Here is a 55,310-nt window from a genome sequence, read left to right as displayed (position 1 = left end):
AACACCTCGGCGGACGGCCGCTCGGCGTGGGGCGACGGCGTGCACCAGCGCACCCGCCCCCGCCGCGGCCCCTCGGGCCCGTACGGCTACGGGGTGCCGGCCTACCCGGAGGGCATCATCTCGGCGGACCCCGCGCTCGGCGGCGTCCCGGCCGCGCACGTCAACACCGTGACGGGACAGCCCGCCCCCGCGCCGACCCCGGCGCCTCCGGCCGCGCCGGCCTACCCGCAGTGGCCCGGCCGGTACCTGCGCGTCCAGTCGCCGATGCTGCACGGCGACGACGTCCGCCAGTGGCAGCAGCAGATGGCCGCGCGCCGCTGGTCGATCGACATGGACGGCTGGTACGGGCCGCAGTCCGCCGGCGTTTGCCGGGCATTCCAGCAGGAGAAGGGGTTGGTGGTCGACGGCATCGTTGGGCCGGTCACCTGGGCCGCCGCGTGGACCGCCCCCCGTACCTGATCACTCGCCAGTTTGTCCAGCCTGTCATGACCAGGTGCGATGCTCGATTATAGTTCGACCAGCGGACCTATTTCGTAGCGTACGCACCGGTTTGACTGCTAGCGTGGCTGGCAGATCGACACGGGGGAGAGGACCGGACCCCCCTACTCCCCCGCCGCTCCGAGCACTCCCCCCGAGTGCTCAGGGCAAGAGCCCGCCACCCTCCCCAGGGTGACGGGCTCTCAGCGTTTTGTAGGATCAATCCAGGGACCTCCCGCATATGCCGCGGGAGGTCCCGCTACGCGACCAGGTAGGCCGTGGACGGCTCGTCCTGGTGGACCCGACCCAGGTGACCCATGGCGATCAGCAACTCGTCCTCCAAGAGGCCCTCCACCCCCTGGTCCCCGGTCAACTCCGCCAGCCGCACCTGCACCTGGCGGCAGTTCACGCAGCCCCACCGCCGCGCGTAGTGGTCCACCAGCCCCGTGATCTCCGACCGCACCACGAACGGCACCCGAGCAGCCATCAGCTCTCCTCCTTCGGTCTCGACCTCAGCCATGCCAGCGAGGCCGGCAACTCCTCGCGATCCACGCCCACGGCCCGCAGCAGGATGTCCAGCTCCCCCTCCAGGTGCATGATGCGGGCCTCCATCACGTCCTGGACCGAGCCCAGCGGGCCGATCCTCGTCTCGTACTGCTCCGCGACCCTGGCCCGGGTCGCATCGAAGCGCGCGACCGTGCCGCCCCAGTCTTCGCGCAGCGTGTCCAGCGCGGCGCGCACGTCGAACGAGCTCGGCGCGCGGAACCGCCCGGCCTGCTCGGCCATCAGGACCCGCCCCCCATGGCCGGCCGCACCCGCGCGGTGGCGGTCAGCTCCACCGGCGCGTCATCGCCCTGGTCGACCTGGATCTCCTCCCAGGACCAATCGCGGTGGTCGTCCGCGTAGGCGAAGTCCAGCTCGGCCAGCGCGGCGGTCCGCTCCGCGATGGTCGGCGCCGTGCCGTGGTAGTACCGCCAGGCGTGCTCGGGCCACGGGTTCATGCCGGGGGTCACGACGAACAGCACCCAGTGCGGGCGGTGCTTGCGGGGGCTGGACAGGATCGCCTGGGGGTAGGGCTCGCTCACTTCGCCTCCCCAACCCGTCGGGTCACCTTGATGACGAGAGGCGCATCGGTGTACTGCCCCTGGTACTGCTCGGTGGTGTACCCGAGGACCCGCAACTCGGCCTCATGCCGGTCGGTCTGCACCTGAAGGTCGGCTCGGCTCTGCGGACGAACGCAGACCTCAACGCTCCAGGGGGTCGTCCGCAGCGAGATGAATCCATGGGTGCAGGTGCCGGACCCGTCGCCGGTCGAGACCGACCGCACGAAGCCGGCCTTGGCGAGTTGGCGGCTGATTGCGGCGGCGGATACGGGCTGACAGCTGGCGTCGATCGTCGGTTTTGGTGCGCTCACACTCACTTCGCTTCGTCTCCTTCGTGAGGGGCTCCCCGGTCGCGCCGCGGAGCTGGTCGACCGCGGCGTCGGCGTCCTCGTCGTGGAGGGCCGCGTAGCCGGCGGTGGTGGCCGGGCTGCTGTGCCGCATCAGGCGCTGCGTCACCAGCAGGTCCCGGGTGGTGCGGTAGACCTCCGAGCCGTAGCGGTGCCGGAGGCGGTGGGTTCGGTAGCGGTGCACGCCGAGCCGCTGCGCGAGCGCGGTCAGCCGGCGGGCGAGGGAGCGGGCGGGGATGTGCCACAGACGCCCCGGGGTCCCCGCCCACGGGCGGAGGGCGTCCAACAGCACCGGCGGCAGCTTCAGGACGTCGACCCGCCCGCCCTTGCCGTTCAGCCGCAACTTCTCCCCCCGGATGGATGAGCCCTCCAGGGCTGCGATCTCACCGAGCCTCAGCCCGGCGAACGCCCCCAGGAGCAGCCAGACCTCCTCCACCGTGCCCCGTGCCGCGGCGAGCATCCGGTCCAGGTCCGCCTCCGGCAGGGGGTCCGGCAGCCGGCGGGGAGTCCTGGGACGGGGGATGCCGTCCAGCAGTTCGGGGCACCGCGCGAAGGTGGTCCACGCTTCGATGTGGCCGTAGTACGTGCACCGGGTCCATTGGGAGTGGCCCGGCCGGCCGAGGAACGAGAGCACGTGGTCCCGGGTGATCGCCGTGACGTTCCCGCCGGCGAGGCGGCTGAGCCGCTCAATCGCCGCGGTGCGGTCGCGGACCGTGCGGGGGGACATGCCCACCGCGGTCATGAGCAGGGACCACGATTCCAGCATTTCTGTCATATGCCAGAAATGCAGCAAACCCGACTATGCCGCCAACAGGGACATCTCGGGAACATACGGTGGCGTAAGTCACTTCACAAGGTGAACCATCTCCTGCATGGCCGACTACCAGGAGACCCTTGACCTCAGTTCGTACGCCGCCCTCGGTGACAGCTTCACCGAGGGACTCAACGACCCCGGCCCCGAAGGCCGGTTCGCCGGCTGGGCCGACCGGCTGGCCGGGATGCTGGCGGAAGGCCGCCCGGAGCACGCGTTCCGCTACGCCAACCTCGCCGTCCGCGGCCGCCTGCTGGACCAGATCGTCGCCGAGCAGGTCCCCCGGGTCCGCGAGCTCCAGCCCGACCTGGTCACCCTGTGCGCGGGCGGCAACGACATCCTGCGCCCGGGCAGCGACCCGGACCTGATCGCCGAGCACTTCGAGGCGGCGGTGCTGGAGCTGCGCGAGAACGCCGGGACGATCCTGATCTGCACCGGCTTCGACACCCGCGACGTCCCGATCCTGCGTCACCTGCGCGGGAAGATCGCCACCTACAACGTCCACCTGCGGGCGATCGCCGACCGCCACGGCCTCGCGGTGGCCGACCTGTGGTCGCTGCGCGCGGTGCACGACCGGCGGGCCTGGTCGGACGACCGGCTGCACCTCTCGCCCGAGGGCCACCAGCGGGTGGCGCTGCTGGCCGCCCGCTCGCTGGGCCTGGCCGTGGCCGGCGACCCGGAGGCCGCCTGGCCGCCCGCTCCGGTCACCTCGGCCGCCGAGCAGCGCCGGGAGAACCTGCAGTGGGCCCGCACCTTCCTGCTGCCGTGGGTGGGGCGCCGGCTGCGCGGCGAGTCCTCCGGCGACCACGTCGAGCCCAAGCGCCCCGAGCTGCTCCCGCTCTGAGCCGCCCCAGGGGCGCGCACCCACGAGACGCGCGCCCCTGGAGACACCACTGCGGGCCGCCCCGCCCCCACGCGGATGCGGCCCGCAGACCCCAGGTGAGACCCCTGCCTCGCCTTATTCGACGACCAGCTCCACCGGAATGTTCCCGGCCGTGGCCTTGGAGTACGGGCAGACCTGGTGGGCCTGCTTCACCAGCAGCTCACCGGTCTCACCGGCCAGCGCCTCGGGCAGCTCCACCCGCAGCACCACGGACAGGCCGAAGCTGGTCTCGTCCTTGCCGATGCTGACCTCGGCGGTCACCGACACCTCGGAGGTGTCGACCCGCGCCTGCCGGCCGACCAGGCCCAGCGCGCTGGAGAAACAGGCCGCGTAGCCGGCGGCGAAGAGCTGCTCGGGGTTGGTGCCCTGCCCGCTCCCGCCGAGCGCCGGCGGCATCGCGAGGGTGAGGTCCAGCTGGCCGTCCGAGCTGACGGCACGGCCCTCGCGGCCGTTCGCGGTGGCGACGGCGGTGTAGAGCGCGTCCATTCCAAGCCTCCTGTGCGTTCACGGGACCCCGTCGGCCGGTCCGGCCCCGGGGTCTCTGCCCTGTCCTGCCCCAGAACTATTGCACACAACTGAATTGCGCACAACTGAATGGCCCGCTTGCTACCCTGGAGCCATGACCACGCACGGCGAGAACCCCCGACCCGCGGACGAGGACCTGCTGCTCCTGGACCGCCAGATCTGTTTCTCGCTGAACGCCGCCGCCCGCGCCTTCGGCGGCGTCTACCGCACCGCGCTCAAGGACCTCGGCCTGACCTACCCGCAGTACCTGGTGATGCTGGTGCTCTGGGAGGACGGCTCACTGCCGGTCAAGCAGCTCGGCGAACGGCTGCGCCTGGACTCCGGCACCCTCTCCCCGCTGCTCAAGCGCCTGGAGGCGGCCGGCCTGGTCCGCCGCGACCGCTGCCCCGAGGACGAGCGGTCGGTGATCGTCTCGCCGACCCCGGCCGGCCGCGAGCTGCGCGAGCGCGCCCACCCCGTCCCGCGCCACATCCTGGCCGCCTCCGGCCTCCCCCTGGAGGACCTGCGCACCCTGCGCGACCTGCTCACCCGGGTCACCGCCAACATGGACGCCGCCGCGCACTACGACTCGTAGCGCTCCACTTCCTCGACACTGCGCACGCTGGCCTGGTCCGGGTCCTCGCCCGCGTCGACCCGGGCCCGGCGCTGCCGGAGCAGGTCCCAGCACTGGTCGAGCTGCTCCTCGATGTCCTTGAGCTCACGGTGCTCGGTGGACTGGTCGATCCGGCCGTCGGCGAGCGCGGCGCGCAGGGTCCGCTCGGCCTCGACCATCTCGTTGATCCGCTCCAGGATGCGGCGATCGGCGGCGCCGCTGCGCTGCTGGTCCATCGGGGGCCTCCTCGAAGGTCGTCTGCGCCCGCGGACCCGCACCGGCGGGTCCGCACACCCCACTCTAGGAACGCGCCCGACCCGCCGCTACCCAGGCGCCGCACGGTGTCGCCCCGAACGAGCGAGCCGAATTGACACTGCGTCAGGCCGGAGGCCAGGATCTCTTATTGAAAACGAATTCCACTACCAACCAGAGAGCAGGCTCCCGTGTCCCTGGACGTCTCCCCCGCCCTGCTGGCCCTGGCCGAGCGCGACGAGGTCTCCGACGCCGACTTCCTCGCCACCGTCCGCACCTCGCTCCCCTACGCCTACCGCCTGGTCAACGACCTGAGCGCCGAACTGGCCACCTCCAGCGCCGAGTTCGCCGACAACACGATCGCCCCGAGCGAGGCCGAGCGGGCCCAGCTGCTGCGTGCCCTGGCCAGTGACTCGATCCGCGGCGCGCTGGAGCGGCACTTCTCGGTGAAGCTCGCGTTCCAGAACTGCCACCGCCTGGCGGCCTTCCACCCGCACGCCGAACACGGCGACGCCTACCGCGAGTTCACCTCGCCGCGGGCCCAGCTGCTGAACCAGTCCCCGGAGCTGCGGGACTGCTGACCCGGCGTCAGGCGGCGCCCATCGGGTGCGCGGGGTCGCGGCCGACCAGGCCGAGCAGGCGGGTCTGGGCGTCCGCGTCCGCGGGCACCGGGACGGGGTCGGCGAACAGCCCGGAGGCCGCCAGCGCGCCGGCGTGCGGGGTGACCTCGGCGAGCGCGAAGTCGGCGGCCGCGGGGTCCATCCGGGCGTCGGCGCCGATGCCCTGCGCGAGGTCCCAGCCGTGCAGGACGGCGTCGACGACCATCTCACGGGCGTAGCCGGCGGCCCGGCGGTCGCCGTAGGAGAGGTGCACGGTGCGGGCGAGCGCGCCGGGCTCCTCGAAGGCGGTGCGGGCCGCGTCGGCGGCGGCGGTCCAGGCGGCCACCGGGTCGTCGCCCAGCACGTCGCCGTCGAACCGGTCGCCGAGTTCGGCGACCGTGGCGCCGGACAGCATGGGAGGCACCCACAGCTGTTCGGCGGTCAGGTGGTTGACCAGCTCGCGCACCGTCCAGTCGGTGCACGGGGTGGCCCCCTGCCAGCCGTCGGCCGGCACGGCGCGGACCAGTGCGCCGAAGCGGTCCAGCGCCTGGGCGTAGAGGGAGAGCAGGGCGTCGTCGTCGAGGTGAGCTGCCATGGGTCCCACGCTTGCCCGCCCGGAGCCGGACGGGCAAGCCGACACCCCGTACGGGGCGGCGGAAGTCAGTCGACGGGGGCCTTGTCGCGCAGCAGCTCGACGAAGGCGCGCATCCACGTCGGGTGGTCCGGCCAGGCCCGGGCGGAGACCACGGTGCCGTCGACCACGGCGTCGCCGTCGACGAAGTTGGCGCCGCCGGCCGCCACGTCCGGCTCCAGGGCCGGGTAGGCGGCGGTGCGGCGCCCGGCCAGCACGCCGGTGCGCAGCGGGATCAGCGGGCCGTGGCAGATCTGCGCGAGCGGCTTGTCCTCGGCGAAGAAGTGGGCGACGATCCGCTGCACCTCGGGGTCGTTGCGCAGGTACTCGGGGGCGCGGCCGCCGGGCAGCACCAGCGCGACGTAGTCGGCCGGGTCGACGTCGGCGAAGGCCAGGTCGGCGGGCCAGGTGTAGCCGGGCTTCTCGGTGTAGGTGTCGTAGCCGGGGACGAAGTCGTGGACCACGAACTGCAGCGTCTTTCGGGTCGGCGCGGCGATGTCGACCTGGTAGCCCTCCTCCAGCAGCCGCTGGTACGGGTAGAACACCTCCAGTGACTCGGCCGCGTCGCCGGTGATGATCAGGATCTTCGCTGCCATGCGGGGATTCCGTCCCTTCGTCGCGCGTCGCGGCCCCGGCCGGGCCGGACCCAAGCCACCCTGCCCGGTGACGGACCGTCAGGCAACGGGGCGCGCGCCGTGTCGCACCGGGCGCGCGGGGCGGCCGGGTGCGCGCTCCCCCGGTCGCCGCAGCGGCCCGCCCGGGCGGCGGTACTCCGGGGGCGACCCGCCCGGGCCACGCCTAGCGTGCTGGCAAGGTCCGCCAGCCGGGAGGTCGTCATGCAGCACTCGCACATCGTGGACTCCGCCACCGTCGCCAACCTCCGTGACCTCGGCGGGATCGGACTGCCCGGCGGCGCCCGGGTGCGGCCCGGACTGGCGCTGCGCTCGGGCCAGTTGGACCAGCTGGACCCGGTCGGCGATCCGATGTTCAGCGCGTTGGGGGTGCGCACCGTGATCGACCTGCGCACCGACGCGGAGCGCGCGGCCTTCCCCGACCGGGTGCCGGCCGGCGCGCACCTGCTGGTCGCGGACGTGCTGGCGGACCAGGCGGGCAGCGGCACCACCGCCGCGCTGGCGGCGGCGCTGGCCGACCCGGCGGCGGCCAACCGGGCGCTCGGCGGCGGGAAGGCGGCCCGGGCGCTGCGCGAGGACTACCGGGCGTTCGTGACCAGCGCCTCCGCCCGGCAGGCCTACAAGCAGCTGATCACCGCGCTCGCGCACCAGGGCGGCGGCCCGGTGCTGTTCCACTGCACCGCGGGCAAGGACCGCACCGGCTGGGGCGCCACCCTCGTCCTGCTGCTGCTCGGCGCGGACGAGGCGACGGTGCGCACCGAGTACCTGTCGGTGGACCCGGCGGTGCGCGCCCGTTTCGCGCCGCTGGTGGAACGTTTCACCGCGGCGGGCGGCGACCCGGAGATCGCGGACGCGGTCTTCTCGGTCCGCGCCGAGTACCTGGCCGCCGCCCTGGACACGCTGGCCGACCACTGGGGCGACCCGGAGAGCTACGCCCGCGCTGGCCTCGGCCTCAAGGACGAGACGCTGGACAGCCTGCGCGGGCGGCTGGTGGCGGCCTGACGGGCCGTCACCCGGCGCCTGCTCACCCCGCGGCGCCCGCCGCGCCGACGCAGGCCTCGTTGCCCTCGGGGTCGGCCAGCACCCAGTGGTTGGGCGCGTGCTCGTCGGTGACCAGGCGTCCGCCCGCGGCCACGGCGGCGGCGATCCGGGCCTCGGCCTGGTCGTGCGGCACCCACACGTCGACGTGCACCCGGTTGCGCTGCGGGCGCGGCTCGTCCATCTGCTGGAAGTAGAACGGGGCGCCGCGCCGCGCGGGGTCGAGCAGGTCCTCGTCGCTGCCGGCCCGGTCGCGGTAGCCGAGCAGGGCCCGCCAGAACGCCACCACCGCGGGCCGTTCCAGCGCGTCGACGGTCACCTGCACGGTCTGCACCGCCCAGGGTTCGGCGACCGCGCCGAGCGCCCGGGCGGCGGCGGAGATCCGCCGGGCGGTGTCGACGTGCTGCTCGGTGAGGCCGTAGAACCCGGCGGTCTCGATCAGCCGGACGGTGACGCCCTCGGGCCGCAGGTCCACGTCCGGCGCGCCTACTCCGGGCGTCGCCGTCTCGCCGACCGCGGCCACCGCCTCGCCGATCGCGGTGACCAGCCGGACGCCGTCCGCGAAGCTCGTGGTGCGGAAGTAGGCGCAGGCGCCCTCGCCGAGCACCCGCCAGTCCCCGGTGCCCTCGGCCGCGTGGAACGTCATGGGCCGGATCCGCTGCTGAGCGGTCGTCATCTCCGGCGTCTCTGTCTTCTCTGTCGTCTCCGTCATCCCGGCAGGGTAGCGGCCGGGGCCGACGGTCAGCGGGCGCCGGCCCAGGCCAGCAGGTGCTCGGCGGACCAGCAGGTGAGGATGCGTTCGGCGTCCAGGCCGAGGGCGGCGGCGCGTTCGCAGCCGGCGATCTGCCAGTCGAGCTGTCCGGGGGCGTGGGCGTCGGTGTCGATGGTGAACAGGCAGCCGAGGTCGACGGCCTGGGCGAGCAGGTCGTCCGGCGGGTCCTGCCGGTCGGGGCGGCAGTTGATCTCCACGGCGGTGTCGTGCTCCCGGCAGGCGGTGAACACCGCCTCGGCGTCGAACGCGGACTGCGGCCTGGGCTTGTCGCCGAGCCGTCGGCCGGTGCAGTGGCCCAGCACGTCGACCAGCGGGTTGCGGACGGCGGCGAGCATCCGGCGGGTCATCGCGGCGGCGTCCATCTTGAGCTTGGAGTGCACCGAGGCGACCACCACGTCGAGGCGGGCGAGCAGCTCGTCCTCCTGGTCGAGCGAACCGTCGTCGAGGATGTCGCACTCGATCCCGGTGAGCAGCCGGAACGGCGCGAGCTCCCGGTTGAGGTCCTCGATCAGGTCGAGCTGTTCGCGCAGCCGCTGCGGGCTGAGGCCGTTGGCGACGGTCAGCCGCGGCGAGTGGTCGGTGAGCACCGCCCAGTGGTGGCCGAGGTCGCGGGCGGTGCGGGCCATCTGCTCGATCGGGACGGTGCCGTCGGACCAGTCCGAGTGCAGGTGGCAGTCGCCCTGCACCTTCTCGCGCAGGCGCAGCGCGGCGGTGGACGGGGCGGGTCCCTGGGCGGCGCGGGCCTCGGCCTCCAGCAGGTACTCGGGGGTGCGACCGGCGGCCGCGTCGACGATCACCCGGGCGGTGACCGGCCCGACGCCGGGCAGGCGTTCGGCCTCGGCGAGTTCGACCGGCCCGGCCGGTAGCCGGGCGGCGGCGGTGGCAGCGGTGCGGAACGCCTTCACCCGGTACGGGGAGGCGAGTTCACGCTCCAGCAGGAAGGCGATCCGTTCCAGGGCGGTGACCGGGTCCATGCGGCCAGTCTGCGCGGGCCCGGGCTCGGTGCGCACGTAGGCGCGCAGATCCGGTGCGCGGGGGCGCAAGCCGCCGAACCCCTTGTTGACACTCTGTCTCATTGGTTTACTCCTCCTGGAGCCCCCGCCGCCCCCACCCTCCCGGAGCCCGCCGATGCCCGACGCCCCCACCCTCGCCCAGCAGCGCAACGCCGATCGCGAGCTCAACGCCGCCCGCCTGCTGCGGGCCTCCGCCAGGCACTCGTACGACCCGCTCACCGAGATCGACTGGGACGCCCCGCTCGACCCCGAGCACTTCGCCCTCCCCGAACACCGGGTCTCCCTCTACGGCACCCCCCTGTGGGAGCGCCTCGACACCCGGCAGCGGGCGCAGCTGAGCGTCCATCAGTTCGCCTCCACCACGGCGGCCGGCATCTGGTTCGAACTGCTCCTGATGCAGGGCCTGGTCCGGCACGTCTACGCCGGCGACCTCACCACCCGGCACGCCCAGTACGCGCTCACCGAGGTCGCCGACGAGTGCCGGCACTCCACGATGTTCGCCCGCTACATCACCGCCACCGGGTACCCGTCCGCCCGCCCCACCCGGCGCGCCGACCGGCTCGGCCGGCTGCACATGTTCCTCAACGACACCACCATGACCTTCGCCGGGGCGATCTTCGTCGAGGAGTTCACCGACGCGATGCAGCGGGAGATGATCCGCGACGAGAGCCTGCAGCCGCTGGCCCGCGCCGTCGCCCGCATCCACGTCGTCGAGGAGGCCCGCCACATCGGCTACGCCAAGCCCGAACTCGAACGCCGCTGGTCGCGGATGACCCCCGCCCGCCGCGCCCTCTTCCGCCGGGCCCTCGCCGACCTCGCCCGCCAGTCTGTCGCCGAACTCATCCACCCCCGCGTCTACGCCCTCGCCGGCCTCGACCCCACGGAGGCGCGCCGCGCCGCCGCGACCAACCCCCACTGGCAACAGGCCCGCATCGACTGGGCCCGCAAAGCCCTCGACTTCTTCACCGACCTCGGCATCCTCACCCCCACCACCACCCACCCCTGGCGCCGCGCCTCCCTCCTCCCCTGACACCCCCGCCCCCGCAGGGCATCCGCCCGTCTTCTGCCCGCCCGCAGGGCGTCCGCGTGCCGTTGGTGGCCCATCTCCTCGTGATGGCGGAGGATCAGGGTGTGAGCAACGCGGGTGAGGCCGGCGGGATCCGGTTGGGGACGGCGCGTGGGCGCTGGGTGGTGGCGGCGACGGCGCTGGGGTCCGGCATGGCGATGCTGGACGGGACGGTGGTGAACGTCGCGCTGCCGCGGATCGGCGAGGACCTTGGCGCCAGCCTCGCCGCGCTGCAGTGGACGGTGAACGCCTACATGCTGACGCTCGCCGCCCTGATCCTGCTCGGAGGATCTCTCGGCGACCGCTACGGCCGGCGCCGCGTCTTCCTGATCGGCGTGTGCTGGTTCGCCGTCGCGTCGGCGATCTGCGCGGCCGCGCCCACCGTGGGAGTGCTGATCCTCGCGCGGGCCCTGCAGGGCATCGGCGGGGCGCTGCTGACGCCGGGTTCGCTGGCGATGCTGCAGGCGGTGTTCCACGAGGACGACCGCGCGGGCGCGGTGGGCGCGTGGTCCGGCCTCGGCGGCGTCGCGGCGGCCATCGGCCCGTTCCTCGGCGGGTGGCTGGTGGACGGGCCGGGCTGGCGCTGGATCTTCCTGCTGAACCTGCCGGTCGCGGCCGCGGTGGTGGCGGTGACGACCCGTCACGTCCCGGAGAGCCGAGACCCGGTCGCGCACGGCCGCTTCGACGTCCTGGGCGCGGTGCTGGCGGCGCTCGCCCTGGCCGGGCTCACCTACGCGCTGACCGAGGCCGGCTCGGGCCTCACCCCGGGCGCGATCGTCGCCGGCGTCGCGGGCGTGGCCCTGTCCGTCGCCTTCGTGGTCGTCGAGCACCGCTCGCCCAACCCGATGCTGCCGCTGAGCCTGTTCCACTCGCGGCTGTTCACCTCCGTCAACCTGGTCACGCTCTGCGTGTACGGCGCGTTCAGCGGGGTCTTCCTGCTGCTCACGGTGCAGCTGCAGATCGTCTCGGGCTTCACCCCGCTGATCTCGGGTCTGGCGCTGGTGCCGATCACCGTGCTGATGCTGCTGTTCTCGGGGCGCGCGGGCCAGTTCGGCCGCGCGGTCGGGCCGCGGCTGCCGCTCACCGTGGGGCCCCTGCTGGTCGCGGCGGGCGTCCTGCTGATGCTCCGGATCGGCCCGGACGCCGACTACTGGACGGACGTGCTGCCCGCGGTGACCGTGCAGGGCGCCGGCATGACCCTGCTGGTCGCCCCGCTGACCGCGACCGTGCTGGCCGCGGTGGACGTCAGCCGGGCGGGCATCGCGTCCGGCGTCAACAACGCCGCCGCCCGCGCGGCCGGCCTGTTCGCGGTCGCCGCGATCCCCCCGCTGGCGGGCCTGAGCGGCGACGCCTACCGGATCCCGGCCGAGGTCAACACCGCCTTCCACACCGCCATGCTGATCTGCGCCGGCCTCCTGACCGCCGGCGCCCTCCTCGCGTTCACCCTCATCCGCTCCGACGCCCTCAAGCCCGCCCACCCCGTCGCCGAACCCGACTGCGACTGGTACTGCGCCCCCACCACTCCCCCCATTCACCCCGACGACAGCGCCCCGGGCCGCGCGGGCTCCCCGACCTGACGGCCCGGAGACGGCACTCGGCCCCGGGAGGCGGGGTGCCTTCCGGGGCCGAGCAGGGCTGACGGTGGGTCAGAGGATGTCACCCGGGGCGTACTTGGCGGCCTCGGGGTGGGTGGCGGCGACGGCTTCGACGCGGCGGACGATCTCGGCGACCTGGGCGGCGGCGGCTCCGGTGAAGGAGAGGCGGTCGGCGAGCAGGGCGTCGAGGGCGGGGCGGTCCAGCGGGATGCGGTCGTCGGCGGCGAGGCGGTCCAGCAGCGCGTTCTCGCGGGCGCCCTCGCGCATGGCGAGCGCGGAGGCCACCGCGTGCTCCTTGATGACCTCGTGCGCGGTCTCCCGGCCGACGCCGGCCCGCACCGCGGCCATCAGGACCTTGGTGGTGGCCAGGAACGGCAGGTAGCGGTCGAGCTCGGCCTCGATCACGGCGGGGAAGGCGCCGAACTCGTCGAGCACGGTGAGGAAGGTCTCCAGCAGGCCGTCGAAGGCGAAGAACGCGTCCGGCAGCGCGACGCGGCGCACCACGGAGCAGGAGACGTCGCCCTCGTTCCACTGGTCGCCGGCGAGTTCGGCGGTCATCGAGGCGTAGCCGCGCAGGATCACCGCGAGGCCGTTGACGCGCTCGCAGGAGCGGGTGTTCATCTTGTGCGGCATCGCCGAGGAGCCGACCTGGCCGGCCTTGAAGCCCTCGGTGACCAGCTCGATGCCGGCCATCAGGCGGATGGTCTTGGCCAGGCTGGACGGGCCGGCGGCGAGCTGGACCAGGGTGGAGACCACGTCGTAGTCGAGCGAGCGCGGGTAGACCTGGCCGACCGAGGTGAAGACGTTCTCGAAGCCGAGGTGCGCGGCGACCCGCTGCTCCAGGTCGGCGAGCTTGTCGGCGTCGCCGCCGAGCAGGTCGAGCATGTCCTGGGCGGTGCCGACCGGGCCCTTGATGCCGCGCAACGGGTAGCGGGCGATCAGTTCCTCGAGCCGCGTGTAGGCGACCAGCACCTCGTCCGCGGCGGTGGCGAACCGCTTGCCGAGGGTGGTGGCCTGGGCGGCGACGTTGTGCGAACGGCCGGCCATCACCAGCTCGCCGTACTGCGCGGCGAGCCGGCCGAGGCGGACCAGCACGGCGACGGTGCGGTCCCGGACCAGCTCCAGCGACTGCAGGATCTGCAGCTGCTCGACGTTCTCGGTGAGGTCGCGCGAGGTCATGCCCTTGTGGATCTGCTCGTGCCCGGCGAGCTCGCTGAACTCCTCGATCCGGGCCTTCACGTCGTGCCGGGTGACCTTCTCGCGGGCGGCGATGGACGCCAGGTCGACCTGGTCGATCACCCGCTCGTAGTCGGCGACGGCGGTCGGCGGCACCTCGATGCCGAGGTCCTGCTGCGCCTTGAGGACGGCCAGCCACAGCTGGCGCTCGAGGACCACCTTGTGCTCGGGGGACCACAGCTGGGCCAGGGTCGCCGAGGCGTACCGGGAGGCCAGGACATTGGGGATCTTGGGCTTCGCGCTCACGCTTGGCAAGCCTAACAGTCGAGGTCAGACGCGAACGCAGCGCGTCCGGTGCTGCCGGTCCGGCGCGGCGAAAACCCGGTGGTTCCGGGTGCGGGGGCGGGCTGGGGTCCCGCCAGGGGCACCAGGGCTGAGCGGTCGGCCGGGGCTCGGAAACCCGGGGCTCAGAACAGCGCGTCCTGCTCGGCGGGCGGGGCCGGGCGGGACCGGGGCAGCAGGGCGAGGCCGGTGCAGTCGGCGGCGGTGTCGCCGTGCAGGGTCCAGCCGCTGAGCAGGCGGGTGTCGAGCAGCAGCGGGGCGCCGTGCGGCGGGTCGAGGAAGAGGTGCCCGCCGATCGGTCGGCGCAGCCGGCCGGCCAGCCGGGCGCCGTCGGCGAGCGCCTTGACCTGCCGGTACTCCTCGGGTGCGCCGGCGTCCAGACCGTACAGCTCGACCTGGTCGGTGACGGCGTGGTCGGGCAGCAGGCGCAGGTCGTGGCCGGCCAGCAGGGCGAGCGCGGCGGTGCGCAGCTCGGCGAGTTCGCGGTGGCGGCGGTCGGCGGGCGGGAGGTCCCACCAGGCGGGGTACTTGGCGGCGGCGGGGATCCGTTCGCGGGCCAGTCCGGCCTGGGCGACGGTGAGTTCGGCGCGCCGGACGGCGGGCAGCCGGCCTTCGGCGAGGAACGTCCAGGTGAGTGCGGCCTGTTCGAGCAGGCGGCCGGTGCCGCGTTCGGCGGCGGTGAGGCCGACCTTGCGCAGTCCGGGGCCGAACCAGGCGAGGTAGAGCCGGTAGTCGCGGCCGTCGTCGAGGATCTGGTCGCGGGCCAACTGGAGCCCCCGGTCGGCGCCCTGACAGGCCGGGCACTGGGTGGCGGCGCCCTCGGGGTCGATGCTCTCGCGGTACGGGCAGGACCGGTGGCCGCGGGCGGTGCGGATGCCGGCGCAGCGGCGCGGGCCGGTGATCCGCCAGGCGACGGGCAGTCCGTCGGTGACCGGTCGGGCGTGGGTGCGCCGGCCGTCGGTGGCGGTCAGCTCCGGCCGGCCGTCGTGCCAGCGCAGTCCGGTGGCGGTCCATCCACTCCCCTGGTGCATCCGGCGAGCGTAGACCACGCCGCCGACAGGGTCAGGGGCTGAGCAGCGGCAGGACCTGGGCGCAGAGCCGGGCGAGGGTGGTGCGCTGCTCCTCGTCGAGGCTCTCGAAGGCCTGGCGGGCGCGGGTCATGTCGTCGCGGATGCGGGCGAGCACGGTGCGGCCCTGCTCGGTGATGGTGACGATCTTGACCCGGCGGTCGGCGGCGGCGGCTTCCCGGTGGGCGAGGCCGAGGGTCTCCAGGCGGTCGACGATGCCTGTGACGTTGGAGGCGTCGCAGCCGAGCCGGCCGGCCAGCGCCCGCATCGGGACGGGCTCCTGAACCGCCTTCAGCGCCTTGGCCTGGGAGGAGTTCAGCCCGTGCCGGGCCGCGGCGGCGGCGAAGTCGTGGAAGTAGGCCGCGCCGACGGCCGCGACCGCCTCCATGAGCTCGGCGGTGGAGGGTGCGGAGCTGGTGCCTGTGGTGCCCATGGCGTCAGGGTACGCCGATCGTTTCAGGGCCTCCAGTATTGAGTCCGGCAAGTAGTTGCGCGGATCCGGTGCGCACGGTGCGCAGGCGGGCCGCTCAGAGCACCAGCCGGTCGAACAGGTGGTGCAGCTCGGCCTCCGGGTCGGCCGTCAGCCCGGTGTGCACCGGGCTCGGCTGGACCACCGCGCTGCGCGGCGCGGTCAGCCAGCGGAACCGCTGCCCCGCACTGTCGCCCGCCGCCGGCCCGGCCGCCTCGCCGCCCCGGCACACCGCCTCGATGCCGCGCAGCGCCCGCCGCACCCCGGAGACGTCCGCCACCGCGTCGAGCGCCAGCAGCCGCCCCTGGTCGAGGTGCGTGCGGGCGCCGAGGAACCCGGCGTGCCGGCAGTACAGCAGCACCCCGACGTTGACGAACTCCCCGCGCTCCACCCTGGGCACCGCCCGGATCAGCGCGTACTCGTAGTCCCGCCACGACCCGTCCATCAACCCGCCACCTCCGGAAGCCAGTCGCGCGGCCCGGCCAGCCGGGCGGTCAGCTGCGCGGTGTACGCCGCGCGCACCTCGTCGGGCCCGGCGAAGCCGGGCTCCTCGGCCAGCCACACCTCGGGGATCGCCGCCACCGCCGCGGGCAGCGCGGCCGCGGCCAGGTCGGCGAGCTCCGCGTCGACCTCCGCGAGGTGCACCGCGGCGTGCCGCAGCGCGTGGTCGGAGGCGTCGTAGGGCCGGCGCCGCCAGCTCTCCGCGCCGGCCCAGTGGTGGTGGAAGATCAGGCTGGCGCCGTGGTCGATCAGCCGCAGCCCGCCGGCCGCGACCAGCAGGTTGGGGTTGCGCCAGGACCGGTCGACGTTGCCGACCAGCGCGTCGAACCAGAGCACCCGCGCGGCGAAGAGCGGGTCCACCTCGAAGCAGAGCGGATCGAAGTTCAGCGCCCCGGAGACGTACGCCATGCCGAGGTTGGCACCGCCGCTGGCCCGCATCTGGTCCTGGATCTGCACCTCGGGCTCGCTGCGCGCCAGCACCGGGTCCAGGTCGACCACCACCAGCTCGGGCACCGGCAGGCCCAGCCCGCGGCCGAGCTCCCCCGCCAGCACCTCGGCCACCAGCGCCTTGCGGCCCTGGGCGGCGCCGACCCACTTCAGTACGTACAGGCGGCGGTCCTCGGCCTCGATCAGGCCCGGCATCGATCCGCCTTCGCGCAGCGGCGTCGCATAGCGGACGGCCGTCACCTCGGAGAGCATCCGGACAGCCTATCGGTCGCTTGGAGATGCACCCGCCGTTACCCCGTGCGAGTGTGGCGAGCAGTCGTCCTTGCTACTCACGGACCTGCAAACAGTAGGGGATGAAGATGGAACGACCTCGGATCCTGATCGTCGGCGGCGGCTTCGCCGGACTCGAGTGCGCGCGCCGACTGGAGCGCAAGCTCGCACCCTCCGAGGCGGAGATCTCCCTGGTCACGCCGTTCAGTTACCAGCTGTACCTGCCGCTGCTGCCGCACGTCGCGGCCGGCGTGCTGACCCCGCAGTCGGTGGCGATCTCGCTGCGCCGCACCCTGCGCCGCACGCACATCGTGCCGGGCGGGGCGATCGGCATCGATCCGCGGTCGAAGGTGGCGGTGGTCCGCAAGATCACCGACGAGGTGGTCGCGGAGAAGTACGACTACCTGGTGCTGGCACCGGGCAGCATCACCCGCACCTTCGACATCCCCGGCCTGCCGGACTACGCGCGCGGCATGAAGACCCTCGCCGAGGCGACCTACATCCGCGACCACGTGATCGCCCAACTCGACCTGGCCTCCGCCTCGATGGACGAGCGCGAGCGCGCCTCCCGGCTGCAGTTCGTGGTGGTCGGCGGCGGCTACGCGGGCACCGAGACCGCGGCCTGCCTGCAGCGGCTGACCACCGCCGCCTCGCGCCGCTACCCGCGGCTGGACCCGCAGCTGATCAAGTGGCACCTGATCGACATCGCGCCGAAGCTGATGCCCGAACTCGGCGACAAGCTCGGCCAGACCGCGCTGGAGATCCTCCGTGGCCGCGGCGTCGACGTGTCGCTCGGGGTGTCGGTCGCCGAGGTCGGCGCGGAGACCGTCAAGTTCACCGACGGCCGCAGCCTGCCCTGCCGCACCCTGATCTGGACCGCCGGCGTGACCGCCTCCCCGCTGGTCGGCACCCTGGACGCGGAGACCGTGCGCGGGCGGCTCGCCGTCACCGCGGAGATGCGGGTGCCGCAGTTCGAGTCCGTCTTCGCGCTCGGTGACGCCGCCGCCGTCCCCGACCTCGCCAAGGGCGACGGCGCGGTCTGCCCGCCCACCGCCCAGCACTCCGCCCGGCAGGGTCGCAAGGTCGCCGACAACCTGGTCGCCGCACTGCGCAACCAGCCGCTCCAGCCGTACTACCACAAGGACCTCGGCCTGGTCGTCGACCTCGGAGGCAAGGACGCGGTCTCCAAGCCGCTCGGCATCGAACTGCACGGTGTACCGGCCCAGTTGGTGGCTCGCGGCTACCACGTGATGGCGATGCGGACCAACGCCGCGAAGTACCGCACGGCGGCCAACTGGCTGCTCAACGCCACCGCCGGCGACGACTTCGTCCGCACCGGCTTCCTGGCCCGCCAGCCCGCCCGCCTCCGCGACTTCGAGTACACCGACGCCTACCTCACCCGCGACCAGGTCCGCGAACACGCCCAAGCCCTCCTCGCCAAGGGCTGACACCCGCCCCCACCGAAGCCCCCAGCCCACCCGGCCGGGGGCTTCCGCATGCGCTGCGCCGGGCAGGGTCCGGCAGGCCGAGAGGGCAACGGTTCAGGCAAAGGCCCCCGCCCGCATGCGGCCGGCAGCGGTTTCGGGTCGGACGGGCAGTGCGGGGACCTGGTGAGGTCGGGCACCCGGCACGGCCCGCCGCCAGCGTTTGGTGGTGGGGTCAGGTGAGGCGGGAGGCGTGGGGGGAGCCGGTGAGGATGGTGGCGAGGTCGGTGGCGAGGGTGGTGGCTTCGGTGGGGGTGAGGGTGGAGATGGTGAGGCGGATGCCGGGTGGGGAGGTGAGGCGGAAGCGGGCGCCGGGGGCGGGGACCCAGCCGCGTTGGAGGAGGGCGGCGGTGGTGGCGGTCTCGTCGGCGACGGGGACCCAGACGTTGAGGCCGCTGGCGCCGTGGGCGGGGATGTGGTGGGCGGCGAGTGCGGCGAGGAGGGCCTCGCGGCGGACGCGGTAGGTGGCGGCCAGCCGACTCGCGGGGGCGGCCTCGCTGCGCCGCAGGTGCAGGACGGCGCGTTGCAGGAGGTGGCTGACCCAGCCGGCGTCCAGGCGCTGGCGGCCCAGGACCCGGGCGATGGTCTCGGCGTCGCCGAGCGCGACGGCGACGCGCAGGTCGGGGCCGAGGGCCTTCGCGGCGGAGCGCACCAGCACCCACTGCCGGACGGTGGTGCCGCCGCGACCGTCGGCGGCGAGCGACTGGAAGGGCTGGTCGACCATGCCGTGACCGTGGTCGTCCTCGACCAGGACGGTACCGGGGTGGGCGGCGAGGACGGTGCGCAGGGCGGCGGCGCGGTCGGCGGTGAGGGCGGCGCCGGTGGGGTTCTGGGCGCGGCTGGTGACGATCAGCGCGCGGGCGCCGGCGGCGAGCGCGGCGGCGACGGACCCGGGGCGCGGGCCCTCGTCGTCGAGTTCGACGGGGGCGGTGCGCAGGCCGAGCGCGGGGAGCAGGTCGAGCAGGCTGCCCCAGCCCGGGTCCTCGACGGCGACCGTGTCGCCGGGCCGCAGGGTGGCCGAGAGCACCCGCGCGATGGTGTCCAACGCGCCTGAGCAGACGGCGAGTTCACCGTCCGGGGCGCCGTCTGCGGCGAACTCGGCGCGGGCGTCGGCGAGGAGTTCGGGGTCGGCGACGGGGTGGCCGTACAGGACGGTGGGGCCGGTCGCGGCGGCGGCGAGGGCCGGGCCGAGCGGTGGGAGCAGCGCGGGGTCGGGGTTGCCGTCGGAGAGGTCGCGGCCGCCGGGCGGGACGGGGAGCCGGGCCTGGTCGCGGGGGGTGGTGACGGGTCTGGGGCGAACGCGGCTGCCGCGGCGGCCGGCGGTCTCGATGACGCCGCGTTCGCGCAGCAGGCGGTAGGCGGCGGCGACGGTGTTGGGGTTGACGCCGAGTTCGCCGGCCAGGTCGCGCAGCGGTGGCAGCGCGGCGCCGGGGGCGAGGGCGCCGTCGGCGACGGCCTGCTCGATGTCGGCGGCAATCTCGTTGGCACGCCGACCCGTGATCCGATACTCTCCTAGCACAAAAGAGATTATGCACTAGTACATAGAGGTTGTCATGTCGATCACGCCCGGCGAGTCGTACGCCAGCAACTCTCGCACCACTCCGACCCGGGACAAGGAGCGGGCCGCCTGGGACAAGGACGCGGTGCACGCGATCCTGGACGCCGGGTACCTGTGCCACCTGGGCTTCGTCCGGGACGGCGCGCCGGTGGTGCTGCCCACGCTGTACGCGCGGGTCGGCGAGCGGCTGTACGTCCACGGCTCCACGGGCAGCCGTCCGCTGCGCGGGGCGCGGGACGAGCAGGGGCTGCCGGTCTGCGTGACGGTGACCCACCTGGACGGGCTGGTGCTGGCGAAGTCGGCGTTCAACCACTCCGTCAACTACCGCTCGGTGGTGGCGCACGGCGTCGCCCGGCAGGTCACCGACCCGGAGGAGCTGCGGATCGCGTTGGACGCGATCGTCGAGCAGGTCGTGCCGGGCCGGGCCGCGGACTGCCGGCCGGGCAACGCCAAGGAGCTGGCCGCGACCGCGGTGATCCGGCTCGACCTGGACGAGGTGTCGGCGAAGAGCCGGGTCGGCGGGGTGAACGACGAGCCCGAGGACCTCGAACTGCCGTACTGGGCGGGCGTGGTGCCGGTCCGTCCGGTGTACGGGGAGCCGGAGGCCTCGCCGCACAGCACCGCCGCGCTGCCCGGCTACCTGGCGAACTGAGGGGGTCCGGATGCTGATCCGCGGTTGGGACCGGGGCGAGGAGGCCGAGTGGCGGGCGTGGCTGGCGGCCGGGCGGGACTTCGGCACGCTCGCCGCCAACGGTCCGGACGGTCCGGTGCTGGTGCCCACGCACTTCCTGCTGGACGCCGACGCCGGCGAGATCCTGCTGCACCTGGCGGCGCCCAACCCGCTGCTGGCGGCGGTGCGCGCCGACCCGCACGTCACCCTGGCCGTGACCGACGACTACGCCTTCGCACCGGGCCGCTGGCGCGGCGAGCCCTACGTGCCGACCAGTTACTACGCCTCGGTGCAGTTCTCCTGCACGGCCGAGCTGGTCGAGGACCCGGCCGGGAAGGCGGAGATCCTCAACCGGCAGCTGGCGCACTTCCAGCCGCAGTGGCCCGAGGACCGGGTGGTGGCGGGCGCCGAGCCGTACGGACCGATGCTGACCGGACTGCGGGGGCTGCGGCTGACGGTGCGTCGGGTGCGGGCGAAGTTCAAGTACGACGACAAGAAGCCGGTGGAGCTGCAGGCGGAGATCGCCGACCGGCTCGCGGAGCGGCATGCGGCGGCCGGCTCGCCGCAGGACATGGGGGCTCGGGGGCAGCTGCTGCGGCGCAACGCCCGGCGTGCGGGCTGTCCGGCCGGGCCTGACAGGTCATCGGACTGACCGCTCATCACCTTCGGGCGTGTCGGACGGCCGCCGCAGGGTAGGCGCTGGTCGAATGAGTCCGATATCCACCCGAACTGGGTGGATTGCGACCGAGGGAGAGACCACTGGCTACCCACACCGCCGGACGGGACGAGCACCTCGGGCACGTGGTGTTCATCTCCGCCGCCGCCGCGATGGGCGGGTTCCTGTTCGGCTACGACAGTGCGGTGATCAACGGCGCGGTCACCGGTATCCAGAAGCACTTCGCGGTGGGCAACGGCGAGACCGCGTTCGTGGTCGCCATCGCGCTGCTCGGCTCGGCCGCCGGCGCGGTGGTGGCCGGCTGGCTGGCCGACCACTTCGGCCGGGTCCGCACCATGCTGCTGGCCGCAGGGCTGTTCGCGGTCAGCGGGCTGGGGTCGATGTTCCCGCCGACCATCCAGGTGCTCGCCATGTGGCGCGTGCTCGGCGGCATCGCCATCGGCATCGCCTCGGTGATCGCGCCGACGTACATCGCCGAGGTCGCGCCGACCGCGTACCGGGGCCGGCTGGCCTCCTTCCAGCAGCTGGCGATCGTGCTCGGCATCACCGTCTCGCAGCTCGCCAACTGGGCGCTGAACCAGGCGGCCGGCGGCGAGTCGACCAACGAGCTCGGCGGCATCCAGGCCTGGCAGTGGATGCTCGGCGTGGAGACCGTCCCGGCGCTGGTGTACGGCCTGATGGCGCTGGCCATCCCGGAGTCGCCGCGCTACCTGATCGCCGACCGGCGCGAGGACCAGGCCCGCGCGGTGCTGCGCGAGGTGGAGGGCGAGGGCGTCGACCTGGACGCCCGGGTCGCGGAGATCCGGCACGTGCTGAACACCGCGCACAAGCCCCGGCTGAAGGACCTCACCAGCCGGCGGTTCGGGCTGCTGCCGATCGTCTGGGTCGGCATCGGCGCCTCGGTGTTCCAGCAGTTCGTCGGCATCAACGTGATCTTCTACTACTCGTCCTTCCTGTGGCAGTCGGTCGGCATCAACGAGTCCAACTCGCTGCTGATCAGCCTCTCCACCTCGATCGTCAACGTGATCGGCACGGTCATCGCGATGGCGTTGGTGGACCGGATCGGCCGCAAGCCGCTGGCGCTGGCCGGCTCCGCCGGCATGGCCGTCTCGCTCGGGCTGGCCGCCTGGGCGTTCTCCTTCCGGCAGGGCACCGGCGACACCGCCACCCTGGACGACGCCTACGCCACGGTGGCGCTGATCGCCGCGCACGTCTTCGTCTTCTGCTTCGCCTTCTCCTGGGGCGTGGTGGTGTGGGTGCTGCTCGGCGAGATGTTCCCCAACGCGATCCGGGCGCTGGCGCTGTCGGTCGCCGCCTCCGCGCAGTGGATCGCCAACTGGGCGATCACCGTGACCTTCCCCGACCTCTCGGACTGGAACCTGTCGGCCACCTACGTCATCTACGCCTGCTTCGCGCTGCTGTCGATTCCGTTCGTCGTGTTCTGCATCAAGGAAACCAAGGGCAAAGCGCTGGAGGAGATGGGCTGAGCAGAAGTTGACCTTGTGTCAGGCAGTGGGTGGCGGACGTAGATCCGGCCACCCACTGCCAATAGAGTGCCAAGCGAACGGGCCGACCCCGGTGCCCGCGGCCACCCCCGACGGAGAGGTCATGGCCAGTCCCCGGCAGAACGTCAGCTTCCCCGGCCCCAGCCGGACCGTGCACGGCTACCTGGCCCTCCCGCCCAAGGGCGTCGGCCCCGCCGTGCTGGTGGTCCAGGAATGGTGGGGCCTCACCCGGCACATCGCCGAGATCACCGAGCGGCTCGCCGAGGAGGGCTTCGTCGCCCTCGCCCCCGACCTCTACGGCGGCACCGTCACCCACGACCGCGAGGAGGCCGCCCGGATGAAGCGGGAGCTCCCCGCGAAGCAGGCCGCCGCCGAGCTGTCCTCGGCGGTCGACTACCTGCTGGAGCTGCCCGAGACGGTCGGCGACGCGATCGGGGTGACCGGGTTCTGCATGGGCGGCGGCCTGGCGCTGCGGCTCGCCGCCCGCGAGGGCGACCGGGTCGCCGCCGCGGTGCCCTTCTACGGGCTGCCCGACGACCCCGACTTCGACTACCGCGGCCTCACCGCGCACGTCCTCGGCCACTACGGCGAGACCGACCGCTCGCTCCCGCTGCCCGTCGTCGACGAAGCCGCCACCCGCATCGGCGAGGCGACCGACCGCCGCCCCGAGATCCACTTCTACCCGGCCGGCCACGCCTTCATGAACGACGAGAAGACCCCCAGCACCTACGACCCCCTCCAAGCCGAAATCGCCTGGCGCCGCACCCTCACCTTCCTCTGGGGCCACCTCGGCTGACCACCAGCCGCCTCCGGCGGGAGCGGCGGGTTCAGCGGGTGCCGGCGGTCGGCGGGAGCGGCGGATCCGGGGGGGATCGGGCGAAAAGACGTGGACATACGGGTTGTGGCGTGGCCATAGTCTGGCGGTGAACTCGTACCTTCCGGCTTGGGCCGGCCGTAACTACCGCATTCAGACCGCTGCCACGGTGGTGAGTGGGCTGGGGAATGCCGCTGCGCCGATTGCCACGGCGTTTGCCGTGTTGAACGCGGGGTGGGGGACGGCCGAGGTGGGGTACGTGACGGCGGCGCGGACGGTGCCGTTGGTGGCGTTGCTGTTGGTGGGCGGGGCGATCGCGGACCGGCTGCCGCGGCACCTGGTGATGGTCGGCGCGAACGCGTTCAACGCGCTGTCGCAGGCGGCCCTCGCGGCGCTGGTGCTGCTCGGGCAGCCGAGCCTGTGGGCGCTGGTGGTGCTGTCCGCGGCGGGCGGCGCCGGGCAGGCGTTCTACGCGCCGGCCGCGGAGGGCGTGATCCTCCGGGCGGTGGCGCCGGAGCACGCGGCGAAGGCGTTCTCGGTCTTCAAGATGGCGTTGAACGGCGCCCAGATCGGCGGCGCCGCGCTCGGCGGTGCGCTGGTCGCGGTGGTCGGCCCGGGCTGGGTGCTGGCGGTGGACGCCGGGTGCTTCGCGGTGGCGGCGGCGCTGCGGGTGCTGCTGGAGCCGGAGGCGGCCGACGCGCGCGGCCCGGAGCGCCCCGGGCTGGTGCACGAACTGCGCGTCGGCTGGCGGGAGTTCCGCTCCCGGCAGTGGCTGTGGGCGATCGTGGTGCAGTTCTCGCTGATGAACGCCTGCACGATGGCGGTGGAGGCGGTGTACGGGCCGGTGGTCGCCAAGGAGCGGATGGGCGGCGCGGGGGCCTGGGGTCTGGCGATGGCCGCGCTGAGCGTCGGCATGGTCTCCAGCGGGGTGCTGATGGCGCGGTGGGAGCCGCGCCGGGTGCTGCTGGCCGGCAACCGGGGGGTGTTCCTGTTCGGCCTGCCGGCGCTCGCGCTGGCCCTGCGGCTGCCGCTCGCCCCGGTGGTGGTGGCGATGTTCCTCTCCGGCGTCGGCGTGACGGTCTTCGTGGTCGGGTGGATGGTGACGCTCCAGCAGGAGATCCCCGAGGACCTGCTGTCCCGGATCTCCGCCTACGACTCGTTCGGCTCCTTCGCGCTGCTCCCGGTGGGCACCGCCCTGGCCGGCCCGGCCGCCCAACTGATGGGCCTGAGCGGGGCGTTGTGGGCGTGCGCGGCGATCTCCCTGGTGCTGGCGGCAGCCGCGCTGCTGGTCCCCGAGGTACGGACCCTGGAGCGCACCGCCGCCTCCGGGGCGCACACCGCGGCCGCACAACCGGAACCGGCCACGTCCGGGTGACAGCCACTGACAGCAGGCAACCCCCGGCGGCCGGAACACGTCCTACCGGATGACACGGACACCGCCCGGGGGGACCTGAATGCCCAAGCCGCTTCTGTATCTTGACGTCGACGGGGTGCTCAATCCGGTCTTCCCGCACCCCGCCGAGGAGTTCGACACCCACACCCTGCTCGGCTACTCCGTCCTGCTCTCCCCGCGCCACGGGGACTGGCTGCGCGAGCTCGACGAGCACTACCAGCTGGTGTGGGCGACCACCTGGGAGGAGCAGGCCAACGAGCACCTGGCCCCGCTGCTCGGCCTGCCGCAGCTGCCGGTGGTGGTCTTCACCGGCTACGTGCCCCGGCCCGGCGACCCCCGGGTGCCGCTGATGGAGCTGTTCTCCGCCCGCAAGTGGGCGCCGATCCTGCGCCACGCGGAGGGCCGCCCGTTCGCCTGGGTGGACGACTGCATCCCGCCCCGCCTGGTGCGCCGCAGCCTGCTGCGCCCGGACCGGCTGCTGCTGCCGATCGACCCCGCGCAGGGCCTGCGCCGCGAGCACGTGGACCGGCTGCTGCGCCGCCCGCCGTCCCGGGCGTTCCCCAGCTTCCGGGCCTGCTGACGCCGGATCAGCGGGCGGGTCGGTCCCGGACGGCCGCCGCCGGGTCCGGGACGCCGGACACCTCGACCCACAGCCGCTCCCAGCGGGCGCTGTCGCTGTGCCCGAACCGGTCGCCGAGGTCGAGCAGCCGCAGCACCGCCAGGGTCCGGGCCGCGTCCGGCGGCTCGGCGACCCGGACGGTGACCCGGGTGCCGCCGTCCCGGATCCAGGCGACCGCGGGCTGCCGGCCGGTCAGCTTGTGCAGCGCGTCCGCGATCCGCCGCGCCCGCAGCCGGTCACCGTGCCAGCCCGGCTCCGCTCCCATGCCCGACTCCCGTCCCGCCTGCGTGTGTCGCGCCCCACCCTAGCCGTGGCCTGACGGTGCGTCAGGCTTCGGGGCGGTGCGTCAGGCTTCGCGGCGGTGCGTCAGGCTTCGCGGCGGTGCGTCAGGACGGCAGCCAGCTGACGTGGCCCGCCAGCAGGGCGTAGCCGACGAACGCCACGGTGTCGATCAGGGCGTGTGCGGCGACCAGCGGGCCGACCCGGCCCCAGCGGCGGTAGAGCAGGCAGAAGACCACGCCCATCACCATGTTGCCGACCAGTCCGCCGACGCCCTGGTAGAGATGGTAGGAGCCGCGCAGCACCGAGCTGGCGGCCACCGCGGCGGGCCAGGACCAGTTCAACTGGCCGAGCCGGCGCAGCAGGTAGCCGAGGACGACGACCTCTTCGAGGATGGCGTTCTGCCAGGCGGAGGCGATCAGCACCGGGATCCGCCACCACACGTCGGGCAGTCCGGAGGGGGCGACCGTCAGGTTGTAGCCGGCCGCCTGCGCGGCCAGGTAGAGGGCGAGGCCGGAGCCGCCGATGCCGGCCGCGACCAGGGCGCCGCGGCCGAGGTCGGAGAGCTTGTGCCGCAGGTCGAAGCCGAGGACGCGCAGCGAGGTGCCCTCGCGGATCAGCAGGTAGCCGACCAGGACGACCGGCATCAGGCCGCGGGCGATGTAGTAGAGCTGCCAGGCGAGGTCGAGCCAGGGACGGCCGGGGGCGCGTGAGGTGTTGAGGGTGGCGACCTGCTTGCCGAGCGCCAGCGGTTCGGTGAGCGAGCCGGCGAAGCTGATCAGCGCCGCGACCCCGCTGGCGCCGAGCGACAGGCCGAGGACGATCAGCAGTTCCGCGCCGAGCAGCCGGCGGGTGGGGGTCTGGGTGCTGGGCTCGGTCGAGGCGGTGGTCACTGGTCTCCCCGAGGGCGGATGCGGCCCGGAGCGCGGTGCGGTCTCCGGGCCGATCATCCTTCCACAGGAAGATGAGCCGATCCTGGAACGTCGGCCCGGGTCTCCCGGCCGACGTCCGGGGTGGGTCGGTCAGCCGACGGCCGGGGTGGGTCGGTCAGCCGACGGCCGGGATTGGTCGGTCAGCCGACGTCCGGGGAGGTCGGGTCAGCCGACCGGCCAGGTGTGCACGGGCTCGCCGGTGCGCATGTACTCGACGTACCGGCGGGTCATCGCGGCGATCGCGGCGTTCGGGTCCATGCCGTAGTTCTCCCGCAGCCGGTGCACGGTGGCGGCCTGCCAGGCGGCGCCGTTGGTGCGGCGCAGGCAGCGCTGCTCGATGATGCCGAGGTAGCGGTCCCGGTCGCGCGGCTCGATGCCCCACTCGTCCAGGCCCTGGTGGGCCAGCGGCAGCAGCTCGTTCAGCACCAGGTCGGTGGCGCTGGTCTCGGCCAGGCCGCGGCCGGTGCGGCCGGAGCGCGGCCAGTACTGGACGGCGTCGATGCCGTAACGCGCGCCCGCCTGGAAGTTCTCGTCGGCCTTCTCGAACGGGAGCCTGGTCCAGATCGGCCGGGGCTGTTCGGCGAGCATCCGCACCACGCCGTAGTAGAAGGCCGCGTTGGCCAGGGTGTCGGCGACGGTCGGGCCGGCGGGCAGGCAGCGGTTCTCCACCCGCAGGTGGGCGACGCCGTCGGCGACGTCGTACACCGGGCGGTTCCAGCGGTAGATGGTGCCGTTGTGCAGCCGCATCTCGCCGAGCCGGGGAACGCCGCCGGAGGCCAGCACCTTGGCCGGGTCCTCGTCGTCGCAGATCGGCAGAAGCGCCGGGAAGTACCGCAGGTTCTCGGCGAACAGGTCCAGCGCGGAGTCCACCCAGCGCTCCCCGAACCAGGTGATGGGGCGCACGCCCTGGGCCTTGAGCTCGGCCGTACGGGTGTCGCAGGCCTGCTGGAACAGCACCGGCCGGGTCTCCCGCCACAGCTCCCGGCCGAACAGGAACGGGGAGTTGGCGCCCAGCGCGAGCTGGACGCCGCAGATCGCCTGGGCCGCGTTCCAGACCGAGGCGAACCGCTCCGGGGTGACCTGCAGGTGCAGCTGGACGGAGGTGGCGGCGGCCTCGGCGACCATCGAGACCGAGTCCACCGCGAGCCGCTCGACGCCCTGGATGTCGAGTGCGATGTCCTCGCCGCGGGCGGCCAGGATCTGGTCGCTGAGCAGGCTGTACCGGTCGTTGTGGGACATCGCGTCCAGCCCGGCGTGCTCCAGGTCGAGGGTCGGCAGGATGCCCACCATCACGATCCGCGCGCCCACCTCGGCGGCCCGGCGGTCGGCGTACTTGAGGCCGGTGTCGAGCTCCTCGCGCAGGTCCTCGAAGACGTGTCCGGCCAGCCGGCGCGGGGCGATGTTCACCTCGATGTTGAACCGGCCCAGCTCGGTCTGGAAGTCCGCCGAGGCGATCGAGCCGAGCACCTGTTCGTTTCCGAGCACCGGCAGGCCCTGCTCGTCCGCCAGGTTGAGCTCGATCTCCAGGCCCATCATGGCTTTCGGGCGGTCGAACCGTTCCTCCCCCAGCATCCGCTCCAGCACGTCCAGACAGGACTGCAGCTTGCGGCGGTACAGCTGCCGGTCGGACAGTTCCGCCCGGGTGGCCACGACCTTCTCGCCCACGGGTGCCTTCCCTCCCCCTCGGTCGACAATGCCTGAGCATCATGCCCAGCCGGAAGATCGATAGCCCGGCATGCGAACAGGTGGACGAGACAAGGATTCTGACGGTCCTTCAGCTCTGCCCCGACTTGCACGGCACCACGGAACGTGATATGAAGGTCACCCTGCGCACCTGTTCGAGTAGAATTCGCACGCCGCACAGGCCCGGCCACGGCCGTCCGAGCCACCCGTTCATCCGAGGAACTCGTCGACGGCCCGCCCACCCACTCGGCGGCCATGCACAACCGGACACGGCCAGGCTCCCCATGTCGACGCCGTGCCGGTATGCCGCATCCGCACGCCGATCTCGCACGGAGAGGCGACCCAGCCATGACCTTGCACCCGTCCCAGCCCCCCGCCGGCGCGCTGCACGCCGTCCACGCCGCACTCGGCTCGGAGGTGGCCCTGCGCCAGCCCGCCGCCGCCGTGCTGCGACATGGCGATCTCGCGCCGCAGCCCGCCCTGGCCCTGCCGGTCCATACCCTGCGCGGCCCCGCGCCGAGGCTGGCCGCGGCGGACCGCACCGGGTGGCGCTTCCTGGTCCGGGCGGGCGCGCAGGACCAGGCGGACAACCCCCCGGCCGAGCCGGGCTGCCCGCCCGCCGGCCGGGCCGCGGAGCCGGGCGAGAGCGCGGCCGGCGAGGGCGCCGTCTTCTCCGAGGAGGCGCTCGCCGGGGTCGCCGCTGCGGCCGAGGTGGTGCAGACCGCGGACGGGCCGCTCTTCTCCCACTTCACCGCGGGGCCCTACCTGGACTCCGCCGTCCGCGCGCTGCGCCAGGCGTGGCAGCTGACCCAGGGCGCACCCAGCCCGTACGAGCCGCGGCTGCTGTCGCTGCCCGACCACTACGCGACCGCCCTGTGGCTGCACTCCGGGCACCCCGGCGAGGACCTGCTGATCCCGCTGGCCCCCGCGCCGCTCGGCGTCACCGCGCACCAGGTACTGCCCGCCGCCGAGTTGCTCGCCCGCCTGGAGCACTCCCCCGCGGCCCGCCCCACCGCGCTGATCGGCTGACCCGCCGCCGACCGGCTCCGCCACCACCTGGACGGGCTATCCCGGACTGATCCGATCGGATCAGTCCGGGATAGCCCGTCCGTGTTCGTTCGCGCCCGGCCGGCGCCCGCTAGGGTGATCTCGCAGCCTCTTCTGTGGCGCATGTCACCAAATGCCTGCGCCATGGCTCCTCGGGGTCGACACTGGTGGTCGACAGGAAGAGGATTGAACGTCCTACCCGCCTGACGCCGTTTCAATCATGCACGGCGCCAAAACATTTCCGCCGGCAGGGCGGCGCCCTGGGGGGTGGCCGTGCGGCGGAGAGGAACCCTGAGCGAAGCGAGGTACGAGGATGTGCCAGCACCGACCCGAGTGTCCATCCGTGGAGTCTCCCGACCGTGAAGCGGCCGTGCCGGTCGCCCGCCACCCCGAGCAGGGGTGGAGCCTGCTGTGCAACGGCGTCCTGCTCTTCGACGACACCGGCGAACTGCTCCCCGACGGCCGGGTGATCGCCCCCCGACGCACCCTGCTCATCGCCGCCTGAGCCCGCCCTTCTCTCCCCTGCGCTTGTCTCCCCTGCGCTTCGCCGACCGCCCGCCCGGAGCTCGCCCTCCGCGCGGGCGGTTCGCGTCTCCGGCTCAGCCGGCTCCGGCTCAGTCGGCTTCCGGGGCTCGGTAGAAGAGGCTGGCCATCGGCGCGCGCAGCTCCCAGCCGAGGGTGGAGTACAGGGCCCGGCCCTCCGGGGTGCCGACCAGCAGCGCGGTGCGCGCGCCAGCCGCGTACGCCTCGTTCTGCAGCGTGCGCATCAGCAGGCTGCCGAGGCCGCGGCGGCGGTGCTCGGGGGCGGTCTCGATCTGGTCGGCGACGGCGACCACCGGGGCGTCGACGCGGCCGGCGAGCGGGGTGGCGGCGCCGAGGCCGAGCTGGCCGCGGGCGGCGAAGTGGCCGTCCGCGGTGCGGATCAGGGCCCGGACCACGCCGCCGCGCTCCCAGGTGGTGACCCGGTAGCCGGCCGGGGTGACGGGGTCCTCCGGGCGGAGGTCACGGGTCATCAGGAAGCCCGGCTGGTCGAGCTGCCAGTTCGGACCGATCCAGGGCAGCACCGTCTCGTCCTCGGCGAACAGCTTCAGCCACGTCCACGACGCGGTGGTGCCGTCGGCGACCTTGCGCACCACCTCCTCGGTCGGCTCCGGGAGCACGTGCCGCCACACCTGCTGGACCTGGCCCACGTCGATCGTCCAGCCCCAGGGCTCGGCGATCGGCTCGGCGGCACCGCGGGAGACCGTCCAGCCGCCGATCCAGGCCCGGACGAGTTCGGGGACGGTGGGTTCGGGCATGGGCGGCAACCTCCGGCCGGTAATAGATGCAGGCGACTTTTGAACCTTACCTGTTTCAGGCAGGCGCTGTCTCCGGGTTTGTCGGGTGGGAGGTGTTGCCGCCCGCCGCGCTGCAGCGACGGGCGACGGGCGACGGGCGACGGGCGACGGGCGACGGGCGACGGGCGACGACTCAGCCTCGGGTGTAGAACGGCGACTGGGCCAACTGCTCGCGGAGGAAGGCGAGTTGCAGACCCTGGTCGAGGCGCAGGCGCAGGGCTTCGTCGGCGACGAGGGTGGCGCCGAGGCGGGTGGCGAGTGGGCGGGGGTCGGCGGTCGGGTCGCCGAGGACCAGGGCGAGGGTGGCGTCCGCGTCGGGGGCCGGGAGCAGGTGGGCGGCGACGATCTCCGGTTCCGCGTCGAGGAGTCGGCGCAGCGCCTGGTGGACGTCGGGGTCCCGGTGCGGCGGCAGGTAGCGGCGGTTCTCGGCGACGGCGCGCAGCCGGGCCCCGTCGAGGCGGTAGGTGACCGGGCCGGCCGGGTCGATCAGCAGGGTGTCGGCGCGTTCGTTGAAGGCGACCATCGCGGCCTGCGGGGCGACCACCGGCGCGGGCCGGGCGTCGGCGCGCCAGCGGGCCATCGTGGCCAGCGAGGTGAAGGCGGGCAGGGCGCGCCGGCCGTCGACCGCCTCGATCACCGGGACCGCCATGTCGCTGGTCTTCTCGTGCCGGTGCCCGTTGGCGTCGACCTCGACCTCGCCGAGCAGTGCCACGATCGGCACCATCAGCCGGCTGGGGGTGAGGGCGGCCAGCAACTCGGGCTCGGCGGCCGGGTCCTGCTGCCAGGCGGCCAGGGCGGCGGCGAGGGCGGGGTCGGCGGTGCCGTCGTCCTCGGCGAACCCGGGGTTGGGGATGTTCTTGCGCTCCACCCCGTGAGGGTATGCCACCTTATGCCCGGCGCGCTGGTGCCCGCCGGGCTTCCGGTGGCCCGGCGGTCGGGCTACTCGGTGCGCAGGGCGACGGCGGTGCGGGTCCTGGCCGCCCAGCCGGCCGGGAGCAGCGCGCCGAGCACCGCGATGACCACCCCACCGAGCCCCAGGAGCGCCAGCGTCGGCGTCTGGTAGACCTCCACCATCGCGGTCGGCAGGCGCCGGCCCGCGCTGTGGCCCATCGCGGGGACGATGATCCGCTGCAGCAGCACGCCGAGCGGCACGCCGATCGCGCCGCCGACCAGGCCGATCACGGTCACCGAGGCGACCACCATGGAGACGGTCTGACGCGGCGTCATGCCGAGCGCCTTGACCACGCCGAGGTCACGGATCCGCTCCCGCGTGTCCACGACCACCGTGTTGAGCACGCCCAGTCCGGCGACCGCGACCAGCATCAGGGTGAGCAGGCCGGTGAGCGCGTCCAGCAGGACGACCAGTTGGCTGGAGCCGCCGCCGTCGCCGGTGTGCGCGACGGCGCCGGTCGACCGCAGCGCGGCGTTCAGGCCGTCGGTGTAACCACGCGTTGCGGTGCCGGGCGTGAGCTTGATGTCGAAGTAGTCGGCGTGCAGGTCGGGTTCCGCCCCGGCGAGCGTCGCGGCGTCGGTGAACAGCTGCATGTCCCGGCTGTCGGCGACGAACGCCTCGCCGGTGATCCTCACGGGCAGCGTCGTGCCGTGGTCGGTGATCATCACGGTGTCGCCGACCCTGGTGCCGGTGGCGGTCAGGAACGGCGTCGGCGCGACGGCCTCGCCGGCGCCGTGGAACCAGCGTCCCGTCACCAGTGGGCGGGCGGCCCAGGAGGAGTCGCCGAGGTAGGCGGTGACCGTGACGGTGCTGGTCGAACCGGCCGCCGTGACCTCGGTCTGTGCGGCGCCGTAGTACGCCAGGGTGCCGGGCTGCCGCTCGACGGCCTGCGCCATCGCGGCGGTGTCGGGGCGCGGGTCGCCCGCGGCGGACGCGCCCGGCAGCGGCGGCGGGACGGCCAGCACGGTCACGTCGGCGCTGCCCTGCTTGGAGGCCTCGATCCGCTGGAGCGAGGTGGCCAGGCCGTAGGCGAAGGTGACCGCGGTGGCGCCGAACAGGATCGCGACGACCATCGCGAGGGCCCGGGCCGGGCGGGCGAACGGCTGTGCCAGGCCCATGGTCACGGCACGGGGCAGCGGCAGGGCGCGGGCGATCCGCGCGGCGCGCCGGCCGCGGCCGAGGCGTGGCGTGCGACCCACGGCGAGCGCGTCGACGGTCCGCAGCCGGCCTGCGCGCAGGGCGGCGACCAGGGCGGTCACCGCGACCAGCGCGAGGGTGCCGAGGATCACCGCCGCGTCGACCCACGGGGCGACGGTCAGCGAATCGGTGCCGTACACCTGCTCGGTGGCGGAGAGCACCGTCCCGGCGGCCAGGTTGCCGAGCACGGCGCCGAGCAGCGTGCCGACCGCGGCGGGGATCAGCGCCTGGCCGAGGTGGGCGCGCACGACCTGGCCGGGGGTGAAGCCGACGGCCTTCAGGATGCCGATCCGGCGGGTACCCGAGCCGACCGCCCCGGCCACCACGTTGCCCACGATCAGCACCGACATGGCGATGCCGAGCAGGCCGAAGGCGGTCAGGAAGGGGATGAACAGGCCGGTGCTCCGGCTGTTGCCGTTCCTGACGTTGAGCCAGCTCGTGGCACCGGTCAGCGAGTTCGCGGGCAGGCGGGCGGTGACGGCGGCGCGGTCGTCGGCGAGCTGCGCGTCGGTCCCGGCGCCGGCGAACCGGTACAGCATCTGGTAGCCGGCACCGGTGCCGTGGGCGTCGAGGGCGTCGACCTGCGCGGGGGCGATCCAGCCGTCGGCGGTGCGGCCGACCGACCGGGCGAGGCCGACGATCCGCAGCTCGGCGCTCCCGCCGGAGGCGGTGGGGAAGGCGATCGCCCCGCCGACCGCGAGCTGCGGGCCTGAGTAGTCGGCCGAGACCACGATCTGCCCGGGGCCCGACACCCAGTGACCCTCCGTCAGAGTCACCTGGTCGACCGGCCCGCCCGGCGCGTCCCGGCCGACCAGGGCCATCGGGGGCAGTGACATCCCGGCGGGCAGGGCCTGCCCGGGCACCCCGCTCGGGTTGGTGGACACCGTCCTGAACGGGCCGGCCGCGACCGTGACGCCCGCGGCGTGCGCGCTCGCGCCGACCTGCTCGGCGGTGGCCTTCGCCGCGTCCAACTGCACGGTCAGGTGCGGTCCGTGCTGCCGGGCGAAGGCGTGGTCGAACGGCGCGTCGGAGGCCACCAGCAGGGAGCCGCCGAGCACCGAGGCGGTCACCGCCATCATCGCGGCCAGTCCGGTGACGGCGGTCTGCACGCGGCGGCGGCGCACGCCCGCGCGCAGCACGGTGCCGAGGGCGCTCATCGGGCCACCGCCGTCGCGGCAGCGGCGGCGCGGCGGGTGTCGGCGGCGATCCGGCCGTCCACCAGGCGCACCGTGCGGGTGGCGCAGGACTCGGCGAGCGTCAGGTCGTGGGTGACCATCACCAGGGTCTGCCCGTCCTCGTGCAGCTCGCGCAGCAGCGCCTTGACCTCCTCGCCGGACGCGGAGTCCAGCGCCCCGGTCGGCTCGTCGGCCAGCAGCAGCGCCGGACGGTTCATCAATGCCCGTGCCACCGCCACCCGTTGGCGCTCACCGCCGGACAGTCGGCCCGGGTGGGCGCGCGCGTGCCGGGCGACGCCCAGCGTCTCCAGCAGGCCGAGCGCCCGCCGGCGGGCCTCGCCGCGCCCGGTGCCCGTCAACTCGGCGGGCAGCACGACGTTGTCGAGCACCGTCAGGTCGTCGAGCAGGTTGAAGAACTGGAAGACCATGCCGATCGTGCTCCGCCGGTAGCGCGCCGCCCCGGCCTCGTTCAGGGTGTCCACCCGGGTGCCGGCGACCGTGACGGTCCCCGCGTCCGGCCGGTCCAGCCCGGCGATCAGGTTCAGCAGGGTCGACTTGCCGCTGCCCGACGGGCCGAGGATCGCCAGCGCCTCCCCCGTGGCCACGGTCAGGGAGACCTCGCGCAGGGCGGCCGGCCCGTCCACGAAGGTCCGGGTCACTCCACTGATCTCGATCACGGGTTCGGTCGTCATCGCGTCCTCCTCGCATCCTCTTCCGACGCCCGCCACGCTAGGGTCGGGGGGCGGTCGGCCTCGTCGGCCGCAGGAGGCAAGTGCGGTACCGCGTACGGATGACGGCCTGCGAGGTCATCCTCGAGATGTAGTCGGGAGTGGCAGCGGGTGGGGAGCACGGGGAGCGCCGCGCCGTGGCGCGGGTCGGGCGCGCGGCTGCGCGCGTGGGCGGCCGGACCCGACGCTCCGGTACCGGTGCGGCGGCGGTTGCTGCTGCTGGACGCCGCGCTGGCGGGAGGCTTCGCGCTGGTCGGGCTGCGGTACGCCGTCGATCCGCCCAACGTCCCTACCGCGCCCTGGGACCTGCCGGTGCTGGCGGCCGCCGCGGCCCTCCCGCCGGCCTGGCGGCGGCGCGCGCCACTGGCCGCGCTGGCCGCCCAACTCGTACTGTGCGTCGCCCTGTTGGCCCGCCACGCCTACCCGGACGTGCTGTTCGTCGCCGCACTGGTCACCGTGGTCTCGCTCTACAGCGCCCTGGCCCACAGCGCCTACCGCCGGGGTGCGCTGCTCGCCGCCCCGGTCGCGAGCGCCGTGCTGCTCGTGCTCGTCGACCGGGCGAAGCTGCCGCACTTCCCGAACTGGGTGACGGGCGCGCTGCTGCTCTGCCCGGTGGCGGCGGCGGCCTGGGGGCACCGCCTGTGGGCCGCCCGCACCGAGCGGGGCCGGGCCCGGCTGCGCGCCCTGGAACGGGACCGGATCGAGGCGCTGCGGCAGGCCGTCGAGCACGAACGGGCCCGGATCGCCCGGGAGTTGCACGACGTGGTGACCCACAACGTCAGCGTGATGGTGATTCAGGCCGGCGCCGCCCGGATGGTCGTCGAGCGGGACCCGGCTGCGGCGAAGGAGGCCCTGCTCGCCATCGAGGCGGGCGGCCGCGCCGCGATGACCGACATGCGCAACGTGATGGGCCTGCTGACCATGGACAGCCCCGAGCGGGACCCCGCCACGCAGGCCGAACTCGCCCCGCAGCCGGGCCTGGACGGGCTCGACGCACTGGTCGGCCGGATGCGGGCCGCCGGGATCGACGTCGCGCTGGAGGTCACCGGCGAGCGCCGACCGCTGCCCCCGGGCGTGGAGTTGACGTCGTACCGGCTGGTCCAGGAGGCGCTGACCAACATGGTCAAGCACGCCGTCGGCGCGCGGGCCGAGATCCGGGTCGACCACGGGGCGCGGGAGTTGCGGGTGGACGTCGCCCACACCGAGGGCCGCCCCGGGCCGGCCGCGGCCACCGGCGGCGGCCGGGGCCTGGTCGGCCTGCGCGAGCGCGTCGCCGTCCACGGCGGCACCTTCCACGCCGGGCCCCGCCTCACCGGCGGCTACCGCGTCAAGGCCTCGATCCCGCTGGACGACATGGTGGAGACCCCGTCGGACCCGTTGGGCAGCATGAAGGCCTCGTCGGACGGCATGGAGACCTCGTTGGACAGCATGAAGGCCCCGTCGGACGGCATGGAGACCTCGTTGGACAGCATGAAGGCCCCGTCGGACAGCATGGAGACCTCGTGAACACCCCACTGCGTGTCGTGATCGCCGACGACCAGGCCCTGGTGCGCGCCGGCTTCAGGATGATCCTGTCCGCCGAGGGCATCGAGGTCGCCGCCGAGGCCGACACCGGCGCGGCGGCCGTCCAGGCGGTGCGGCGGACCCTGCCGGACGTGGTGCTGATGGACATCCGGATGCCCGAGATGGACGGCCTGGAGGCCACCCGCCGGATCCTCGCCGCGGGCGGCGATCACACGCCGCGGATCATCATCCTGACCACCTTCGACCTCGACCAGTACGTCTACGCGGCGCTCAGCGCCGGAGCGAGCGGCTTCCTGCTCAAGGACGTCACCCCCGAACACCTGGTCTCCGCCGTCCGCATGGTGCGCGACGGCGACGCACTGCTGGCGCCCACCATCACCCGGCGCCTGGTCGCCCGCTTCGCCCGGCGCGCCGACCCGGCCGCGGCGTCGGCCCCCGAGTGGGCAGGCCGGCACAGTGCGCTCGGCACCCTCACCGCCCGCGAACGCGAGGTCCTCGAACTCGTCGCCCGCGGCATGAGCAACGCCGAACTCGCCGCCCACCTCACCCTGTCCGAGGCCACCGTCAAGACCCACGTGGCCCGCATCCTCGGCAAACTCGGCCTGCGCGACCGCGTCCAGGCCGTCGTGCTGGCCTACGAGAGCGGCCTGGTCGCCCCCGGACAGGCGGTGGAGGAGCGACGCTGAGGCCCGGCACGGCCCCGGGGAGGGACGCCGCGCGGCCCGCCCCGGGGAGGTGGGACGGGCCGTGCGGTGGCAGGTGAGCGGGCGCCCGGAGGGCCGGGTGACGCGGCGTCAGTTGTGGGTGACGCAGTGCCAGTTGGTGGTGACGAGCCGTCAGGTGCGGGTGCCGCCGGAGCCGTTGCCGAGCGGGCCGCCGTTCCAGGCGGCGACGCCCTTGACGATGCTGTCCATCTGGTCCAGCCCCGGGGCCTTGTCGGCGATGTCGAAGCCGAGGTGCACGGCCGTCAGCGCCTTGCCGTCGGCGGTCGGGAAGACCACCGTCTCGACGTAGCCCGCGTTGCCCTTGGAGACGTCGACCTGCCAGCGCACCAGGTAGCCGGAGCGCCCGGCGACGGTGACCGCCTCGTTCTTCAGCTCCTTGTGCCCCGTCAGGTCGGGGTAGGAGCCCTTCGCCGCGGCGGCGATGTCGTCCTGCGCGGCCTGCTTGGCGTCCGTCCCTTTGAGCTGGACCGTGTTGGCGCCGCCGAGCGAGCAGTTGGCGCTGCCGTCGACGCACGTGTAGGAGCCGACGCTGATCGAGGCGGTGCCGTCGGGGGCGGTACCGCCCTCCCAGCCGGACGGGATCGGCAGGCTGATGCCGTTCACGGGGTCCACGGCCTGGTCGGCGCTGCGACCGCCCTTGCCGTTGCCTTGACCGTTCCCGTTGCCCTGCCCGTTCTGGCCGCCGTTGCCCTGGCCGTTCCCGTTGCCCTGGCCGTTCCCGTTGCCTTGGCCGTTCTGGCCGCCGCCGAAGCCGGGGAAGCCGTCGCCGGGATTGCCGTAGCCGAAGCGCTGGCCGCCCTGGCGCTGGGCGACGGGCGCGGAGTCCTTGCCGTCCATCGCCAGGTAGGTGACGCCGGAGCCGACGGCCAGGCCGAGCAGCGCCGCGACGGTGGCGGCGATCAGCACCGGCTTGGACGGCCGCCGCTTCGGCTTGGCCGGCGCCTGGTCGGCGATCGACGGGTACTCGGGGTAGCGGACGCTGTGGCCGTCGGCGTCCAGCACGGTGCCCTCGAGGACCGCGGTGTCCTCGGCGCCGGGCGTCGGCCCGGCGGGCGGGGCGTCGGTCGGCTCGCCGGGGAGGGCGGCCGCGGGCGGGGCGGAGGCGGCCCGGGTTTCGGCCGTCCAGCCCTTGCCGTCCCACCACCGCTCGGGGCGGGGGACGGACACGGTGTCGGTGGGGTCCGGGTACCACCCGGCCGGAATCTGCTGCTCACTCACACCGAAGACCCTAGGCGGCTCCGGATAAGCGGGAAATCAGCGCGGGGCCGAAATCGGGCTCCGGCGATGAGATTCCGGTGAGAATCACGTGAACCGCGTGCGGACGGCCCGGAACGGCCCGGACGGGGACGCCCCGGGGGCGCGCAGCGGGGCGGTTCGCTTCGGGAGGGGCGCACGGGGTCGGCGGGACGCGCAGCGGGGCGTGCGACGGCACGGCAGAATGCGCGCCATGACCTCTCGCCCGGTGATCGGCATCAGCAGCTACCTCAACGACGCGGCCTGGGGACGCTGGGACAGTCAACGCTCGGTCCTGCTGCCCGAGCGCTACCCCGCGATGGTCCGGGCGGCCGGCGGCCTCGCCGTGATGCTGCCGCCGGACGCCCCCGAGTACGCGGCCGCCGCCGTGTCGCGGCTGGACGGGCTGGTGATCGCGGGCGGCGAGGACGTCTCCCCCGCGCTGTACGGCGAGCGCGCCCACGCGGAGACCCGGGCCACCGCGGCCGAGCGCGACCTGTGGGAGGCCGCGCTGATCCGGGCCGCGCTCGCCGCGGACCTTCCGCTGCTCGGCATCTGCCGCGGCATGCAGCTGCTGAACGTGGTCTGCGGCGGCTCCTTGGTCCAGCACCTGCCGGACGTGGTCGGCGACCGCAGCCACGAGGGCGCGCCCAACGAGTACGGCCGCCACACCGTCCGACCGGTCCCCGGGACCCTGCTCGCCGACCTCCTGCCGGAGGCCTCGCTCGTGGTTCCGACCTTCCACCACCAGGCGGTGGCCCGGCTCGGCGAGGGCCTGACGGTCTCCGCCCACGCGGAGGACGGCACCATCGAGGCCGTCGAGGGCGCGGGCTTCACCCTGGGCGTCCAGTGGCACCCCGAACAGGGCGAGGACCTCCGCGTCGCCCGCGCCCTCGTCACCGCCACCCGCCTGGCGGCGGGCGCCTCCACCGAGACGCTGGCCACCGCCAGGGCCTGACGGCCACCCGCCACGGCGGGCCCGCGCCCGCCCCTGGTTTCACGCTTCGCGCTTTCGCGCTACGGGAGCGGGAGACCTGTCAGGGCTGCGGTGGTGCCCAGGGCGGCGGCGGCCAGGAGGCAGGGGACGACGTTGCGGCGGAGGGCTAGGAGCCAGAGGGCGGCGAGGGTGAGGATGGCGTACTGCCAGGGGCGGGCGAGGGCGAGGGCCAGGGGGAGGGCGGAGCCGGCGATGGCGCCGATGACTGCGGGGCCGGCGCCGGTGAGGAAGTTCTGGACGGCGGTGTTGGCGCGTAGGCGGTCGAAGTGGGCGGCGCCGAACAGGACGAAGAGGAAGGAGGGGGCGAAGGCCACTGCTGCGGCGAGCAGTCCGCCGAGGAGGCCCGCGGCCGCGTAGCCGACCACGGAGACGGTCTGCACGACCGGTCCGGGGGTGATCTGGCCGAGGGCGACGGCGTTCAGGAACTGGCCGTCGGTCATCCAGTGGTAGCGGTGTACGGCGTCCTGTTGCATCAGCGGGATGATCACGAAGCCGCCGCCGTAGGAGAGCGCGCCGACCTTGAGGGCGACCCAGGCGAGGGCGCCGAGTCCGCCGGTGGCGGCGACCCCGGGGATCAGCAGCGGGAGGAAGCGGCGCGGGCCTGACGGGGTGTCACCGCCGTGGTCGGGCTGCTCGGCCGGTCGGCGCAGCAGTGGGTCCTTCGTTCGGCTGGTTCGCCGGAAGGCGATCTCCGCGGCGCCGGTGGCGATCAGGACCAGCACCAGCCAGGGGCCGGTGAGGATCGCGGCGAGCGCGCCGAGCAGCAGGTAGCCGCCCCACCGCAGCCGCGCGGCGCCGGGGCCGGGGCCGGAGCGTTGCAGGCTGGCGGGGATCAGCGCGGTGGCGGCCTGCACGGCGACGGCGGGGACGGCCGCGCCGGCGCCGGCCGCGGCGCCGAGCACCCAGTGCGGCGGGCTGCCGGCCAGGAAGAGTGCGGAGAGCGCCAGGATCAGCACCAGGCCGGGGACGATGAACGCGGCGCCGCCGATCAGCGCGCCGGCCGCGCCGCGCAGCCGCCAGGCGGTGAAGATCGCCAGCTGGGTGGAGGCGGGTCCGGGCAGCAGGTTGGTGGCGGCGATGCCGTCCTCGAACTCGGCGGCGGCGAGCCAGCCGCACCGTTCCACGCAGAGCCGGCGCAGCAGCAGGATGTGCGCGGGCGGGCCGCCGAAGCCGGTGATGCCGATCCGGCCCCATTCCTTGGCGATCACCGTCAGCGGGACCTTCTCCGACACGTCCGCTCCTCCGTTCCGACCTCGTCCGCCCGGTTCAGCTGGGCGGATGCGGCGCAGACCCTACCGCAGGCGGGTGTCCGCAACGGGAACGACAACGGTCACCAGTGCAGCCTTTGGATCTTCATCCGAGTTGGGGTTCACTTCGGGTGCGGACACCAGAGCGGAGGACCTCGATGGCCGGCCACGCCCACAGCCACGATCACGAGCAGCGCCACGACCACGACCACGGTGGGGGCGGTCACGCCGGGCACGGCCACGCGGTGTCGGCGGACGCGGACCGGCGCTGGCTGTGGAGTGCGCTGCTGCTGCTCGTGGTGTTCATGGCGGGCGAGGTGGTGGTCGGTTTCGCGGCGAGTTCGCTGGCGCTGATCTCGGACGCGGCGCACATGCTCACCGATGCCGCGTCGATCGCGCTGGCGCTGGTGGCGATGCGGTTGGCGGCCCGTCCGGCGCGCGGCGGTTTCACGTACGGGTTGAAGCGGGCGGAGATCCTGTCCGCGCAGGCGAACGGCGTGACGCTGCTGGTGCTGTCGGCGTGGCTGGGCTACGAGGCGGTCACCCGGCTGATCTCGCCGCCGGCGGTGGAGGGTGGGCTGGTGCTGGTGACGGCGCTGGTGGGCGTGGTGGTGAACCTCGCCGCGACCTGGTGCCTGTCGAAGGCGAACCGTTCCTCGCTGAACGTGGAGGGCGCGTTCCAGCACGTCCTGACCGACCTGTACGCCTTCATCGCGACGGCGGTGGCGGGTGCGGTGGTGCTGTTCACCGGGTTCGTGCGGGCGGACGCGATCGCCTCGCTGGTGGTGGTGGCGCTGATGCTGCGGGCCGGGATCGGGCTGGTCCGGGAGTCGGGGCGGATCTTCCTGGAGGCCGCGCCGGCCGGCATCGACCCGGACCAGGTGGCTGACCGGCTGGTCGCCGCGTCGCAGGTGGAGGAGATCCACGACCTGCACATCTGGGAGATCACCTCCGGGCAGCCGGCGCTCTCCGCGCACATCCTGGTCACCCCGGGCGGCGACTGCCACGCGGTGCGGCGGGAGCTGCAGCGGCAGCTGCGCGAGGACTACCGGATCAGCCACAGCACGCTCCAGGTCGACCACGTCGGCGAGGACGAGGCGGACGGGCTGCTGCAGATCTCCGGCCCGGGCGACGACGACCGCGAGCACTGCGCGGACTCCCACGGCCCGGTGCACCGGGCCGGGCCGCACCCGCACTGAGCGCGCCGGCGACCGTTGTTGACGGTCCGTCGGGGAGGCGCTGCACCGGGCTGTCGGCGCGGTAGGGCATCATCGGGAGGGTGACCGCACCCGCCCCGCGCCTGATGCTGCTCGACACCGCCAGCCTGTACTTCCGCGCCTACTTCGGCGTCCCGGAGTCGATGAAGTCCCCCGACGGCGTGCCGGTGAACGCCGTCCGCGGCCTGCTGGACTTCATCACCCGGCTGGTCCAGGACCACCGGCCCGACCGGCTGGTCGCCTGCATGGACGCCGACTGGCGCCCGCAGTGGCGGGTCGACCTGATCCCCTCGTACAAGACGCACCGCGTCGCCGAGGCGGCGGCCGAGGGCGAGGAGGAGATCCCCGACACGCTCGGCCCGCAGGTGCCGGTGATCGAGGCGGTGCTGGACGCGATCGGCATCGCCCGGGTCGGCGTCGCCGGGTACGAGGCGGACGACGTGATCGGCACCCTGGCGACCGGGGCCGCCGGTCCGGTGCAGATCGTCACCGGCGACCGGGACCTCTTCCAGCTGGTCGACGACGACCGGGCGGTCACGGTGCTGTACCCGGTGAAGGGCGTCGGCCACCCGCAGGTCGTCGACAACGCGTACATCGAGGAGAAGTACGGCGTCGGCGCCGCCTCGTACGCCGATCTCGCGGCGCTGCGCGGCGACGCGAGCGACGGCCTGCCGGGGGTGAAGGGGATCGGCGAGAAGACCGCGGCCCAGTTGCTGCAGACCTACGGCGACCTGGCCGGGGTGCGGGCCGCGGCGCTCGACCCGGCGTCGCGGATCACCCCGGCCCGCCGCAAGAACCTGCTGGACGGCGCCGCGTACCTGGACGTCGCGCCCACCGTGGTCCGGGTCGCCCGGGACGTGCCGCTGCCCGACTTCGACCCGGCCCTGCCGAGCGAGCCGATCGACCCGATGACCCTGGAGTCGCTCTCCACCCGCTGGGGCCTGGGCACCTCGCTCACCCGCACGCTGGACGCCCTCGCGGCCACCCGCTGAGCACCGGCGCCCTGACGGTGGTCAGAGCTTCCGCCCGCGGGCCGGTTCGGGTACCTCGGCCGTGCCGGGGGCTTCGGACGGCGGCGCAGGCGGGGCCGGCCGACGGGCGGTGAACAGGCCGATCAGGACGCCCGCGGCGGAGAGCGCGGCGCCGACCCACAGTGCGGCGGTGAAGCCGTCGACGAAGGCGGTCGGCGAGGTGAACGTGCCGGGGCGGGCGAAGACCGAGGCGAGCAGGGCCACGCCGAAGACTCCGCCGAGCTCGCGCAGCGCGCTGTTGGTTCCGGCCGCCGTGCCGGTCTCCTCCTCGGGTACCGAGCCCATCACCTCGTTCGCCACGGTCGGGAACACCAGCGAGGTGCCGACGCCCGCGACGGTGAGCGCCGCCGCGAGTGCGGCGAAGCCGAGGTCGGGCGAGGCGGTCGCCGCCACCCAGGCGAGGCCGATCGTCTGCATCAGCAGGCCCGTCACGATGAACGGCCGGTTGCCGTACCGGTCGGCGAGCCGGCCGGCGAACGGCGCGACCACCACCGGCGCAGCCGTCCACGCCAGCAGCCGGACACCCGCCTGGAGCGGGGTGAGGCCCTGGGCGGACTGGAAGAACTGCGACATCAGGAACAGCGCACCGAACAGTCCCGCGTACAGGAAGAAGCTCACCCCGTTCGCCGCGGCGAAGCTGCGCCGGCGGAACAGCGAGAGCGGCAGCATCGGATGCGGACTCCGCCCCTCCCACCAGAGGAAGACCGCCACCAGCAGCGCCCCGGCGAGCAGCGAGCCGAGTACCTCGGCACTCGTCCAGCCGGCCGTGTTGGCCCGCACCAGGCCCCAGGTCAAGCCGAGCAGCCCCGCGCCCGCCAGCAGCAGTCCGAGCAGGTCCAGTCGCGGCCGCGGGCCGAAGCTCTCGGTCAGCCGGGTCGCCGCCAGCGGGATCAGCGCCACGCCGATCGGGACGTTGAGCCAGAAGATCCAGTGCCAGCTGATGCCCTGGACCACGGCGCCGCCGACCACCGGTCCGGCCGCCACGGCCAGCCCGGCGATGCCGCCCCACAGGCCGATCGCCGTCCCGCGCTGCGCTCGCGGGAACGCCTCACTGATCAGCGTCAGGGTCAGCGGCATCACCAGTGCCGCGCCGGCGCCCTGCACCGCGCGGGCGGCGATCAGCGCGCCGACCGTCGGCGACAGGGCGGCGGCGGCCGAGGCGGCCGTGAAGACCCCGAGCCCGACGCAGTACATCCGGCGCCGCCCGAAGCGGTCGCCGAGGGCCGCGCCGGTCAGCAGCAGGCAGGCGAAGCACAGGTTGTAGGCGTTCACCGTCCACTCCAGGTCGGTGAGGCTGCCGTGCAGGGACACTCTGAGCACCGGTAGCGCGGTGGTCACCACCAGGGTGTCGAGCGCGGTCATGAACACTCCGAGCGAGGCCAGTACGAGTGTCCAGGCCCGCCGGGTAGGGATGTCGGTCGCCATCGTTCTCACTCCTCCCGCCGGCCGTCCAGCCGTCCACTGCTACGACGAACGGGCACCCGGCCGATGGACGGCGGACGATGGACGGGTACCGCGGTCCATCGGGGCGCATCCCGTTCGTCGTACCTGTGTCCGACCGGACCGAGGAGGTTCTGATGCGCTATCTGCTGATGATCTGTACCGACGAGAACGCGATCGGCGCGATCGGCCCCGAGGAGGGGGCGGCCATGCTGGCCGGCTACACGGCCTTCGGCGAGGAGATGGGACGCCGGGGCGTCCTGCTGGGCGGCGAGCGGCTGCGGCCGACCGCCGATGCCACGACCGTCCGGGTGCGCCAGGACGAGGTCCTGGTTGCCGACGGTCCGTTCGCCGAGACAAAGGAGCAGGTCGGCGGGTACTACCTGGTCGACTGCCGGGATCTCGACGAGGCGATCGAGGTGGCGTCCCGGATTCCCGGAGCGCGCCACGGGACGATCGAGGTGAGGCCGATCTGGGAGCGGTAGCCGAGGATGCCGCCGACGCCGTCGCGGCGGCCTTCCGCGCCGAGTGGGGCCGGATCGTCGCCACCCTGATCCGGGTGACCGGCGACTGGGACCTCGCGGAGGAGTGCGCCCAGGACGCCTTCGCGCGGGCACTGGACCGGTGGCCGCGCGACGGCGTCCCCGCCAAGCCGGGCGCCTGGTTGACCACCACCGCCCGCAACCGCGCCATGGACCGGCTGCGCCGGGCCCGCACGGAGGCCGCCAAACTCCGGCAGCTCGCGGTGACCGCTGACGACGGCCCGCCGGGCCCGCGCGACGACAGCGGGATCCGCGACGACCGGCTGCGGCTGATCTTCACCTGCTGCCACCCCTCGCTGCCGCTGGACGCCCGGGTCGCGCTCACCCTGCGTACCCTCACCGGTCTCACCACCGCGGAGATCGCGCGCGCGTTCCTGGTCGGCGACCAGGCGATGGCCAAACGGCTGGTCCGCGCCAAGGCCAAGATCCGCGACGCCCGCATCCCCTACCGGGTTCCGCCCGCGCCGCTGCTGCCTGAGCGGACGGCGGGCGTGCTGGCGGTGCTCTACCTGCTGTTCAACGAGGGCTACAGCGCCACCGAGGGCACCGACATGATCCGCACCGGCCTGTGCGCGGAGGCGATCCGGCTCGCCCGGCTGCTGGTCGAGCTGATGCCGGACGAACCCGAGGCCCGCGGCCTGCTCGCCCTGATGCTGCTGCACGACGCCCGCCGCGCGGGCCGGGTGAACGCCGCCGGAGCCCTCGTCCCGCTGGAGGAGCAGGACCGCACCCGGTGGAACGCCGCCACCGTCGCCGAGGGGTTGGCCGTCCTGGGTCCGCTGCGCCGGCACGGCTTCTACCGGCTCCAGGCGGCCATCGCCGCCTGCCATGCCGCGGCGCCGACCGCCGCGGACACCGACTGGCCCCGGATCGCCCGACTGTACGAGCGGCTGCTCTCGGAGGCCCCCTCCCCCGTGGTCGAGCTCAACCTCGCCGTGGCCCGGGCGATGACCGAAGGGCCGGCCGTGGGACTGCGGTTGATCGCCGCCCTGGAGTCCTCCGGCGCGCTCGCCGGCTACCACCTGCTCCCCGCCACCCGCGCCGACCTGCTGCGCCGGCTCGGCCGCGACGCCGAGGCCGCCGCCGCCTACCGCGAGGCCCTGGCGCTGGCCGCCTCCGACCCCGAACGCGCCTACCTGGCCCGCCGTCTGCGCGAAACCGGCGGTGGCTGAGGCCCGGGGCCTTCGCGGGGCCCGGGCCGTGAGGTGACGCGGGATCGGCAGGCCGCGAGGTGACGCGGGATCAGCGGGCGCTGCCGAGTCCGCGGTCGGCCTCGGCGCCCTCGAGCATGAGGGTGGTCTCCTCGATGCGGCGGAAGCGGCCGTCAGGGGCGAACTCGCCGAACAGGTAGACCTCCATGCGGACCGTGGAGCCGTCGGTCTTGACCACCTCCATGGTGTGGCGGTCGGCGTAGCGGTCGCCTTCCACGACCTCGTCGTGCACCTGGACCGAGCCGCCGGCCACGACCTCGCGCAGGTGGGCGATGTGGGCGAGGAACTCGGTGCGGTCGGCCCAGTCGCCGTCGGTGCGCTGGCGGTAGTCGGGGGCGAAGTGGCGGTCCGCGGCCTCGTCCAGGTCGAGTCCCGGGGTGAGGAGGAGGTCGGTGAGGGCGGCGCGGACGTCGGTGCGGTTCATGGGGATTCCTTCGATGGCGTGCGGGAGTGTCCCGCCGTGGACCGGGATATGCGTGCCTCAAGCACGCTTTCGACCGTAGCAGGAAAAGCGTGCGCCGCGCACGCTAATCTGCAGGGGTGAAGAACTCGACCGGCCACGACATCGCCGACGCCCTCGGACTGCTCCTCCGGCGCAGCACCCGCGACCGCCTCTACACCCACCTGACCGAGGGCCTGGGCGAGGCGGTCGACGAGCTCACCTACCCGGTCCTCAGCGGCCTGGCCCGCACCGGCCCCTGCAACGCTGCCGACCTCGGCCGGGAGGTCGACCTGGACCGCACCACCGTGACCCGCCGCGCCGACCGCCTCGAACAGGCCGGCCTGCTCAGCCGCGAGCCCGACCCGGCCGACGGCCGCTCCACCCTGCTCTGCCTCACCGACGACGGCCGCACCGTCATCGCCGCCACCCGCCGGCGCCTGGCGGCCGCCATCGAGGACTCGCTCGCCTCTTGGCCCGCTCCCGAGGCCCAGGACTTCGCCCGCCACCTGCGCCGCTTTGTCGACCACGGGCCCTTCGCCGCCGACCGCGACTGACGAAGGCGCTGCCCGGCGACCGGACCGCGGAAAGTGGTAGACCGTAGGCGTGCGGCAGAACTCGGCGGCGGACGCCGTCCCAGCAACGACGCGAGCGGCGGGGGCCGTCGCGGCGGACCTCGAAGGACGGATCGGGCGGGCCGAGTGGCCCGTCGGGGGGCGCCTGCCGGGTGAGCAGGCCCTGGCCCGGGAGTACGGGACGACCCGGGCGCGGGTGCGGACGGCGCTGGCGGCGCTGGCCCGGCGCGGGCTGGTGGTGTCGCGGCCCAACTCCGGCTGGTACGTGCAGGCCGACTTCCGGGCCCAGACGGTCGGCGAGCTGCGCCCGTTCTCGGGGTGGGCGGCCGGGCACGGGCTGGACTTCGGCGGGCAGGTGGTGCGGCGCGAGCGCAGCGGGGCGAACGCCGTGGAGGCGCGGCGGTTCGGGATCGGTCTGGGCGACCCGGTGCTGCGGTTCGTGCGGGTGCGCACGCTGAACGGCCGGCCGGTGATGATCGAGCGCTCGACCTGGGCGCCGTGGGTGGAGCCGGTGGTGGACCGGCTGCCCGACGACGTGCCGTCGGTCTTCGACGGGCTGGCCGACGCCGGGGTCAGGATCGCGCTCGGCGGGCACCGGATCGAGGCGGTCGCGGCCTCCAGCGAGGACGTCCGGCTGTTGGGGGTCCGGCGCTCCAGCCCGCTGCTGCAGGTGAGCCGGACCGGTGAGACCGCGGCCGGGCGGGTGGCCGAGCTGGCGGTGGACCGGTACCTGCCGGAGGTGGTCGCCTTCGACGTGCGGCCGGGCGACGTGAACCGCACCCTGCTGGATCCGCCGCACTGACCGCCCAGGACCGGCCCAGTGTGCGCAGTCGGCGACCGAGTCCGCCGGTCGGGCCGTCGAAACGGTGAGGTGTCGCACCGCGTTCACTGCTGATTCATCGTGAGCGCTTCTGATCTGAATCGCCCTCATACGGGCAGTTCGGCTCACCAGGAGTGACAGATGACGACCGACCCCCGACTCTCCCCGTCCGACAAGGCCGCGCAGCAGGTGGTGGTCCCCCAGTCGGTGCTGCGCTCGGGCCTCTCCCGGCGCGGCATGCTCAAGGCGATGGGCCTGCTCGGCGGCGGCTCCGCGCTGGCCGCGGGCGCCGCGTCCGCCTGGCCGACCGACGGCGCCGCGGCCGGGACGGTCGCCTACGCGCTGCCCGACGGCTTCACCGGCACGATCGCCGACCTCAAGCACGTGGTGATCCTGATGCAGGAGAACCGGTCCTTCGACCACTACTACGGTGCGATGCCGGGCGTGCGCGGCTTCAACGACAAGCAGGGGCTGCGGTTCCCGAACGGCACCGACGTCTTCTCGCAGCCCAGCGGCTCGTCCGTGGTCAAGCCGAAGCACGTCACCACGGTGGCGCAGACCACCACCGGCCTGGCGCACGACTACGGCACCGGCACCGGCGCCTGGAACGCCGGCCGGTACAACAACTGGATCCCCGCCAAGGGCAGCGCGACCATGAACTACCTCACGGGCGAGGAGATCCCGTGGCAGTGGTCGCTGGCCAGCACCTACACCCTCTGCGACAACTACCACTGCTCGGTGATGGGCCCGACCACGCCCAACCGCCTCTACCTGTGGACCGGCACCTCCAACGGCGTCACCTCCAACGGCGGCGAGACCTCCGGCAACCGGGCCTGGCAGACCTACCCCGAGGCGCTGCAGGCGGCCGGCGTCTCCTGGCGGGTCTACGTCGACAACAACAACGGCGACGGCTGGCGCGGCGACTACGAGGACAACCCGATCCGCGGCTTCGCCACCTTCACCCCCAGCGCGGCCAACCTCGCCGACCCGGTGAAGACCGCCCCCGGCACCGGTGTGGTCTGGCGGGCCAACTCCTTCCCGTACGCGCCGGACGGCCTGCCCAACGACGACAGCGACACCAACCTCGACGGCGTGCTGGGCGAGTTCATCAAGGCCTGCGCGCCCGGCGCCGAGCACCCGCTGCCGCAGGTGTCCTGGATCGTCGCGCCGTACGAGTGGTCGGAGCACCCCTCGGCCAACCCCGAGCACGGGGCGCACTACACGAACCGGGTGATCAAGGCGCTGCAGAGCAACCCGGACATCTGGAACCACACCCTGCTGATCCTCAACTTCGACGAGAACGACGGCTACTTCGACCACGTGCTGCCGCCGGCCCCGGAGGCCGGCACGGCGGGCGAGTTCTCCGGCAGCACCCCGATCGGCTACGGCGCCCGGGTCCCGATGACCCTGGTCTCGCCGTGGACCCGGGGCGGCTGGGTCAACTCCGAGGTGTTCGACCACACGTCGGTGATCCGCTTCCTGGAGGTGTGGACCGCCTCGCTGGGCACCCCGGCGCTGAGCACCACCATCACGCCTTGGCGACGGGCCGTCAGCGGCGACCTGACCAGCGCGATCGACTTCACCCGCCCGGTGCTCGGCGTCCCCTCGCTGCCCGACACGGCGGCGCTGGTGGCGATCGCCCGGGCCGGCGGCACCATCGCCAATCAGGTGCCCTCCGAGGACAAGTGGACCGACTACCCGGCGCTGCGCCCGCGTCCGCTCCCGTTCCACCCGCACGGCACGTTCAGCGAGAACCGCGCCACCGGCAAGGTCACCGCGCACCTGAGCCTGGCCGGCGGGCCGGCCGGAAAGGCCGTCAGCCTGCAGGTCTTCCCGGACAAGTACAAGGCGTTCGGCAACACCCCGTACACGGTCACCGCGACCGCCGGGCGCGACCACACCTGGGACGCCGCCGCCTACCAGGGCCGCTACGCCTTCTCGGTCTACGGCCCGGACGGCTTCGTGCGCTCGCACGCCGGCACCGTGCTGCCGGCCGGCCAGAACAACGCCGGGGTGCCCCGGGTCGACGTGGACCTGGTCACCGGCACCGCCCCGACCGTCGCCTTCACCCTGCACAACGACGGCCTGCAGCAGGTGCGTTACACCCTGACCGCGAACGACCACGTCGGCGGGGTGCAGAACCTGTGGGTCGCGCCGGGCGCCACCCAGACCGTCGACTGGCCCACCGCGGACGGCTACTACGACGTCGTCCTGACCGCCGACACCGGCACCGGGTGGAAGCACCGGTACGCCGGGCGGGTCGCCCGCACCTCGGCCTGATCAGCCCCTGAGACCTGGAGCTCCTCGCATGCGCATCCCCTCGCGCCGCCTCACCGCGGCGTGCCTCTCGACCACGCTGAGCCTGGGCAGCCTGGTCCTCGGGCTGGCCGCCCCGGCCGCCGCGGACCCGACGTACGACCCGCGCGACGCCGTCCAGCCGGTGGTCTCGTACACCTTCGACGACGACTCCGGAAACACCGTCACCGACAGCTCCCCGCGCGGCAACCACGGCACCTGGTCGGGCACCCCGGCGTACGCCGCGGGCGTCTCGGGCCGGGCGCTGCACATCAGCGGCGGCAAGAACTTCGTGACGCTGCCGCGGGTGGCCGGCCAGACCGACGGCTCGGGCAGCTTCGCCTTCGAGACCTGGTGGTACGACAACACGGCCACCGCCGACGCCCCGCTGGTGGCCAACCAGAACTTCGCCTCCTGCGCCAACCCCGGCTTCACCTTCTACCACGTCAGCGGCACCTACCAGCAGCGCTCCTGCTACGGCGTCGGCGGCACCAAGACCTACAGCACCACCCGCACCGCGACCATCCGGGGCGGCTGGCACCACCTCGCGGTGGTGCAGGACGCGACGGCGCACACCTACGCGTACTACGTGGACGGCGTGCTGTTCTCGACCACCGCGACCGACTCCGGCACCACCGCCGCGAACTTCAACTCCGGCAGCCCGATCCGGATCGGGCAGGACGGCACCGGGGCGTACAGCGCCACCGACGACGCGCTGGTCGACGACTTCACCTTCTACAACCAGGCGATCACCGCCGACCAGGTCGCCGCCGACTTCGCGGCCACCGACCCGGCCACCCACTTCCCGGTGACGGTGACCGGCGACGGCCACGGCACCGGCACGGCCGCCGTCCAGGCCCCGGCCGCCGGCACCCCGGACCGGCTCACCGCCACCCCCGACGCCGGCTACTCCTTCGTCGGCTGGACGCCGGTCACCCCGCCCGACCTGGCGATCGGCGCGGACGGCTCGTTCACCGCACCCGGCACGGCCGTCACCGTCAAGGCCGCCTTCCGGCCCAACACCTACACGATCACCTTCGACGGCAACGGCGCGGACGGCGGCGGCACCGCCGCCCAGCAGCTGGCCTACGACCAGTCCGCGGCGCTGAGCGCGAACGGTTTCACCGCCGCGGGGAAGCAGTTCACCGGCTGGAGCACCAGCCCGACCGGCCCGACCGTCTACCGGGACGCGGCGCAGGTGCGCAACCTCAGCACCGCCGACCGGGGCACCGTCACGCTGTACGCCCGCTGGGCCCCCGCCGGTTCCTTCCAGGTCACCGCGACCGGCGACGAGCACACCACCGTGCGCACCTCGGCCGACCAGGCCGCGGGCTGGGTCCTGCCCGGCACCACGGTCACCGCGACCGCCACTCCGGCGACCGGCTACAGCGCCACCTGGCAGGCGCTCTCCCCCGCCGGTCTGGCCGTCGGCGCGGACGGCTCCTTCACCATGCCCGGGCAGGACGCGGTGTTGAAGGCCGTGTCCACGCCCAACCGCTACACCGTGGCCTTCGACGGCAACGGCGCCGACGGCGGGGCCACCGCGGCCCAGCAGCTGAGCTACGACCAGCCGGCCGCCCTCACCGCCGACGGCTTCACCCGCACCGGCTTCGGCTTCCTCGGCTGGGCGACCTCACCCACCGGCGCGGTGGCGTACACCGACGGCCAGCAGGTGGCCAACCTCTCGGCCGCGGCCGGGTCGACGGTCACGCTCTACGCGGTCTGGGGCCGCTACCGGGCGCCGGGCGACACGGCCGCCCCGATCGCCTCGTACGACTTCGAGGCCGACCGGGGCGGCACCGTCACCGACGGCTCCGGCCACGGCAACGACGCCGCCTGGAAGGGCAGTTCGGCCTACGCCCGGGGCTTCTCCGGCCTGGCCGCCCACATCAACGCCGGCCAGGTGGTCCAGCTGCCGAAGGCGGCCGGGCAGACCGACGGCTCGGGCAGCTTCTCGTTCTCCATGTGGTGGGGCGAGTACGGCGAGACGGTGGACGGCCCGCTGGTCAGCAACCAGGACTTCAACGCCTGCAACAACCCCGGCCTGTCGTTCTACAACGTCTCCGGCACCACCACGACCCGTGCCTGCTGGGGCGTCACCGCCGGCGGCACCCGGCAGTACACCGCGACCAACCCGGCTCCGCTGCAAGGGAACTGGCGCTACCTCACGGTGGTGGTCGACCGCAAGGCGCAGACCGTCGCGTACTACGTGGACGGCGCCCTGTTCACCACCTCGACGGCCGGCCAGGTCACCGCGGCCACCGCCTTCGCCTCCGGCCTGCCGTTCATGATCGGCCAGGACGGCACCGGCGGGTACGGCGCCTCGGTGGACGCCCTGGTCGACGACTTCGACTTCTACAACCAGGCGCTGACGCCCGCTCAGATCGCCAACGACTACCGGGCCACCCGGCCCGCCGCCACCGCGCTGCCGGACGAGTCGACGGTCGACCTGCCGGTGCCCGTCCCCACCCTGTCGCCCGGCTTCGTCGCCGACACCCTGCACGCCCCGCCGGTCCGCACCGGCGACCCGGTCAAGCAGCCGCTGGCCGCGCTCTGGTACGGCGGCACCGCCCGCACCTTCACCCGGGTCGGCGGCGACTCCTGGCTGAGCGTCGGCGCCGACGGCACGGTCACCGGAACCGCGCCGGGCACCGCGCCGCAGCACCCGGGCACCGTCACGGTGGAGGCCACCGACGGCACCACCACCGCGCGGATCACCGTCGAGGTCCCGGTCGTCGCGGCCGGGGACGCCCCGCAGGTCGCCGCCGCCACCTGGAACCTCTGGGACAACGGCGGCCACGTCGCGGACGCGCTGCCCAAGGACCTCGCCGTGATCGCCGCCAACGGCCTCGGCGTGATCGCCGTGCAGGAGGACGGCGGCACCGGGGCCCACCGGATCGCCCAGGCGCTCGGCTGGTACGACTACGAGGGCGGCAACGGCCTCGGCATCGTCTCGGCCTGGCCGATCTCCGCCACCACCGCGGCGACCGCGGGCGTACCCGCGATCGCGGTCACCGTGAACGTCGCCGGCCACGACGTCCGGGTCTGGAACACCGCGCTGGACGAGTCCGGCTACGGCCCGGACAAGGCCTGCGCGCCGGGCGGCGCGGACGCCGGGCAGCTGGTCGCCGACGAGCGCGCCGGCACCCGCTACGCCCAGGCCCAGGCGGTCGCCTCGGCCGTCAGGGCCGACACCGCGGGAGGCCGGCCGGTCCTGCTGCTGGGCGACCTGGCCTCCCCGTCGGCCGCCGACTGGACGGCCGCCACGGCCGCCGCGCACTGCGCCGCCGGCCCGGTGGACTGGCCGGTGCCGGCCGCCTTCGCGGCCGCCGGGCTGACCGACACCTTCCGCGCCGCGCATCCGGACCCGGCCGCCGACCCCGGTGCCACCTGGTCCCCGGTCACCGCCACCGCCTCGCAGGACCGGATCGACTACGTCCTCGCCGCGGGCGACGACCTGCACGTGCTCGGCTCCAACACCCTGGTGGCCGGCTGGCCCTCGGCCACCGACGTCCAGTCGAACGCCTGGACCAGCGACCACGCCGCCGTGGTCACCACCCTCACCCTCGGCACCCCGCAGCCCGCGGCCGGCGCCCCGACCGTGGCGGTCGCCCACGACGCGCTGGTCTACCAGGCGGGCCGCGGCCCGGCCGACGACGCCGCCCTGCGGGCGGCCGTCGGCGCCACCGCGAGCCCGACGGCCGCGGCGCTGACGTTCGACGCCGGCGGCGTGAACTGGCTGACGCCGGGCTGGTACACCGTGCTGGTGACGGCCGTCGCGGACGGCCGGACCTCCGCGCCGGTCGCGGTGACCGTGCACGTGGTCCCGGTCGCCAGGCTCTCGGTGGGCAACCCGACCGTGCAGGCGCCCGGACTGGGCCTGAGCTCCTCGGCGGTGCTCGGGGGCCTGAACCCCGCCCTGAACGTCCCCGGCACACTGTCGGTGGACCTCTCGGCGGTCGACACCTCGCGGACCGGCGACTACCCGGTGACCGTCACCGGCACCGACGACTTCGGGTTCACCGCCACCGCGGGCGCCACCGTGCGGATCACCTCGGCGGACCTCCCGCCCGTGGTGACCGCCTCGGTCGCCCCGGCCGCGGCCGACGGCGCCGCCGGCTGGTACCGCACCGCCCCGGTCGTCTCCGCCGCCGCCACCGACGACTCGGGCACCGCGCCGCGCCTCGAGTACCAGGTCGGCGACGGCCGGTGGACCGGCTACCAGGGCCCGGTGACGGTGCCGGACGGCACGCTGACCTACCGGTTCCGCGCCACCGACGCCGCCGGCCACACCTCGGAGCCGGTCACCGTCACCGTGCGCGCCGACGGCACCGCGCCGGCCACCAGCGCGACCACCGCGCCCGGTGCGACGATCATCGCGCCGGTGACCGTGACCCTGACCGCCGCCGACGCCGATTCGGGCGTCGCCCGCACCGAGTACCGGGTCCGCGACGGCCAGTGGACTCCCTACGCGGGCCCGTTCACCGTCACACCGGACTTCGCCGACCAGACCGTCGCCTTCCGCTCCACCGACACCGCCGGCAACGCCGAGCCGGAGCGGCAGTTGACCGTCCCGGCGATCCGGCCGGTCGGCCCGGCCCTCACCACCACCGCCCCGGCCGTGCCCTACGGCACGGCGGCGACGGTGCGGGTGGCGGTCTCCTCCCCCGGCCTGCCGGCGAGCGGCACGGTGGTGCTGACCGAGGGCGCCACCGAGCGCGGCCGGGCCGTGCTCGGCCAGGACGGCACGGCGCTGCTCACCCTGCCGGTCGGCCTGGCCGCGGGCTCCCACGCGCTGCTGGTCTCGTACGGGGGCAGCGCGCTGCTCACCCCGGCCACCCAGACGCTGACGGTCACGGTGACGCTGCCGACGGCCTGGCAGTCCTCGGCGGTGTACCAGGCCGGGGACCGGGTCGCCTTCCAGGGCAGGCTCTTCCAGGCCTCCTGGTACACCCGCGGCCAGCAGCCGGGCGATCCGACCGGCGCCTGGCAGGAGATCGCGCTGACCGAGAACGGCGCCGCCGCCTGGACCGCCTCCCGGGTCTTCCAGGCCGGCGACCTGGCGGTCCACGACGGCAAGGTCTTCCGGGCCCGCTTCTACACCCGCAACCAGGCCCCCGGGGACCCGAACGGCCCCTGGGAGGAGCAGGCTCCGGCCGGCCCGGACGGCATCGCGGCGTGGACCCCGAGCACGGTGTACAACGCCGGTGACCGGGTCCGCTACCTCGGCGCGGTCTACCAGGCCCGCTGGTACACCCGCAACCAGACCCCGGACACGGTCAGCGGCCCCTGGAAGAAGGTGGGTTAACGGTCCGAGGCGGATCGCGGGGCGGCGGCCCGGGACGGGTTCCCGGGCC

At 74.1% G+C, this 55,310-nt stretch carries 54 protein-coding genes (1 of these 54 running past the window's edge); 27 read left to right on the top strand and 27 right to left on the bottom strand.

Features of this window, described 5'->3' with window-relative positions; all coding sequences use genetic code 11:
- On the top strand, window positions 1–459 hold the 3' portion of the coding sequence (locus AB0K51_RS12350; protein ID WP_363453455.1) for a peptidoglycan-binding domain-containing protein. Its footprint begins 357 nt before the window's first position; only the last 459 of its 816 coding nucleotides appear in the window; its start codon lies off the left edge, out of view; its stop codon occupies window positions 457–459.
- 277 nt (window positions 460–736) lie between these two features.
- Here the strand turns inward: AB0K51_RS12350 and AB0K51_RS12345 are convergent, their stop codons facing one another.
- The 4 genes from AB0K51_RS12345 to AB0K51_RS12330 all read right to left on the bottom strand — a co-directional run bounded on the left by AB0K51_RS12345 (window position 737) and on the right by AB0K51_RS12330 (window position 2,654).
- A complete protein-coding gene (locus AB0K51_RS12345) occupies window positions 737–964 on the bottom strand; it encodes a hypothetical protein (protein ID WP_363453453.1) in 228 nt (75 codons plus the stop codon).
- The gene (locus AB0K51_RS12340; RefSeq protein ID WP_363453451.1) at window positions 964–1,263 is read right to left on the bottom strand and encodes a hypothetical protein; all 300 of its coding nucleotides are present in this window, start codon (window positions 1,261–1,263) and stop codon (window positions 964–966) included. The genes AB0K51_RS12345 and AB0K51_RS12340 overlap by 1 nt, the downstream gene beginning before the upstream one ends.
- Window positions 1,263–1,562 carry a DUF6303 family protein gene (locus tag AB0K51_RS12335; protein ID WP_363453449.1) on the bottom strand — a complete coding sequence of 100 codons (300 nt, stop codon included), beginning with the start codon at window positions 1,560–1,562 and terminating at the stop codon, window positions 1,263–1,265. The genes AB0K51_RS12340 and AB0K51_RS12335 overlap by 1 nt, the downstream gene beginning before the upstream one ends.
- A 159-nt stretch (window positions 1,563–1,721) precedes the next feature.
- Window positions 1,722–2,654, bottom strand: coding sequence for a tyrosine-type recombinase/integrase (locus AB0K51_RS12330; protein ID WP_363453447.1), 933 nt, complete (start codon window positions 2,652–2,654; stop codon window positions 1,722–1,724).
- A gap of 145 nt (window positions 2,655–2,799) precedes the next feature.
- Between AB0K51_RS12330 and AB0K51_RS12325 the strand changes: the two genes are divergently transcribed.
- Entirely contained in the window at window positions 2,800–3,582 is a 783-nt protein-coding gene (locus tag AB0K51_RS12325) for an SGNH/GDSL hydrolase family protein (RefSeq protein WP_363453445.1), read from the top strand.
- A 114-nt stretch (window positions 3,583–3,696) separates the two neighbouring features.
- Here the strand turns inward: AB0K51_RS12325 and AB0K51_RS12320 are convergent, their stop codons facing one another.
- On the bottom strand, window positions 3,697–4,107 hold the full coding sequence (locus tag AB0K51_RS12320) for an organic hydroperoxide resistance protein (RefSeq protein ID WP_363453443.1): 411 nt from the start codon (window positions 4,105–4,107) through the stop codon (window positions 3,697–3,699).
- 133 nt (window positions 4,108–4,240) lie between these two features.
- On the opposite strand from AB0K51_RS12320, the gene AB0K51_RS12315 reads away from it, so the two are divergent.
- Window positions 4,241–4,720 carry a MarR family transcriptional regulator gene (locus tag AB0K51_RS12315; RefSeq protein WP_363453441.1) on the top strand — a complete coding sequence of 160 codons (480 nt, stop codon included), beginning with the start codon at window positions 4,241–4,243 and terminating at the stop codon, window positions 4,718–4,720.
- Here the strand turns inward: AB0K51_RS12315 and AB0K51_RS12310 are convergent.
- Window positions 4,708–4,974 carry a DUF2630 family protein gene (locus AB0K51_RS12310; RefSeq protein WP_363453439.1) on the bottom strand — a complete coding sequence of 89 codons (267 nt, stop codon included), beginning with the start codon at window positions 4,972–4,974 and terminating at the stop codon, window positions 4,708–4,710. The two genes, AB0K51_RS12315 and AB0K51_RS12310, sit on opposite strands and share 13 nt — an antisense overlap.
- Before the next feature lie 207 nt (window positions 4,975–5,181).
- Between AB0K51_RS12310 and AB0K51_RS12305 the strand changes: the two genes are divergently transcribed.
- Complete coding sequence (locus tag AB0K51_RS12305; RefSeq protein WP_363453437.1) at window positions 5,182–5,571, top strand: SCO5389 family protein; 390 nt, start codon at window positions 5,182–5,184, stop codon at window positions 5,569–5,571.
- A gap of 7 nt (window positions 5,572–5,578) precedes the next feature.
- On the opposite strand, the gene AB0K51_RS12300 is transcribed toward AB0K51_RS12305, so the two are convergent.
- On the bottom strand, window positions 5,579–6,184 hold the full coding sequence (locus AB0K51_RS12300) for a TIGR03086 family metal-binding protein (protein ID WP_363453435.1): 606 nt from the start codon (window positions 6,182–6,184) through the stop codon (window positions 5,579–5,581).
- Window positions 6,185–6,249: 65 nt separating this feature from the next.
- Window positions 6,250–6,816 (bottom strand): DJ-1/PfpI family protein, encoded by a 567-nt coding sequence (locus AB0K51_RS12295; RefSeq protein ID WP_363453433.1) that lies wholly within the window; start codon window positions 6,814–6,816, stop codon window positions 6,250–6,252.
- Between the two features lie 240 nt (window positions 6,817–7,056).
- Between AB0K51_RS12295 and AB0K51_RS12290 the strand changes: the two genes are divergently transcribed.
- Entirely contained in the window at window positions 7,057–7,854 is a 798-nt protein-coding gene (locus AB0K51_RS12290) for a tyrosine-protein phosphatase (protein ID WP_363453431.1), read from the top strand.
- 22 nt (window positions 7,855–7,876) lie between these two features.
- On the opposite strand, the gene AB0K51_RS12285 is transcribed toward AB0K51_RS12290, so the two are convergent.
- Window positions 7,877–8,602 (bottom strand): VOC family protein, encoded by a 726-nt coding sequence (locus AB0K51_RS12285; protein ID WP_363453429.1) that lies wholly within the window; start codon window positions 8,600–8,602, stop codon window positions 7,877–7,879.
- Window positions 8,603–8,631: 29 nt separating this feature from the next.
- On the bottom strand, window positions 8,632–9,636 hold the full coding sequence (locus AB0K51_RS12280; protein ID WP_363453603.1) for a PHP domain-containing protein: 1,005 nt from the start codon (window positions 9,634–9,636) through the stop codon (window positions 8,632–8,634).
- Window positions 9,637–9,790: 154 nt separating this feature from the next.
- Here AB0K51_RS12280 and AB0K51_RS12275 point away from each other — a divergent pair, with 154 nt between their 5' ends.
- Both AB0K51_RS12275 and AB0K51_RS12270 read left to right on the top strand, forming a co-directional pair.
- Complete coding sequence (locus AB0K51_RS12275; protein WP_363453427.1) at window positions 9,791–10,705, top strand: diiron oxygenase; 915 nt, start codon at window positions 9,791–9,793, stop codon at window positions 10,703–10,705.
- Window positions 10,706–10,806: 101 nt separating this feature from the next.
- On the top strand, window positions 10,807–12,318 hold the full coding sequence (locus AB0K51_RS12270) for an MFS transporter (RefSeq protein WP_363453425.1): 1,512 nt from the start codon (window positions 10,807–10,809) through the stop codon (window positions 12,316–12,318).
- Between the two features lie 69 nt (window positions 12,319–12,387).
- Here AB0K51_RS12270 and purB read toward each other — a convergent pair whose 3' ends face one another.
- The 5 genes from purB to AB0K51_RS12245 all read right to left on the bottom strand — a co-directional run bounded on the left by purB (window position 12,388) and on the right by AB0K51_RS12245 (window position 16,590).
- Complete coding sequence (gene purB / locus AB0K51_RS12265) at window positions 12,388–13,827, bottom strand: adenylosuccinate lyase (RefSeq protein ID WP_363453423.1); 1,440 nt, start codon at window positions 13,825–13,827, stop codon at window positions 12,388–12,390.
- 152 nt (window positions 13,828–13,979) lie between these two features.
- Window positions 13,980–14,885: a DUF2797 domain-containing protein gene (locus AB0K51_RS12260; protein WP_363453421.1), complete on the bottom strand. Its 906-nt coding sequence runs from the start codon at window positions 14,883–14,885 to the stop codon at window positions 13,980–13,982.
- A gap of 31 nt (window positions 14,886–14,916) precedes the next feature.
- Window positions 14,917–15,354 (bottom strand): MarR family transcriptional regulator, encoded by a 438-nt coding sequence (locus tag AB0K51_RS12255; RefSeq protein ID WP_363453419.1) that lies wholly within the window; start codon window positions 15,352–15,354, stop codon window positions 14,917–14,919.
- 94 nt (window positions 15,355–15,448) lie between these two features.
- Window positions 15,449–15,835, bottom strand: a complete 387-nt coding sequence (locus AB0K51_RS12250; protein ID WP_363453417.1) for a DUF3037 domain-containing protein — start codon at window positions 15,833–15,835, stop codon at window positions 15,449–15,451.
- Window positions 15,835–16,590, bottom strand: a complete 756-nt coding sequence (locus tag AB0K51_RS12245; protein ID WP_363453415.1) for a HipA family kinase — start codon at window positions 16,588–16,590, stop codon at window positions 15,835–15,837. The genes AB0K51_RS12250 and AB0K51_RS12245 overlap by 1 nt, the downstream gene beginning before the upstream one ends.
- A 107-nt stretch (window positions 16,591–16,697) precedes the next feature.
- On the opposite strand from AB0K51_RS12245, the gene AB0K51_RS12240 reads away from it, so the two are divergent.
- Entirely contained in the window at window positions 16,698–18,056 is a 1,359-nt protein-coding gene (locus AB0K51_RS12240; protein ID WP_363453413.1) for an NAD(P)/FAD-dependent oxidoreductase, read from the top strand.
- Between the two features lie 211 nt (window positions 18,057–18,267).
- Here the strand turns inward: AB0K51_RS12240 and AB0K51_RS12235 are convergent, their stop codons facing one another.
- Window positions 18,268–19,611, bottom strand: a complete 1,344-nt coding sequence (locus tag AB0K51_RS12235) for an aminotransferase class I/II-fold pyridoxal phosphate-dependent enzyme (protein ID WP_363453411.1) — start codon at window positions 19,609–19,611, stop codon at window positions 18,268–18,270.
- A gap of 34 nt (window positions 19,612–19,645) precedes the next feature.
- Here AB0K51_RS12235 and AB0K51_RS12230 point away from each other — a divergent pair, with 34 nt between their 5' ends.
- From AB0K51_RS12230 to AB0K51_RS12205, 6 genes are all read left to right on the top strand, one after another.
- A complete protein-coding gene (locus AB0K51_RS12230) occupies window positions 19,646–20,302 on the top strand; it encodes a pyridoxamine 5'-phosphate oxidase family protein (protein WP_363453409.1) in 657 nt (218 codons plus the stop codon).
- 10 nt (window positions 20,303–20,312) lie between these two features.
- A complete protein-coding gene (locus AB0K51_RS12225; protein WP_363453407.1) occupies window positions 20,313–20,972 on the top strand; it encodes an FMN-binding negative transcriptional regulator in 660 nt (219 codons plus the stop codon).
- A gap of 176 nt (window positions 20,973–21,148) precedes the next feature.
- Window positions 21,149–22,483, top strand: a complete 1,335-nt coding sequence (locus tag AB0K51_RS12220; RefSeq protein ID WP_363453601.1) for a sugar porter family MFS transporter — start codon at window positions 21,149–21,151, stop codon at window positions 22,481–22,483.
- A gap of 121 nt (window positions 22,484–22,604) precedes the next feature.
- Window positions 22,605–23,297: a dienelactone hydrolase family protein gene (locus AB0K51_RS12215; protein WP_363453405.1), complete on the top strand. Its 693-nt coding sequence runs from the start codon at window positions 22,605–22,607 to the stop codon at window positions 23,295–23,297.
- Between the two features lie 127 nt (window positions 23,298–23,424).
- Entirely contained in the window at window positions 23,425–24,690 is a 1,266-nt protein-coding gene (locus AB0K51_RS12210; RefSeq protein ID WP_363453403.1) for an MFS transporter, read from the top strand.
- Between the two features lie 79 nt (window positions 24,691–24,769).
- Complete coding sequence (locus AB0K51_RS12205) at window positions 24,770–25,288, top strand: HAD domain-containing protein (protein WP_363453401.1); 519 nt, start codon at window positions 24,770–24,772, stop codon at window positions 25,286–25,288.
- Between the two features lie 7 nt (window positions 25,289–25,295).
- On the opposite strand, the gene AB0K51_RS12200 is transcribed toward AB0K51_RS12205, so the two are convergent.
- The 3 genes from AB0K51_RS12200 to AB0K51_RS12190 form a co-directional block, all read right to left on the bottom strand.
- Window positions 25,296–25,592, bottom strand: coding sequence for a hypothetical protein (locus tag AB0K51_RS12200; protein WP_363453399.1), 297 nt, complete (start codon window positions 25,590–25,592; stop codon window positions 25,296–25,298).
- A 121-nt stretch (window positions 25,593–25,713) separates the two neighbouring features.
- A complete protein-coding gene (locus AB0K51_RS12195; RefSeq protein WP_363453397.1) occupies window positions 25,714–26,499 on the bottom strand; it encodes a CPBP family intramembrane glutamic endopeptidase in 786 nt (261 codons plus the stop codon).
- 204 nt (window positions 26,500–26,703) lie between these two features.
- Window positions 26,704–28,203: a glutamate-cysteine ligase family protein gene (locus AB0K51_RS12190; RefSeq protein ID WP_363453395.1), complete on the bottom strand. Its 1,500-nt coding sequence runs from the start codon at window positions 28,201–28,203 to the stop codon at window positions 26,704–26,706.
- A 366-nt stretch (window positions 28,204–28,569) separates the two neighbouring features.
- Here AB0K51_RS12190 and AB0K51_RS12185 point away from each other — a divergent pair, with 366 nt between their 5' ends.
- Together AB0K51_RS12185 and AB0K51_RS12180 are read left to right on the top strand one after the other, a co-directional pair.
- Window positions 28,570–29,250 carry a hypothetical protein gene (locus AB0K51_RS12185; RefSeq protein ID WP_363453393.1) on the top strand — a complete coding sequence of 227 codons (681 nt, stop codon included), beginning with the start codon at window positions 28,570–28,572 and terminating at the stop codon, window positions 29,248–29,250.
- Window positions 29,251–29,581: 331 nt separating this feature from the next.
- Entirely contained in the window at window positions 29,582–29,773 is a 192-nt protein-coding gene (locus AB0K51_RS12180; RefSeq protein ID WP_363453391.1) for a DUF5999 family protein, read from the top strand.
- A 109-nt stretch (window positions 29,774–29,882) separates the two neighbouring features.
- On the opposite strand, the gene AB0K51_RS12175 is transcribed toward AB0K51_RS12180, so the two are convergent.
- From AB0K51_RS12175 to AB0K51_RS12160, 4 genes are all read right to left on the bottom strand, one after another.
- A complete protein-coding gene (locus tag AB0K51_RS12175) occupies window positions 29,883–30,566 on the bottom strand; it encodes a GNAT family N-acetyltransferase (protein ID WP_363453389.1) in 684 nt (227 codons plus the stop codon).
- Window positions 30,567–30,738: 172 nt separating this feature from the next.
- Window positions 30,739–31,473, bottom strand: coding sequence for an SseB family protein (locus AB0K51_RS12170; protein ID WP_363453387.1), 735 nt, complete (start codon window positions 31,471–31,473; stop codon window positions 30,739–30,741).
- 71 nt (window positions 31,474–31,544) lie between these two features.
- Window positions 31,545–33,911 (bottom strand): FtsX-like permease family protein, encoded by a 2,367-nt coding sequence (locus AB0K51_RS12165; RefSeq protein WP_363453385.1) that lies wholly within the window; start codon window positions 33,909–33,911, stop codon window positions 31,545–31,547.
- Complete coding sequence (locus AB0K51_RS12160; protein WP_363453383.1) at window positions 33,908–34,621, bottom strand: ABC transporter ATP-binding protein; 714 nt, start codon at window positions 34,619–34,621, stop codon at window positions 33,908–33,910. Before AB0K51_RS12160 ends, AB0K51_RS12165 begins: the two co-directional genes overlap by 4 nt.
- A gap of 147 nt (window positions 34,622–34,768) precedes the next feature.
- On the opposite strand from AB0K51_RS12160, the gene AB0K51_RS12155 reads away from it, so the two are divergent.
- Window positions 34,769–36,163, top strand: coding sequence for a histidine kinase (locus AB0K51_RS12155; RefSeq protein ID WP_363453381.1), 1,395 nt, complete (start codon window positions 34,769–34,771; stop codon window positions 36,161–36,163).
- A complete protein-coding gene (locus AB0K51_RS12150) occupies window positions 36,160–36,867 on the top strand; it encodes a response regulator transcription factor (RefSeq protein WP_363453379.1) in 708 nt (235 codons plus the stop codon). The genes AB0K51_RS12155 and AB0K51_RS12150 overlap by 4 nt, the downstream gene beginning before the upstream one ends.
- A gap of 150 nt (window positions 36,868–37,017) precedes the next feature.
- Here the strand turns inward: AB0K51_RS12150 and AB0K51_RS12145 are convergent, their stop codons facing one another.
- Entirely contained in the window at window positions 37,018–38,124 is a 1,107-nt protein-coding gene (locus AB0K51_RS12145) for a DUF2510 domain-containing protein (protein ID WP_363453377.1), read from the bottom strand.
- Between the two features lie 229 nt (window positions 38,125–38,353).
- Here AB0K51_RS12145 and AB0K51_RS12140 point away from each other — a divergent pair, with 229 nt between their 5' ends.
- Window positions 38,354–39,097, top strand: a complete 744-nt coding sequence (locus tag AB0K51_RS12140) for a gamma-glutamyl-gamma-aminobutyrate hydrolase family protein (RefSeq protein WP_363453375.1) — start codon at window positions 38,354–38,356, stop codon at window positions 39,095–39,097.
- A gap of 59 nt (window positions 39,098–39,156) precedes the next feature.
- On the opposite strand, the gene chrA is transcribed toward AB0K51_RS12140, so the two are convergent.
- Window positions 39,157–40,368 carry a chromate efflux transporter gene (gene chrA / locus AB0K51_RS12135; protein WP_363453373.1) on the bottom strand — a complete coding sequence of 404 codons (1,212 nt, stop codon included), beginning with the start codon at window positions 40,366–40,368 and terminating at the stop codon, window positions 39,157–39,159.
- A 173-nt stretch (window positions 40,369–40,541) separates the two neighbouring features.
- Between chrA and AB0K51_RS12130 the strand changes: the two genes are divergently transcribed.
- Window positions 40,542–41,582, top strand: a complete 1,041-nt coding sequence (locus AB0K51_RS12130) for a cation diffusion facilitator family transporter (RefSeq protein WP_363453371.1) — start codon at window positions 40,542–40,544, stop codon at window positions 41,580–41,582.
- A gap of 104 nt (window positions 41,583–41,686) precedes the next feature.
- Window positions 41,687–42,592 carry a 5'-3' exonuclease gene (locus AB0K51_RS12125; RefSeq protein ID WP_363453599.1) on the top strand — a complete coding sequence of 302 codons (906 nt, stop codon included), beginning with the start codon at window positions 41,687–41,689 and terminating at the stop codon, window positions 42,590–42,592.
- A gap of 21 nt (window positions 42,593–42,613) precedes the next feature.
- Here AB0K51_RS12125 and AB0K51_RS12120 read toward each other — a convergent pair whose 3' ends face one another.
- On the bottom strand, window positions 42,614–44,056 hold the full coding sequence (locus AB0K51_RS12120; RefSeq protein WP_363453369.1) for an MFS transporter: 1,443 nt from the start codon (window positions 44,054–44,056) through the stop codon (window positions 42,614–42,616).
- Window positions 44,057–44,208: 152 nt separating this feature from the next.
- Here AB0K51_RS12120 and AB0K51_RS12115 point away from each other — a divergent pair, with 152 nt between their 5' ends.
- Both AB0K51_RS12115 and AB0K51_RS12110 read left to right on the top strand, forming a co-directional pair.
- The gene (locus AB0K51_RS12115) at window positions 44,209–44,556 is read left to right on the top strand and encodes a YciI family protein (RefSeq protein WP_363453597.1); all 348 of its coding nucleotides are present in this window, start codon (window positions 44,209–44,211) and stop codon (window positions 44,554–44,556) included.
- Window positions 44,544–45,785 carry a sigma-70 family RNA polymerase sigma factor gene (locus AB0K51_RS12110; protein ID WP_363453595.1) on the top strand — a complete coding sequence of 414 codons (1,242 nt, stop codon included), beginning with the start codon at window positions 44,544–44,546 and terminating at the stop codon, window positions 45,783–45,785. Before AB0K51_RS12115 ends, AB0K51_RS12110 begins: the two co-directional genes overlap by 13 nt.
- Window positions 45,786–45,855: 70 nt before the next feature.
- Here the strand turns inward: AB0K51_RS12110 and AB0K51_RS12105 are convergent, their stop codons facing one another.
- Window positions 45,856–46,248, bottom strand: coding sequence for a nuclear transport factor 2 family protein (locus tag AB0K51_RS12105; protein ID WP_363453367.1), 393 nt, complete (start codon window positions 46,246–46,248; stop codon window positions 45,856–45,858).
- 116 nt (window positions 46,249–46,364) lie between these two features.
- Between AB0K51_RS12105 and AB0K51_RS12100 the strand changes: the two genes are divergently transcribed.
- From AB0K51_RS12100 to AB0K51_RS12085, 4 genes are all read left to right on the top strand, one after another.
- Window positions 46,365–46,820 carry a MarR family transcriptional regulator gene (locus AB0K51_RS12100; protein WP_363453365.1) on the top strand — a complete coding sequence of 152 codons (456 nt, stop codon included), beginning with the start codon at window positions 46,365–46,367 and terminating at the stop codon, window positions 46,818–46,820.
- A 49-nt stretch (window positions 46,821–46,869) separates the two neighbouring features.
- Entirely contained in the window at window positions 46,870–47,640 is a 771-nt protein-coding gene (locus tag AB0K51_RS12095) for a GntR family transcriptional regulator (protein ID WP_363453363.1), read from the top strand.
- 159 nt (window positions 47,641–47,799) lie between these two features.
- Window positions 47,800–49,938, top strand: a complete 2,139-nt coding sequence (locus AB0K51_RS12090; RefSeq protein ID WP_363453361.1) for an alkaline phosphatase family protein — start codon at window positions 47,800–47,802, stop codon at window positions 49,936–49,938.
- A 28-nt stretch (window positions 49,939–49,966) separates the two neighbouring features.
- The gene (locus AB0K51_RS12085) at window positions 49,967–55,261 is read left to right on the top strand and encodes a LamG-like jellyroll fold domain-containing protein (protein WP_363453359.1); all 5,295 of its coding nucleotides are present in this window, start codon (window positions 49,967–49,969) and stop codon (window positions 55,259–55,261) included.
- The last annotated feature ends 49 nt before the right edge of the window (window positions 55,262–55,310 follow it).

Origin of the sequence: Kitasatospora sp. NPDC049285, assembly GCF_040678815.1 — a bacterium.
GTDB lineage: Bacteria > Actinomycetota > Actinomycetes > Streptomycetales > Streptomycetaceae > Kitasatospora.
The sequence above is the reverse complement of the archived record's forward strand: the minus strand, read 5'-3'. Positions and strand labels throughout refer to the sequence as shown.

Coding starts and splice junctions, on each gene's coding strand:
- AB0K51_RS12345 (WP_363453453.1), bottom strand. CDS start 964: ATGGCTGCTCGGGTGCCGTTCGTGGTGCGGTCGGAGATCACGGGGCTG.
- AB0K51_RS12340 (WP_363453451.1), bottom strand. CDS start 1,263: ATGGCCGAGCAGGCCGGGCGGTTCCGCGCGCCGAGCTCGTTCGACGTG.
- AB0K51_RS12330 (WP_363453447.1), bottom strand. CDS start 2,654: ATGTCCCCCCGCACGGTCCGCGACCGCACCGCGGCGATTGAGCGGCTC.
- AB0K51_RS12325 (WP_363453445.1), top strand. CDS start 2,800: ATGGCCGACTACCAGGAGACCCTTGACCTCAGTTCGTACGCCGCCCTC.
- AB0K51_RS12320 (WP_363453443.1), bottom strand. CDS start 4,107: ATGGACGCGCTCTACACCGCCGTCGCCACCGCGAACGGCCGCGAGGGC.
- AB0K51_RS12315 (WP_363453441.1), top strand. CDS start 4,241: ATGACCACGCACGGCGAGAACCCCCGACCCGCGGACGAGGACCTGCTG.
- AB0K51_RS12310 (WP_363453439.1), bottom strand. CDS start 4,974: ATGGACCAGCAGCGCAGCGGCGCCGCCGATCGCCGCATCCTGGAGCGG.
- AB0K51_RS12300 (WP_363453435.1), bottom strand. CDS start 6,184: ATGGCAGCTCACCTCGACGACGACGCCCTGCTCTCCCTCTACGCCCAG.
- AB0K51_RS12295 (WP_363453433.1), bottom strand. CDS start 6,816: ATGGCAGCGAAGATCCTGATCATCACCGGCGACGCGGCCGAGTCACTG.
- AB0K51_RS12290 (WP_363453431.1), top strand. CDS start 7,057: ATGCAGCACTCGCACATCGTGGACTCCGCCACCGTCGCCAACCTCCGT.
- AB0K51_RS12285 (WP_363453429.1), bottom strand. CDS start 8,602: ATGACGGAGACGACAGAGAAGACAGAGACGCCGGAGATGACGACCGCT.
- AB0K51_RS12280 (WP_363453603.1), bottom strand. CDS start 9,636: ATGGACCCGGTCACCGCCCTGGAACGGATCGCCTTCCTGCTGGAGCGT.
- AB0K51_RS12275 (WP_363453427.1), top strand. CDS start 9,791: ATGCCCGACGCCCCCACCCTCGCCCAGCAGCGCAACGCCGATCGCGAG.
- AB0K51_RS12260 (WP_363453421.1), bottom strand. CDS start 14,885: ATGCACCAGGGGAGTGGATGGACCGCCACCGGACTGCGCTGGCACGAC.
- AB0K51_RS12255 (WP_363453419.1), bottom strand. CDS start 15,354: ATGGGCACCACAGGCACCAGCTCCGCACCCTCCACCGCCGAGCTCATG.
- AB0K51_RS12250 (WP_363453417.1), bottom strand. CDS start 15,835: ATGGACGGGTCGTGGCGGGACTACGAGTACGCGCTGATCCGGGCGGTG.
- AB0K51_RS12245 (WP_363453415.1), bottom strand. CDS start 16,590: ATGCTCTCCGAGGTGACGGCCGTCCGCTATGCGACGCCGCTGCGCGAA.
- AB0K51_RS12240 (WP_363453413.1), top strand. CDS start 16,698: ATGGAACGACCTCGGATCCTGATCGTCGGCGGCGGCTTCGCCGGACTC.
- AB0K51_RS12230 (WP_363453409.1), top strand. CDS start 19,646: ATGTCGATCACGCCCGGCGAGTCGTACGCCAGCAACTCTCGCACCACT.
- AB0K51_RS12225 (WP_363453407.1), top strand. CDS start 20,313: ATGCTGATCCGCGGTTGGGACCGGGGCGAGGAGGCCGAGTGGCGGGCG.
- AB0K51_RS12220 (WP_363453601.1), top strand. CDS start 21,149: ATGGGCGGGTTCCTGTTCGGCTACGACAGTGCGGTGATCAACGGCGCG.
- AB0K51_RS12215 (WP_363453405.1), top strand. CDS start 22,605: ATGGCCAGTCCCCGGCAGAACGTCAGCTTCCCCGGCCCCAGCCGGACC.
- AB0K51_RS12205 (WP_363453401.1), top strand. CDS start 24,770: ATGCCCAAGCCGCTTCTGTATCTTGACGTCGACGGGGTGCTCAATCCG.
- AB0K51_RS12200 (WP_363453399.1), bottom strand. CDS start 25,592: ATGGGAGCGGAGCCGGGCTGGCACGGTGACCGGCTGCGGGCGCGGCGG.
- AB0K51_RS12185 (WP_363453393.1), top strand. CDS start 28,570: ATGACCTTGCACCCGTCCCAGCCCCCCGCCGGCGCGCTGCACGCCGTC.
- AB0K51_RS12180 (WP_363453391.1), top strand. CDS start 29,582: ATGTGCCAGCACCGACCCGAGTGTCCATCCGTGGAGTCTCCCGACCGT.
- AB0K51_RS12175 (WP_363453389.1), bottom strand. CDS start 30,566: ATGCCCGAACCCACCGTCCCCGAACTCGTCCGGGCCTGGATCGGCGGC.
- AB0K51_RS12165 (WP_363453385.1), bottom strand. CDS start 33,911: ATGAGCGCCCTCGGCACCGTGCTGCGCGCGGGCGTGCGCCGCCGCCGC.
- AB0K51_RS12160 (WP_363453383.1), bottom strand. CDS start 34,621: ATGACGACCGAACCCGTGATCGAGATCAGTGGAGTGACCCGGACCTTC.
- AB0K51_RS12140 (WP_363453375.1), top strand. CDS start 38,354: ATGACCTCTCGCCCGGTGATCGGCATCAGCAGCTACCTCAACGACGCG.
- AB0K51_RS12130 (WP_363453371.1), top strand. CDS start 40,542: ATGGCCGGCCACGCCCACAGCCACGATCACGAGCAGCGCCACGACCAC.
- AB0K51_RS12125 (WP_363453599.1), top strand. CDS start 41,687: ATGCTGCTCGACACCGCCAGCCTGTACTTCCGCGCCTACTTCGGCGTC.
- AB0K51_RS12120 (WP_363453369.1), bottom strand. CDS start 44,056: ATGGCGACCGACATCCCTACCCGGCGGGCCTGGACACTCGTACTGGCC.
- AB0K51_RS12115 (WP_363453597.1), top strand. CDS start 44,209: ATGCGCTATCTGCTGATGATCTGTACCGACGAGAACGCGATCGGCGCG.
- AB0K51_RS12105 (WP_363453367.1), bottom strand. CDS start 46,248: ATGAACCGCACCGACGTCCGCGCCGCCCTCACCGACCTCCTCCTCACC.
- AB0K51_RS12090 (WP_363453361.1), top strand. CDS start 47,800: ATGACGACCGACCCCCGACTCTCCCCGTCCGACAAGGCCGCGCAGCAG.
- AB0K51_RS12085 (WP_363453359.1), top strand. CDS start 49,967: ATGCGCATCCCCTCGCGCCGCCTCACCGCGGCGTGCCTCTCGACCACG.